The 42,125-nt window shown below is 47.8% G+C and carries 43 protein-coding genes; 12 read left to right on the top strand and 31 right to left on the bottom strand.

Annotation, left to right across the window (positions count from 1 at the left end; all coding sequences use genetic code 11):
* Positions 1–370: 370 nt before the first annotated feature.
* Both QMA09_RS14200 and QMA09_RS14195 read right to left on the bottom strand, forming a co-directional pair.
* A complete protein-coding gene (locus tag QMA09_RS14200; protein WP_290213571.1) occupies positions 371–709 on the bottom strand; it encodes a DUF1428 family protein in 339 nt (112 codons plus the stop codon).
* Positions 710–902: 193 nt separating this feature from the next.
* The gene (locus QMA09_RS14195; protein ID WP_290213569.1) at positions 903–1,661 is read right to left on the bottom strand and encodes an SDR family oxidoreductase; all 759 of its coding nucleotides are present in this window, start codon (positions 1,659–1,661) and stop codon (positions 903–905) included.
* A gap of 144 nt (positions 1,662–1,805) precedes the next feature.
* On the opposite strand from QMA09_RS14195, the gene QMA09_RS14190 reads away from it, so the two are divergent.
* Positions 1,806–2,375 (top strand): TetR/AcrR family transcriptional regulator, encoded by a 570-nt coding sequence (locus QMA09_RS14190; RefSeq protein ID WP_290213568.1) that lies wholly within the window; start codon positions 1,806–1,808, stop codon positions 2,373–2,375.
* A gap of 29 nt (positions 2,376–2,404) precedes the next feature.
* On the opposite strand, the gene QMA09_RS14185 is transcribed toward QMA09_RS14190, so the two are convergent.
* The gene (locus QMA09_RS14185) at positions 2,405–3,217 is read right to left on the bottom strand and encodes an AraC family transcriptional regulator (RefSeq protein WP_290213567.1); all 813 of its coding nucleotides are present in this window, start codon (positions 3,215–3,217) and stop codon (positions 2,405–2,407) included.
* Between the two features lie 485 nt (positions 3,218–3,702).
* Between QMA09_RS14185 and QMA09_RS14180 the strand changes: the two genes are divergently transcribed.
* Together QMA09_RS14180 and QMA09_RS14175 are read left to right on the top strand one after the other, a co-directional pair.
* Entirely contained in the window at positions 3,703–3,903 is a 201-nt protein-coding gene (locus QMA09_RS14180) for a hypothetical protein (protein WP_290213566.1), read from the top strand.
* A gap of 422 nt (positions 3,904–4,325) precedes the next feature.
* A complete protein-coding gene (locus QMA09_RS14175) occupies positions 4,326–4,715 on the top strand; it encodes a VOC family protein (RefSeq protein WP_135502491.1) in 390 nt (129 codons plus the stop codon).
* 432 nt (positions 4,716–5,147) lie between these two features.
* Here QMA09_RS14175 and QMA09_RS14170 read toward each other — a convergent pair whose 3' ends face one another.
* From QMA09_RS14170 to QMA09_RS14115, 12 genes are all read right to left on the bottom strand, one after another.
* The gene (locus QMA09_RS14170) at positions 5,148–6,104 is read right to left on the bottom strand and encodes a bifunctional helix-turn-helix transcriptional regulator/GNAT family N-acetyltransferase (RefSeq protein ID WP_290213565.1); all 957 of its coding nucleotides are present in this window, start codon (positions 6,102–6,104) and stop codon (positions 5,148–5,150) included.
* Positions 6,105–6,240: 136 nt separating this feature from the next.
* Positions 6,241–8,247 carry an ABC1 kinase family protein gene (locus QMA09_RS14165; protein ID WP_290213564.1) on the bottom strand — a complete coding sequence of 669 codons (2,007 nt, stop codon included), beginning with the start codon at positions 8,245–8,247 and terminating at the stop codon, positions 6,241–6,243.
* A 484-nt stretch (positions 8,248–8,731) separates the two neighbouring features.
* Entirely contained in the window at positions 8,732–9,385 is a 654-nt protein-coding gene (locus QMA09_RS14160; RefSeq protein ID WP_290213563.1) for a YIP1 family protein, read from the bottom strand.
* A gap of 165 nt (positions 9,386–9,550) precedes the next feature.
* The gene (locus tag QMA09_RS14155) at positions 9,551–9,751 is read right to left on the bottom strand and encodes a nucleic acid-binding protein (RefSeq protein ID WP_290213562.1); all 201 of its coding nucleotides are present in this window, start codon (positions 9,749–9,751) and stop codon (positions 9,551–9,553) included.
* A complete protein-coding gene (locus tag QMA09_RS14150) occupies positions 9,748–10,212 on the bottom strand; it encodes an SRPBCC family protein (protein ID WP_290213561.1) in 465 nt (154 codons plus the stop codon). The genes QMA09_RS14155 and QMA09_RS14150 overlap by 4 nt, the downstream gene beginning before the upstream one ends.
* 29 nt (positions 10,213–10,241) lie before the next feature.
* The gene (locus tag QMA09_RS14145) at positions 10,242–10,697 is read right to left on the bottom strand and encodes an SRPBCC family protein (RefSeq protein WP_290213560.1); all 456 of its coding nucleotides are present in this window, start codon (positions 10,695–10,697) and stop codon (positions 10,242–10,244) included.
* Between the two features lie 45 nt (positions 10,698–10,742).
* The gene (locus QMA09_RS14140) at positions 10,743–11,465 is read right to left on the bottom strand and encodes a 3-ketoacyl-ACP reductase (protein WP_290213559.1); all 723 of its coding nucleotides are present in this window, start codon (positions 11,463–11,465) and stop codon (positions 10,743–10,745) included.
* A gap of 427 nt (positions 11,466–11,892) precedes the next feature.
* Entirely contained in the window at positions 11,893–12,261 is a 369-nt protein-coding gene (locus tag QMA09_RS14135) for a nuclear transport factor 2 family protein (protein WP_290213558.1), read from the bottom strand.
* A 68-nt stretch (positions 12,262–12,329) separates the two neighbouring features.
* Entirely contained in the window at positions 12,330–13,562 is a 1,233-nt protein-coding gene (locus QMA09_RS14130) for an AI-2E family transporter (protein WP_290213557.1), read from the bottom strand.
* A 192-nt stretch (positions 13,563–13,754) separates the two neighbouring features.
* Positions 13,755–15,671: a PTS fructose transporter subunit IIABC gene (locus QMA09_RS14125; RefSeq protein ID WP_290213556.1), complete on the bottom strand. Its 1,917-nt coding sequence runs from the start codon at positions 15,669–15,671 to the stop codon at positions 13,755–13,757.
* Positions 15,668–16,600, bottom strand: a complete 933-nt coding sequence (gene pfkB, locus QMA09_RS14120) for a 1-phosphofructokinase (protein WP_290213555.1) — start codon at positions 16,598–16,600, stop codon at positions 15,668–15,670. The genes QMA09_RS14125 and pfkB overlap by 4 nt, the downstream gene beginning before the upstream one ends.
* Positions 16,597–17,349 carry a DeoR/GlpR family DNA-binding transcription regulator gene (locus tag QMA09_RS14115; RefSeq protein WP_290213554.1) on the bottom strand — a complete coding sequence of 251 codons (753 nt, stop codon included), beginning with the start codon at positions 17,347–17,349 and terminating at the stop codon, positions 16,597–16,599. The genes pfkB and QMA09_RS14115 overlap by 4 nt, the downstream gene beginning before the upstream one ends.
* A 279-nt stretch (positions 17,350–17,628) precedes the next feature.
* Here QMA09_RS14115 and QMA09_RS14110 point away from each other — a divergent pair, with 279 nt between their 5' ends.
* Together QMA09_RS14110 and ptsP are read left to right on the top strand one after the other, a co-directional pair.
* Positions 17,629–17,895 (top strand): phosphocarrier protein HPr, encoded by a 267-nt coding sequence (locus QMA09_RS14110; protein WP_135502914.1) that lies wholly within the window; start codon positions 17,629–17,631, stop codon positions 17,893–17,895.
* A complete protein-coding gene (gene ptsP, locus QMA09_RS14105; RefSeq protein WP_290213553.1) occupies positions 17,895–19,607 on the top strand; it encodes a phosphoenolpyruvate--protein phosphotransferase in 1,713 nt (570 codons plus the stop codon). Before QMA09_RS14110 ends, ptsP begins: the two co-directional genes overlap by 1 nt.
* 140 nt (positions 19,608–19,747) lie before the next feature.
* On the opposite strand, the gene QMA09_RS14100 is transcribed toward ptsP, so the two are convergent.
* Complete coding sequence (locus QMA09_RS14100; RefSeq protein ID WP_290213552.1) at positions 19,748–20,674, bottom strand: MBL fold metallo-hydrolase; 927 nt, start codon at positions 20,672–20,674, stop codon at positions 19,748–19,750.
* Between the two features lie 98 nt (positions 20,675–20,772).
* Between QMA09_RS14100 and QMA09_RS14095 the strand changes: the two genes are divergently transcribed.
* Positions 20,773–21,624 carry an NAD(P)H-hydrate dehydratase gene (locus tag QMA09_RS14095; protein ID WP_290213551.1) on the top strand — a complete coding sequence of 284 codons (852 nt, stop codon included), beginning with the start codon at positions 20,773–20,775 and terminating at the stop codon, positions 21,622–21,624.
* A gap of 46 nt (positions 21,625–21,670) precedes the next feature.
* On the opposite strand, the gene QMA09_RS14090 is transcribed toward QMA09_RS14095, so the two are convergent.
* The 6 genes from QMA09_RS14090 to QMA09_RS14065 all read right to left on the bottom strand — a co-directional run bounded on the left by QMA09_RS14090 (position 21,671) and on the right by QMA09_RS14065 (position 24,862).
* Positions 21,671–22,408: a ZIP family metal transporter gene (locus QMA09_RS14090; RefSeq protein WP_290213550.1), complete on the bottom strand. Its 738-nt coding sequence runs from the start codon at positions 22,406–22,408 to the stop codon at positions 21,671–21,673.
* Entirely contained in the window at positions 22,327–22,695 is a 369-nt protein-coding gene (locus QMA09_RS14085; RefSeq protein ID WP_290213549.1) for a DUF4260 family protein, read from the bottom strand. Before QMA09_RS14085 ends, QMA09_RS14090 begins: the two co-directional genes overlap by 82 nt.
* A 75-nt stretch (positions 22,696–22,770) precedes the next feature.
* The gene (locus tag QMA09_RS14080; RefSeq protein ID WP_290213548.1) at positions 22,771–22,911 is read right to left on the bottom strand and encodes a hypothetical protein; all 141 of its coding nucleotides are present in this window, start codon (positions 22,909–22,911) and stop codon (positions 22,771–22,773) included.
* Positions 22,912–22,930: 19 nt separating this feature from the next.
* Complete coding sequence (locus tag QMA09_RS14075) at positions 22,931–23,083, bottom strand: SRPBCC family protein (protein ID WP_290213547.1); 153 nt, start codon at positions 23,081–23,083, stop codon at positions 22,931–22,933.
* 117 nt (positions 23,084–23,200) lie between these two features.
* The gene (locus tag QMA09_RS14070; protein ID WP_290213546.1) at positions 23,201–24,148 is read right to left on the bottom strand and encodes an MBL fold metallo-hydrolase; all 948 of its coding nucleotides are present in this window, start codon (positions 24,146–24,148) and stop codon (positions 23,201–23,203) included.
* 51 nt (positions 24,149–24,199) lie between these two features.
* On the bottom strand, positions 24,200–24,862 hold the full coding sequence (locus QMA09_RS14065; RefSeq protein WP_290213545.1) for an HAD family hydrolase: 663 nt from the start codon (positions 24,860–24,862) through the stop codon (positions 24,200–24,202).
* A 162-nt stretch (positions 24,863–25,024) separates the two neighbouring features.
* Here QMA09_RS14065 and QMA09_RS14060 point away from each other — a divergent pair, with 162 nt between their 5' ends.
* Positions 25,025–26,236, top strand: coding sequence for an RtcB family protein (locus tag QMA09_RS14060; RefSeq protein ID WP_290213544.1), 1,212 nt, complete (start codon positions 25,025–25,027; stop codon positions 26,234–26,236).
* A 64-nt stretch (positions 26,237–26,300) separates the two neighbouring features.
* Here QMA09_RS14060 and QMA09_RS14055 read toward each other — a convergent pair whose 3' ends face one another.
* Entirely contained in the window at positions 26,301–27,956 is a 1,656-nt protein-coding gene (locus QMA09_RS14055; protein ID WP_290213543.1) for a tetratricopeptide repeat protein, read from the bottom strand.
* A 282-nt stretch (positions 27,957–28,238) separates the two neighbouring features.
* On the opposite strand from QMA09_RS14055, the gene QMA09_RS14050 reads away from it, so the two are divergent.
* Entirely contained in the window at positions 28,239–28,934 is a 696-nt protein-coding gene (locus QMA09_RS14050) for a Na-translocating system protein MpsC family protein (RefSeq protein WP_290213542.1), read from the top strand.
* 47 nt (positions 28,935–28,981) lie between these two features.
* On the opposite strand, the gene QMA09_RS14045 is transcribed toward QMA09_RS14050, so the two are convergent.
* The 3 genes from QMA09_RS14045 to QMA09_RS14035 all read right to left on the bottom strand — a co-directional run bounded on the left by QMA09_RS14045 (position 28,982) and on the right by QMA09_RS14035 (position 32,472).
* A complete protein-coding gene (locus QMA09_RS14045) occupies positions 28,982–29,950 on the bottom strand; it encodes a TRM11 family SAM-dependent methyltransferase (RefSeq protein ID WP_290213541.1) in 969 nt (322 codons plus the stop codon).
* A 132-nt stretch (positions 29,951–30,082) separates the two neighbouring features.
* Positions 30,083–31,078 carry a bile acid:sodium symporter family protein gene (locus QMA09_RS14040; RefSeq protein ID WP_290213540.1) on the bottom strand — a complete coding sequence of 332 codons (996 nt, stop codon included), beginning with the start codon at positions 31,076–31,078 and terminating at the stop codon, positions 30,083–30,085.
* Positions 31,075–32,472, bottom strand: coding sequence for an FAD-binding oxidoreductase (locus QMA09_RS14035; RefSeq protein WP_290213539.1), 1,398 nt, complete (start codon positions 32,470–32,472; stop codon positions 31,075–31,077). The genes QMA09_RS14040 and QMA09_RS14035 overlap by 4 nt, the downstream gene beginning before the upstream one ends.
* Positions 32,473–32,652: 180 nt before the next feature.
* Here QMA09_RS14035 and QMA09_RS14030 point away from each other — a divergent pair, with 180 nt between their 5' ends.
* Entirely contained in the window at positions 32,653–33,348 is a 696-nt protein-coding gene (locus QMA09_RS14030; protein WP_290213538.1) for a FadR/GntR family transcriptional regulator, read from the top strand.
* A gap of 61 nt (positions 33,349–33,409) precedes the next feature.
* Here the strand turns inward: QMA09_RS14030 and QMA09_RS14025 are convergent, their stop codons facing one another.
* Positions 33,410–34,840, bottom strand: coding sequence for a carbon starvation CstA family protein (locus tag QMA09_RS14025; RefSeq protein ID WP_290213537.1), 1,431 nt, complete (start codon positions 34,838–34,840; stop codon positions 33,410–33,412).
* Positions 34,841–35,100: 260 nt separating this feature from the next.
* Positions 35,101–35,802, bottom strand: coding sequence for a GDSL-type esterase/lipase family protein (locus QMA09_RS14020; protein WP_290213536.1), 702 nt, complete (start codon positions 35,800–35,802; stop codon positions 35,101–35,103).
* Between the two features lie 206 nt (positions 35,803–36,008).
* Here QMA09_RS14020 and QMA09_RS14015 point away from each other — a divergent pair, with 206 nt between their 5' ends.
* Positions 36,009–36,557, top strand: a complete 549-nt coding sequence (locus QMA09_RS14015; protein WP_290213535.1) for a TVP38/TMEM64 family protein — start codon at positions 36,009–36,011, stop codon at positions 36,555–36,557.
* Between the two features lie 72 nt (positions 36,558–36,629).
* Here the strand turns inward: QMA09_RS14015 and QMA09_RS14010 are convergent, their stop codons facing one another.
* Positions 36,630–37,172, bottom strand: coding sequence for a divergent PAP2 family protein (locus QMA09_RS14010; RefSeq protein ID WP_290213534.1), 543 nt, complete (start codon positions 37,170–37,172; stop codon positions 36,630–36,632).
* A gap of 217 nt (positions 37,173–37,389) precedes the next feature.
* Here QMA09_RS14010 and QMA09_RS14005 point away from each other — a divergent pair, with 217 nt between their 5' ends.
* Both QMA09_RS14005 and QMA09_RS14000 read left to right on the top strand, forming a co-directional pair.
* Complete coding sequence (locus QMA09_RS14005; protein ID WP_290213533.1) at positions 37,390–38,325, top strand: acetamidase/formamidase family protein; 936 nt, start codon at positions 37,390–37,392, stop codon at positions 38,323–38,325.
* An 81-nt stretch (positions 38,326–38,406) separates the two neighbouring features.
* Entirely contained in the window at positions 38,407–39,165 is a 759-nt protein-coding gene (locus QMA09_RS14000; RefSeq protein ID WP_290213570.1) for an arylamine N-acetyltransferase family protein, read from the top strand.
* A gap of 81 nt (positions 39,166–39,246) precedes the next feature.
* Here the strand turns inward: QMA09_RS14000 and QMA09_RS13995 are convergent, their stop codons facing one another.
* Positions 39,247–41,277: a Na+/H+ antiporter gene (locus QMA09_RS13995; protein WP_135502879.1), complete on the bottom strand. Its 2,031-nt coding sequence runs from the start codon at positions 41,275–41,277 to the stop codon at positions 39,247–39,249.
* A gap of 316 nt (positions 41,278–41,593) precedes the next feature.
* Positions 41,594–42,125: hypothetical protein (locus QMA09_RS13990; protein ID WP_290213532.1), on the bottom strand; the 532-nt coding region annotated here is incomplete at its 5' end.

Below are 42,125 nucleotides of genomic sequence, written 5' to 3'. Positions count from 1 at the left end.
GCGCTCAGCGAAATTTACGTGCGTTTAAAAACATTTACGAGCGTTCAGCGAGATTTATGCGCGCTCAGAACAATTTACGCGCGTTCAGCAAAAATCGGAACCCTCTCAATTATCAACAGCTTAGTTAATTAAGTTGCTTTCAGAGAAGGACACAATATGAAAACGATTAAGCAGGGAAACGGAGCGGGATTGCCAAGCAGCTGAATACTGCGATTTTCTAGTTGCAACTGGCGTCTTTTTACTTTAGCAAGTCTATTGAGCAGCAAGAAGAAAATTACGCTTCACAATTAGATAGATGAATGTATTCATTTTAAAAGTCCGACTTCTTTACAAACTAAACATAGAGAAATCGATCTTTTCAACTTCTTTGTTATAGCAAATGAAATTCACCGCGAACAGTTCGGCTTATATCGATCACCTTTGTCATTTGATCATATAAATTTTCAATCCGTTCATCTTTATCAACCTTTTCCAAAACCTGTCGCTGGTGCATCTGATGATGATAGCGGTTGATTTCTAACATTAATACTTCGCTATCGCGCAGTTCAACGGCTGACGCCATGCCTAAACAGCCATATTCCGGTTCAGTTGATGCTGCCGCATATGTTTCGCTTTCGAGTGCACCGTATTCTTTGTAAATCTGTTCCGCTTCTCGGTTAATTTTTAAAAATCGTTCTATGTTTTCTTCCAATACAGGATAAAGATAAATTTCTAAATAGATGATAATCCCTCCTCAAAGATTGCATTGTTACGGTTTTAGTCGAATCAAGCTTAGCATATCTTGCTAATAATTATTTAGCTAAAAAGGCAATTATGCAAAATGCACTTTGCAGGCTATTAAAGTAGCGGGAGACGTAAAAAACAGGCGCAATCAATGCGCCTGTTTCGAGAACTGATTTTGCTTAATACGCCGTCCAGCCGCCGTCCGCCGTGACCACTTGGCCGTTGATGAAGCTGGCGTCGTCCGATCCGAGGAAAACGGCGAGTTTCGCGATTTCTTCCGGCTGCCCGACGCGCGGGTTGATGGCCATGCCCAGCTGTTGGCGGTTCATGCCGGCTTCGCTGAGGTTGCTCATCGTGCTGCCGATGTTCGTTGCGACGGCGCCGGGTGCGATGCCGTTGCAGCGGATGTTTTTATCGGCATACATGAATGCTGTATTTTTCGTGAGGCCGACAACCGCATGTTTCGATGCTGTATAAGCGGCGCCTGCACGAGCACCGTAAAGGCCGCCTGCTGAGATGTTGTTAATGATGACGCCGTGCCCTTGTTCGAGGAAGATGGCCGTTGCGATGCGCATTGTGCGCATGACCGCCGTCGTATTGACCGCAAACACTTTGTCCCAACGCTCATCGGAAATTTCGCCGACCGGCTCCATGCCGTCCATGATGCCAGCATTGTTGATAAGAACGTCGAGCTTGCCGAAAGCCTGTTTCGTTTCGGCGAACAACGTCTCCAAATCCTCTAAGGAAGTCACGTTCGTTTTCACCGCAATCGCTTCGCCGCCATTTGCTTTGATAGCGTCCGCAACCGCTGTTGCACCGTCTAAATTCAAATCGGATACGACCACTTTCGCGCCTTCTTGCGCATAGCCTTCCGCAATCGCCTTGCCCATGCCGGATGCTGCGCCTGTTACGATTGCCACTTTGCCTTCGAATTTCATCAATGAAAACCCCCTGAATTTTATTGAACAACTGTATAATAAAATTATAATCCTAGGAACGAAGTGCTAACAACCATCAAAAGAGGGCATTTTGTTCAATAACCGACGTTTTCTGATAATTTGTTCAATAAAGGAGGGTGAAAAATGAAAACCGATCTGCGGGTACAGAAGACGAAGGAAGCATTGCACGAAAGCTTGCTTATATTGTTAAAAGAGCGGGCGTTGGAATCGATCTCTATCACCGAAATCTGCAAAGCGACCAAAATCAACCGCGGCACGTTCTACCAGCATTACGGCAAAGTCGAGGATTTATTCGAAGAGTATTTCAAGGAGATCATGAAAGACCTGGCGGAATCCTACCAGGCGCCTTACAAGTATGTGGAGCGGATTGAGACGACGAAACTGAATCCGGCGACCATCCGGATTTTCCACCACATTGAGAAATTTAAGAAATTCTATTTTATCGTGTTTTCCAAAAATGTGCCGCTGGCGTATTACTATCTCTTGTTCAATGAAATCAATTCGCTGATGAAAGAAGATTTCAACGCCCACCAAAAGATCGATGAAGACGTGGCCGTCGATATGCTGAGCGCTTATCAAGCAAACGCCATCCTCGGCATGGTCATCGAGTGGTACCGGCAGGACTTCAATAAAAGCGCTGCCGAGATGAATGAACAGCTCGTGGCCATCTTGAATCTGCGGCTCGGCGCTTGATTGCCGCAAGCCGTTCATGGAGAAACACGCTACGGGCGGGGAGCGGACGATTCTCTGCGGAATACACCAGGTGAGGTGCCTATTGCTTTCTTGAATGCCTGTTGGAAATGGGTGGCGCTTTTATAGCCTGTCTGAGCGGCGATTTCCGGAATGGTGCCGGCTGTTGTCATCAACAGATGCTGTGCAGTCTGCATGCGGCACTGGATGGCGTATTGGATCGGGCTGACACCGGCGACTTCTTTGAACTGGCGTGCGAAGGCGTATTTGTTCAATCCCAGCTCCATAGATAAGTTTTCCAGTGTAATATCGCGTGAATGATTCTCTTCTATATAATGCTGCGCCTTGCGGATCACTTGATCACTATTCGGCGCTTCGATTGCTGCGGCAGGTGCCAAGGCGCGTTCAAGCGTGCAAAAAAACAGCGCAAGCAAATGGCGGAGCATGGTTCGGTCTTGCTGTTGCTGGATAATCCGTTCAAGCAACGACTGCAATTCTGCAAAGACACGCAAAAATTGAACAGGAGCCAGCTGCTGGTTACGGACGTGGCTGATCGGCAAGGCTTCTGCCAAAGTTCCGGAACAGGAAAGGTACAACGCTTGGAAAGGGGAGCGGGGGTCCACCCGTGCTTCTTGCCAGTCGCCGGCATTGCATAACACGATGCTCCCGGGTCCTGCACGGTAGCTTTTTCCGTTGATGGTGAAGATGCCGGTGCCGGATGCCACCAGCAACACCTCACACGTATCCGCATGCTGATGGAGCGGTTTCGTGTAAATTTGGCCCATAGCGGCGAAGATATGGCCCGCTGTATGGTAGGTTTGCAAAGGATTCATGATGTTTTCCACTCTTTTCACCCCAAAGTTTCTTAAATCCAATTATAGCAATAATTAATAGGGTTTGACTGGGAATTAAGGATATTTTCTTGATTCATAGCGAAAATAAACAAGAAACGATAGTTTTTATTGATTTCGAAGGAAAACTCAGAGCTATTTCAGGAATAAAACTGTTTATGAGAGGCTATCGACATATATCAGCACCAAGGAATGGGAATGTTGTTGTTTTCCATGATTTTATTCACGGCCATTTTAAACACTTTATCGAATGCAGCAACATGCACCCAAGGGGAACAGCCCTCCCAGCCGAGTAGAAAAACATTCATTCGGTCGTGGGAAAGGCACTGTGCTTTAACTGGAATTCGGCTTTGAAACTCTTAAAGAATTCATCCTACTTCAGGAAATAGCCAATTTAAGAGTTTGTGCATTTTAGCGAAATGATCGGTAATGTTTGTGTGGATATTGGAACCATTAGTGATAGACAGGAGGTTTTTGAATTGGCATGGTCTTACCGCAAACTGGACAATAGAGGGAAGTTTAGAAGAACCATCTTGTTAAATTTTTTCGCTTTAATTGCCATCATAATGTTGTTTCTTACACCTCAATTACCAGTAGAAGTAAAAGTCATTTTATCTCTGACAATCATCATTGCTGGGATAGTTCAAGTCAGGAGAGATTATCTTAGACTTCAAAAATAAGTTTGTGGCTTAACATTTTGAAATTTATAGTAAGATGAACAGCAGCAGGAGCAAAAGTCCTTCTAATAAGCTTATCATCCACTAGAAATCAGCAAAACGATTGCCTCACACGGTAAAGAATATCGTTGAATTATTACATCCGTTGACGGAGCGGCTTTGCTATTAGCAAGATACCATAATTTTTTAATTATAACCCCGTGGTATTTCAGCATATTTTATTTTCATCAGCAAGAATCGATAGGTTTAGTGTGGATCGGGCTTTTACAACCAAATGTTTATGGCAGTCTTATACTGGTATAGATATAAGAACGCAAGGGAGGGGGAACCGCTAAAATCGTGTGGCAATAGCTCCCAATACGCTTTATAATGGCGTTAATACAGCTTGTGGAGCGGCGCGAAAATTCAATCGAGGGGGAATTGCATTGGCAAAAGAATGCTGGATCAATCTGCCGGTTAAAGATTTGGAGAAATCGAAAGGCTTTTTCAAGTCACTCGGATTCAGGCTCAATGAACGGTTTTCAGATAGCGATGCAATGGCGGGCGTCGTCATTGGCAGCCATAACGCGATGGTCATGTTGTTTCCGGAAGAGACATTTATGTCGTTCACGAATAACACGATTGCGGATACGGAAACCTGTACGGAGTTTTTGATTTCCATTTCAGTGGAAAATGAAGATGAAGTCCAGGAGCTGACGCACAAAGCGGCTACGGCGGGCGGAATTATTTTTGCGGAGCCTGGTGAACGAAACGGCATGTACGGAGCGGGATTTTGCGATCTTGACGGACATCGATGGAATTTGCTGGTGATGTAGCGCAGAAATACGATTGGCGTAAATAATCGTTTACGATGTGCTTAGTGAACAATTTGCGCTTAACGCACATAAAAACCATCCGGATGCCGCATTTAGAATTTGCGCTGTCCGGATGGTTTTATTTTTTTGCTGAAGAAATTTTTGCGTCGTGTAATCCAGCCTGGCTAATTTTAAATTGGTTAAGCCCATAAATTTTAGCGCGCTGTGAAAACGCGTAAAACGGACATAAAGCTCAATAACTGAAAAAAAGCCGGATTTTGGCCGAAAAACGCGTTTCGTCTCATTGTCTTGAGTATACTTATTGAATGAAACACTACTTCCGATAATTTATATTATGTAAACTAAAATATTTTCAGCGATTTAAGGGCCTTTCTAAACGGCCCCTTCTTCTGACTTTTGCTGCTATTTATCACGATTCTTGAGCATCCACGCTTAATCCTGCACATCGCGTTCTGCAGACAATGCCTTGATCGGTTCCAACTCCAGATCCCAACGTTCTTCCGTCAACTCGTCTGCAGTCCAATCTGTGTTCATTTTTTGCTCGGTTAGCTTAAAACCGTATTTGCTATACAGATAGCGCGCAGCTTCCAATATGTTGACCGTCCACAGGAATACATGCTGATAGCCTTGCTCACGGCAAAAGTCGATTGCCGTCTCCATCAGAATTTTACCGATGCCCAACCCTTGGAACTGTTCATCCATAATAAACCAGCGCAATTGCGCAGTATGGTCTCCAGCTTTTGCAATCGCTATGGATCCGGCAACAACACCGTTCACTTCAGCGATCCATAACTGGCCGCCACTTGGATCGGCCATAAACTCTGCCAAGCCTTTGACCACATAGAATTCAAAATCATGGCTGAATTGATGCGTATTGCCATACAGCGTACCGTGCAGATGCGCAATGTAACCGGCATCACCAGGACCATATGGCCGTATGATGATTTTATCAGGGGCTTGCTGGGCCTGCAGCAGGCTTTCGATCGTTTCCATAGCGGCGGTCAGTTTCAGTAAATCGCGTTCTGACAGCGCGGCGACCATCTTGCTGACGCCTAGATTGGCGTTTTTCACGAGCTGCTGGTGGATTTCTTCGCCTTTTTCGGTCAATCCCAGCAAAATGCGGCGTTTATCATCGGCTGATTGCTGCTTGAAAATCAATTCGCTGTCTTCGAATTTTTGCAGCATACGACTGATATAACCCCGGTCCAGCCCCAGTTTTTCGCGTATTTCTGAAGCCGTCGCGCCTTTTTGCGCATGGAGTTCCGACAAAACACGTGCTTCTGCCAACGGATATGGCTGCTGGTAGATTTCCTGGTCGATTTTGCCAAGGACATTCGCGTAAAAGCGGTTGAATTTCCGGATTTCCTCGATTTGCTTCAAGTTATTCATCAATAAACCCCCACAATAATTTTCTGAAAAATCGATTTCTTTCATCATACCCATTATGGTTGACTTTAACAATTAAAAAACACATTCAAATGAATGCGTTTTTAGAGGTTTTATTGGCATCATCGAGCACCAATCTTTACAAGCGATCGTTTTTCATGTCCCGGACAGCTTGGATGGACAGCCTCACCAAAAGAATCACGCACAGGAACAAGCCGGTATAGGCGGCCGTGTTCAAGTAAACGGCGTACACCGTATCGATAAACTGGGCAATCGCCAGCAAAGCAGATGACACGATGCCGAACGTAATGCCTGTCATCAACAGGATGAAGCGGGAAAACATCAGCGCCACGAAATGGGCATTCGATTTGTCCGAAAAGATGTCGTGGTGCAGAATGATGCGCCCTCCCTCCACTTTTCGCAGCAGGTGATCCACACGTTTCGGCAATTTCTTCAATTCCGGTATGATAAGCGCCAATTCTTCTTCAATGCGTTCTTTGACTTCGCGCGGTTCACGGAACGGCTTTTTCAAAATCGCGGTTTTCGTCTCTTTTGCGAATGTTTTCGCCTCGGTGAACATGTCGAAACCGGGGTCGATTGTGTGCAAGGTGCCGTCAAGCGTTATCAATGCCCGCAATGCAATGCCGACAGACGGGTAAAACGACAGGCCGAAATCCCGTACGACATCAAAAATGGAATGGATCAGTTCATCGGTTGAAATGCGGTCGACATATGACACCCGCAGCAAAATCTGCCCGATCGCCTGTTCAAATTTCTGGCGATCGATGTCCTTGCTGTCTTCCACAAGGTCCGTGACAGCATCGTAGATGATTTCTGCATCGTTTTGCTGGACGCCGATGACAAATAAATTCAAAGCTTCCTGCTGCACTTTGGCCAGGCGGCCGACCGCCCCGAAATCCAGCAGCACTGGCAAGCCGTCCCTGCTGTCGATGAAAATGTTGCCAGGATGCGGATCGGCATGGAAAATGCCGGCGAACAGCATTTGCTCCAAATACGAGAACAGCACCGTCCGCGAGAAATCACGCGGCGGAATTTGAAACTGCTCAAAAACTTCTTTGCCTTTCGGAATGCTCTTGCCTTTAAAATACTCGAGGACGATTAAATTATAATTGCTGTATTCGCGGTAAACGTGCGGCACTTTCACGGTGTATGGACTTTTCGCCAGAATGTTGCCGATTTGGATCGTGTTGCGTATTTCAATTTCAAAATCGATTTCTTCCCGCAATGCATTGGCGAACCCGATGGCAAGCTCCCGGAAGCCGATATTCGATGCCCATGTCGATTTCAGTGCCACCCATTCCGCAAACTCCACCAGGATATCCAGATCGTCGCGCATGATTGTCGAGACGTCCGGCCGCAGCAATTTGACAACGACCTCATCGCGGTTTTTCCGCAGCACGGCGCGGTGTACCTGGCCGATTGACCCTGCGGCCAAGGGTTCCATACTAAAAGACTCAAAAACCTCGTCAAACGTCTCGGGCAGCGCTTTATGGAGAACTTCCTTCACTTGCTTGGCGGTCAACGGCACGACGTTCTGCTGCAATTTACCCAATTCTTCAATAAAAGCGGGATGGAAAAGATCGGAACGCGTCGACAGCGCTTGCCCGAACTTGATGAAGATGCCGCCGCTTTGTTCGAGCGTCCTGCGCAACGCGATAGCCAATTGCCGTTCGTTTTCGCGGTGGCGTGCGTAGTGGAACGTGCTGGAAATGCCGTTTTTCACCGCAATTTCGAGCACTTTGCTCAACCGCTTCTGGCGGCGCCAAAGATGCAGCAAGCGTTTCATAAAAAACACGCGGCTTGTGAGCGTCGCACCGCTGCCGCCGAAACCGTTCGCTTCAAAAAGCTCGAAGAACAAGAAGAACAGCATCGAAATCATCAGCATGCTGCCGATCCAAATCAGCGTACTGGCATCGGTCACAGCGGATAAAAAGCCCTGCTCGAAATAATCCGTAAAACGCAGATAGGAATACCAGTAGACGAGCGATGTCAGGCTGACACCCAGAATCACCGACAGCAGGCGTTTGACGACATGGACCTTGGAGCCGATCAGCCGGCCGCTGACGTAAAAAATGAACAGCAGTATGAGACTTATTTCGATGAAAATACGCAAATAGACCAACATTGTCCCACCTCCTACCACAAATCTTCTGAACGCGCGTAAAACTTGCTGAACGCACGTAAATTCTCCTGAACGCGCATAAATCTCGCTGAACGCACGTAAATTACGCTGAGCGCGCATAAAAGCTCGTTAATGCTAAATTCAAGTAATCGGTTGTACGGAATTAATCCCTTTAACATCCCTTCCAATTAACTGAATAATAAGTCCTTTCCTCTAGTATAGCAAAAATAAGCTGTTATAGCGCTTCCCTCCTACAATCACACGATGACAGCACCAAGAGATTTTATTGCTAAAACCATGTTTATTTATCATCGATTCCACTGTGCGCTTTTGCTACACTTGAACTTGTGCGCTAATTAGCGGACCGATTTTCACGGTTTGGCTTCTTGTTTGCTTGTTTTGAACTTTATTGTATAAATACCTTATGTAATATCCTACATGTACTTTTTCTTTCCATAAAAAAAGAAGGCCTGAGCCTTCTTTCCGCTTACATCGCAGCAGCAAACAGCATCACGAACAAAATAATCACAACAACGATGACGACGCCGATGACAATGGCCGGGATCAACACCGTCGCAAAGCCTTTCCAGCTGCTGAACCGGTGCGCTTCCCCAATCGCCTTGCTCTGGATGATGATGCCCCAGATCGACAGGATGAATGATAGCGTGCCAAGGACAATCAGTGTTCCCCAGCCTTCCCCAGTGCTGGTTTCCGCCAGTGGATCAGCGAAATATGTACCCGGTGCGAGCGTCGCCCATGCCAATAAAACCGGTGCAATCCAGACATAAGGAATCATTGAAACCGCAACCGCTTTGAACATTTCGATATAAGTCGCTGTCCCTTTGAACAGTTTGCCGACGAGCAAATACAATGCGGACAAGAAAGCGGCACTCGCGAATCCGACCACTGGCCCGAGAATGACCGTAAGCAAAAATATCTGCCAGCCGGCCATGCCTGCGCCGCCTCCTGAACTTTGCATCCCCATCAAGCCGCTGCCGATGCCTGAAAGCATAATGAGCATAATGGCAAATCCTATGGACTTTTCTTCAATAACAAAGCGGGCAGCTTTGCGCGTCTGCAGCCAAACCGCGGTGAACGGGTTTACTCGTTCTGTTTCGTGCTTTTCAGTTATGTCGATCATTGGATCTCCCCCTAAAAGTTCTCTCTCTATTTACGGCGCAAAAGCTATTTGGTTTCATTCAAACACCTAAAACTTATTTGCGTTTTACGCTTTTTTTCTTGTTACGTTTTTGATTTTCATTGTATTATCCTTAAGTAGTTTAATACATTTACGTTTTTTTAATCATTATTCCCGAAAATCGTCAGGGTTTTCAACGTAAAACGCCACCGCTCCGCAATTGCTGCAGACAGCCGCTTTCGGCTCCGCTGTGGCGTTATTGAATAATCCACGTTTTTTCCGGGTGATTTTCAAGCCGTACATGGCGCCTTTTATCGTAACTTGCAGATCTTCAGCCATTGCGCCTCGGCATTCCGGGCATTGCCTCATCGGTTTCTCTCCCTTTTCACCGCTTCCGACTCCACCAAGTCCATAAACTCATTGACGGTTTCCATATTGCTTTTTGTGCCGCCCATCTTCAGCATCGTCCGCCCCACGAGATTCGTGCCGCGGTTCGATCCTTCGTAGACAAAGCGTGTCTGTTGTTCACTGATTTTCTGGAGACGGAACTGCAAATCGACTTCGAAAAGGTTAGCGAGCACAAAATGCAATTGCTTCACTTTTTCGTCCGGCGTGTCCTGGTAAGCCACCGTTTCCACGATATACGTTTCCAGCCTGCTGCCTTGTCGATAAGTCTGTTGATGCTTGGCGCCGACTTCATTTTCCCGTTTTTCGACGAGCTGGTGCTTTTCCAGCTTTGGCATGATCCGCTGGATATTATCGTCTCTGAACAAGTCCCAAACTGTCTCGATATTGGCGTCGATGATGCGCTTTTGCTTCCATTCAATCATCCCATTGCCCCCTTTTCGGCCTGTCTTGCCTATGCCATTTTCTCCGCCTCGTCTTTGACCCGCTCCATGAACGTCCGGGCTGCTGCTTGCCGGCTTTTTTTGCTGCCGGCAAGCAGCAGCATCTTCGCAGAAGCCGTGAGCCCTTTATTGAAGCCTGAATAAATGAAGCGGGTTTTCTCCGCTTCCAGTTTTTCAAGGCGATAAGCATAATTCACGACAATCGACTGCCCCATCAAAAACTCGACCGTGCGTTCTTTAAGCTCCGGCAGGTCCGTGTATGCTTTTGTGTCGACCACATAGCTCATGAGCTGTTTGCCTTCGTAATAGCTTTGGCTGTGTTTGGCTCCGGCTTGGTCGTCATGACCCTCCACAAGTTCATGGCTGTGGATCTTTGGCATGATTTTCCGGACGCTAGCATCCTGGAACAATTGCCAGACTTTGTCAATATCGCGGTCGATGACGATCTCTTCTTTCCATTTCACCATATTCTTAAAATCCTCCTTGCTTTGTTTCTCAGCTGATTATCGCCATCAAAATGGATTCGTTGCCCACTGGCTTGACGATGGAATGAATATGCGCGGATGCAGCTTCAACTGGGCCACGATGTACTCGGCAATGTCTTCTGGCTGCATGAATTTCTCGTCGCTGTCTGCTGGCTTCTGGCTGCTGCCGCCAAAATCCGTGATGACACGGCTCGGCGTCAGTGCGAATACGCGGATGTTATGTTTGCGCACTTCCTGCGACAACGATTCCGTCAACCCGAGGACGCCGAATTTCGACGCACTGTAAGCGCTGGACCCGGCGCCGCCTTTCAAACCGGACATCGAGGAAATATTGACGATGTCGCCGCCGTTTTTTTCGATCAATTGGGGCAGCACGGTCCGCGTCACGTAGAACATGCCCATTAAGTTGACGTCGATGACTTGCTTCCAGTCTTCCGGTGCAATTTCCAGCAGCGGACCGAATTTCCCGATGCCCGCATTATTGATCAAAATATCGGCGGCTCCGAGTTCCTGCGTTAATTTTGCAATCGCCTGTTCCACTTGTCCGAGATCCGATACGTCCGCAAGTGCATAAGCCGTTTTGACGCCGTGGGTTGCAGCTTCTGCCGCCGTTTTTTTCAAGTCTTCTTCGGTGCGTGCGATCAAGCCGATATGCACGCCTTCTTTTGCAAGTGCAAGCGCTGATGCCCGGCCGATGCCTTTCCCCGCTCCGGTAATGAATGCGATTTTCCCTGCTAATGATTGTGCCATAGCCATTCCCCTCTCAATTATCAGATAAATCCATTGTGCAGGAATTGCTGGCGAAACGCAAAGATGCAGGCAGCTTGAAATTTTCAGGAGCGGGGTATATAGTATGTATATAGAACAGAAAAAAACCACCGGTGCGCTAACACCGGCGGCAAGCAATCAATAGGTCCTCCCAAGGGAGATCAGCCTCAAGGTTTCTTCATAAGGAATAACCCGCCGAGCAGTCAACTCAAGGGCGGGTTATTTTTTTTGGTTTGATGACGTCACTGCGAGCACCAAGCTTGCAAACGTTACCGCAAACATCAATGCTTCGAAAACTGTCATCCGCACCACCCCCTTTCTTCCGGGGATGGCCGACCACCCTTGAGTACCCTTTTCAATTGCCTTTTTCTATCTTACCATAACTTCCCGCCAAAATTCCTAACCTTTTTCATTCATCCAGCGCAATGATGAACGACGTCAGGTCCTGGATTTTCTCTTCGATGTCGTGCATTTGGTAAATGTCGCAGTATAGATAGGTCTTTTCTTCGCCTGTCGATGTGTTGAACGTCATTCTGCCTTTGACCACCGCCTCCGCACCGTCCGTCAGCAAAGTGTCGATCGTCAGCTCCGTTCCGAGCCCACTGTCCATGTCCATCATTTTCATGTAATCGATAAACGCATCTTTGCCTTGCGCTTTTTTGCCATGCAGCGTCCACACCACATCGTCCGCGATGATGCTTGCGATAAAATCGATGTCCCTGTTGCTGAATGCCTCGTTCAATTTCATGAAAAATTCCGGTTTCGCTTCCACGACCATTTCAAAACCTCCTTAAGGATGGATTCCATTCCAAACTGGGTGATTCTTTAAGCGATAAAACATGCCCATCATTGCAATTTCCTTTTGATTGCCAACAGTTTTTTCTTTTTCTTTGCTGACACGAGCGGTTTCGGGGCGGGATTGAAGTCATCTTCGTATAGCCCCGTATACGCTTGGTACCACTGGAACAAATGCACGAGAAATACTTTGATGACGGCATAGGCCGGAATGCCAAGAATGACGCCCGGAATGCCGAACAAATTTCCGGCAGTCAATAGCACGGCAATGATGGTCACAGGGTGGATATTCAAGTTGCTGCCGAGGATCAGCGGCTGGATGACCCGGCCTTCCAAAGTCTGTTCAATGGCGAAGACAATGAGCACTTTCGCGAGCATGATCGGCGAATGGACGACAAGCGCGACAATGACGATCGGAAACAACGCGATGAACGTCCCAAGAAACGGAATCAAATTCAAGACGCCCGCGATGATGCCGAGGATCAAGGCATATTCCATGCCGATAATGACGAAGCCGAGCCAGAACATGACGCCGACTGCGAACGCAACAACCAATTGGCCGCGGATATACTGGCTGACCTGCATATTCGTCTCCCGCAGCAGGATGTAGGTTTTCTCGCGCATCTTCGACGGCACGAGGTTCATGATGTGGTAAGGCATATTATGGCCGTCTTTCAGCAAATAAAACAAGATGAACGGCGTCGTGATAAGCGCCAGCACAATCGACGTCAGCGTTCCAAAAATGCTGCCAATGTTGCCGAACATATTGTCGATGATTGCTTCCGCTTGGCCCGAGAAAGTTTCGCCCAATGTACTGCTATCCCCCAATAATTGCTGCTGCAGCCTCGATAACACATCGCTCCGCAGCAAACTATCGACTTGACTGGTGAAGGTGGTCAGATATGCCGGGAAGTTCTGGATCAATGAGATGATCTGCTCGCGGATGATCGGGATCAAAATGACGACGCCCCAGGCAATCAAGCCGATCAGCACCAGAAACACCAGCAAAATGCCCGAGATGCGCGGCACTTTCTTCTTCTCCAGCCAGTCAATGAGCGGGTTCAGCAAATAATAAAGGATGCCCGACATGACAAGCGGCAGCCCCATGGCGCTGAAGAACCCTTTGAGCGGCTCCAGCAGATAAAGGACTTTCGTCAATAGGAATAAATTCAAGAGGATCAGCAGCGATACCAAAAGAATTGCCACTACTCGATTGTTCAACACCCACCGCCACAACAAGCTAGCCAGTACTTTCACTTTCGGTTGTTCTTTTTCCGGCTCCACCGCGATCACCCTCCTGCCGAGGCTGCTCCAAGCGCCGCTTCTGCATGGCCTTGCAGCTGCCTCTCTCGTTGACTCATTCTGTTGCCCTGCTGTCCTTTATACATTTCGTCTTTGCTGAGCTTTCTCCTCTTTATTGCCCAGAAAAAAAGCCGCATCCGGGAATTTCCGGATGCGGCAGGAATTGCGTTTTGTTTAAGCTGCTGCTGGAACAGCGATTTTCTTTTTGAGGAGCCCGGCCACAGTTGCTGTGACAGCCGATCCGATCAGGATAGCCAGTGCATAAAGCGCGATGTTCATCGCTCCGCCGTCCACCAGTCCGATGACGAAAACGCCGCCGTGTGGTGCACGCAATCCGATATCAAACAGCATGACAAGCGCTCCAGTCACCGATGCACCGGCAACAGTAGCCGGGATGACACGAGCCGGGTCAGCGGCTGCAAACGGGATGACGCCTTCAGTGATAAAGCAGGCGCCCAGCACGTAAGCCGTCTTTCCCGCTTCGCGTTCTGTTTTCGTGAATTTGTTCTTGAAGAATGTCGTAGCTAATGCCAAACCAAGCGGTGGAACCATGCCCGCTGCCATAACGGCAGCCATGAAGACGAAATTCTCTGCGCTCAGCATCGCCAAGCCGAAAGTGTAAGCAGCTTTGTTGATCGGGCCGCCCATGTCGATCGCCATCATGCCGCCAAGCAATAAGCCGACGAGCAGCAAGTTCGTGCCGCCCAGGCTTTCAAGGAAACTTGAAATCCCTGTGTAGACTTTCGTCAGCTGCGGGTTGACCAACATCATGATGATCCCCGTGATCGCAATGGCGAATACCGGGTAAAAGAGCACCGGCTTCAACCCTTCAAGCGAGTTCGGCAGTCCAGAGAAAGCTTTTTTGACGAATAACGTGACGTAACCGGCCAGGAAACCAGCGATCAAACCGCCAAGGAAACCGGAACCGCCGCTTGCTTCTTCAACACCCGTTACCGTTGTTGCTATCAAACCGCCGATCATACCCGGCGCAAAACCTGGGCGTTCGGCGATGCTCATTGCGATAAAGCCGGCAAGAACAGGAACCATCAAGTAAAACGCTTTGCCGCCGCCGATCGTGCTCAGCATCGCTGCGAAGGCGTTGTATTCAGGGCTGTCCGGATTCGATGCGTTGATGCCCCAGAAGAACGACAGCGCAATCAAGATCCCGCCGCCGACGACGAATGGCAGCATGTTCGAAACGCCGCTCATCAAATGCTTGTAAAATCCGCCTTTGCCATCGCCTTCAGACGCTTCATCTTTTGATTTATCGTGCTGGTATACAGGCGCATCGCCTGCTAGCGCACGGTCAAGCAATTTATCCGCTTCGTAAATGGCTTTGCCGACTGCGGTCTGGATAACGGGTTTGCCGGCGAAACGCGCCATTTCTACTTTCGTGTCTGCAGCGACGATAATGGCATCTGCCGCTGCAATGTCAGCATCCGTCAGCCGGTTTTTAACGCCGCTGGAGCCGTTCGTTTCGACTTTGATGTCGATGCCGCGCTCCCGTGCACGTTCATTGAGTTTTTCAGCCGCCATATATGTGTGGGCGATGCCGGTCGGGCACGCCGTGACTGCCAGGATGCGTTTCCCGCCAGCGGCTGCCGGCTGGCTGCTTTCTGGAGCAGGGCCATCCACGTCGTTTTCTTTGTCGGTCACCGCTTGCAGGATCTGCTCTTTTGATGTCGCTTCCAGAATGCGCGTGCGGAATTTTTCGTCCATCAAGAAAGTCGCAAGGCGGGACAAAGCTTCCAAATGGTCGTCATTTGCCCCTTCGCTAGCTGCAATCATGAAAAACAAATGGGCAGGCTGGCCGTCAAGCGATTCGTAATCCAGCCCTTGGTGGGAGCGGCCGAATGCGATCGCCGGGGCTTTTACCGCTTTCGATTTCGCGTGCGGGATGGCAATGCCGTCGCCGATGCCCGTCGTGCTTTGCCCTTCGCGCGCCATGATGTCCTGCAGAAAAGCCTGTTCGTTGTTCAGTTTGCCGGCGCGGTCAAGCTGTGCTGCCAATTCTGCCAACACTTCCGGTTTCGTGCGTGCCGCGACATTCAGGATAATTGTCTCTTCTGTCAATAATTGCGTGATTCTCATTTTGCCACATCCTCTTCTTTTATTGGATAGACTTCAACAAACTCGAGCACAGCATCAACTTTGTCTTTCGTGCAAAGATCCGGGCTGAATGCGGTGGCGCTGCCGCTTGCAACGCCGTAGCGGAAAGCCTTTTCAGCATCGGCGTCCATGGCGTAAGAAGCGATAAAACCGGAAACGAGCGAGTCGCCCGCCCCCACTGTATTGATGACTTTACCTTTTGGCGCTTTCGCCTGCAAGAGCAATTCGCTGGTGGCAAGCAATGCGCCATCGCCGCCCATGGAAACAACGACGTTGTCGACGCCTGTAGCCACTAATTTCTTGGCGTAAAAAGCCGCCTCAGCCAAGCTTGTGATGTGACGCCCGAATAATTCACCAAGTTCTTCCTGATTAGGCTTGATTAAAAACGGCCCGTGTTGGATCAATTTTGCCAAAGCCGGTCCGGACGTATCGAGGACGAATTTTACGCCTAGCCTGCGGCAAGTTTCCGCAAGGTCCATGAAAAAGGATTCTGGAATCGATGCCGGCAGGCTGCCTGCGAGCACGAGCCAATCACCGCTTTGCATTTTTCCGGCCTTTTCCGCCAATTCGTTCAGCTGAACCGCATCCAGTTCGGGCCCGGGCCCGTTCAATTCCGTTTCTTGCGCGGATTTGATCTTGACATTGATGCGCGTGATTTCATCAGTTTCAATAAAATCAGTGGCAACTCCTTCTTTTTTTAAGAACTCTTCTATATAATGACCTGTGAAACCGCCTGTAAAGCCCAATGCGATATTGTCAGCACCAAGGCGCTTTAAAACCCGTGAAACGTTTATGCCTTTGCCGCCGGGGTAATAATACACTTCACCGGTTCGGTTCAGCTTACCGGCAGTAAAGTCGGGCAAATAAGTGGTATAATCCAATGACGGTGTGATTGTGCATGTGTAAATCATCGCGTTCCCACCTTTACTGTAGTTTTCTTTTCGAGCGTTTCCCGAAGCTCGGTCGAGATCGAATCGGTGATCAATACGGCATCGCCAAGATCCATGATTTTGGCAAAACTGATTTTGTCGGCTTTTGAATGGTCCGCCAAGACGTAGCTTTCACTGGCGAGCGAACTGGCGAGCCTTTTGACAGCCGCTTCTTCCGGGTCGGGAGTTGTATAGCCCATTTCCGGATGGAAACCGTTGACGCCGAGAAAACACACATCGAAACGATAGTTTTTCAACGACTGGATGGTTTGTGCGCCGATGAACGCACCGGTCCGGGGCTTTAACAGGCCGCCGGTCAAATACACGGTAATGCCATGTTCATTGAGTTCTTCGACAAGCGTCAAGCCGTTCGTCACCGCGACGATATTCTTGTCCCGCAAATAGCGGATCATCTGGAAAGTCGTAGTGCCTGCATCCAAATAGACACTGTCGCCGTCCTGTATCAAGGAAGCGGCCAGTTTGGCGATGCTGTCTTTTTCTTCCAGGTTGCGGGTGGATTTGTCTTTGATCGTCGGTTCCGACAAATTACGTCCCGGCAGCACCGCTCCACCGAATACCCGCTCCAATTGGTTGCGGTTTTCGAGAACGGTCAGGTCGCGGCGTATCGTCGATTCAGACGCCTCGGTCAAATCCACAATGTCCTGAATCTTGATGGTCTGCTTTTGTTCCAACAGATTCAGGATGAATTCATGGCGTTCGTTTGTCAGCATGCAATCACCTGCTTTTTGTTGTGATGGTTCTCCCCGGAACCTGAATTCAGGCAGTGTTCCGTGGCGCGTTCAGCCATCCTTGAGCTCCGGCCGGAAAACCGGCACGGGGATGACTGAACCTTTTGTTAAATTGATATTACTTGAAATCGCTTCCAAAATCAATCATAATCATTCATAAGCAATCAAAAACAATCATTTAGTTTGATTTTCATTCATAATCGTTCATAATAAAAATGAATTCAGCTAAATGCATTCAAAAAACACTAGGAGGAATTTAACATGACAGAAAAACAATTCGTTATTACAGATGAAGCAGGAATCCACGCCCGCCCGGCATCAGCATTGGTCGGTTCATTGTCTAAATTCAAATCAGACATCACAATGGAATTCAATGGCAAGAAAGTCAATTTGAAATCAATTTTAGGCGTTATGTCCCTTGGCGTCTCTTCAGGCTCTACCGTTACGATCGCCGCAGACGGTGAAGACGAAGAACAAGCAATCGCACAAATCACAGAAGTGATGAAAAACGAAGGGCTTTCTAACTAATGACACGCACCCTTTCCGGAATTGCGGCTTCAAATGGCATCGCTCTCGCTAAAGCGTTCCGTCTGGAAACTCCGGATCTGACTGTAGAAAAAAAGGCGATTGATAACGCCGATCAGGAAGTGCTGCGTTTTGAATCAGCTCTTGCAAAAGCAAGCGCTGAACTCGAAACGATCAAAGAACGCACAGCAGCACAAATCAGCGATAAAGAGGCGGCCATCTTCGGCGCCCATCTGCTGGTCTTGAGCGACCCTGAATTGGTCGGTCCGATTACCGAAAAAATCAAATCCGATGATGTCAACGCTGAATTCGCATTGAAAGAAACTTCGGATATGTTCATCGCGATGTTCGAAGCGATGGACAGCGACTATATGAAAGAACGTGCAGCAGATATCCGTGATGTGACAAAACGCGTCACTGCCCATCTGCTTGGCGTCACCATCCAAAACCCAAGCCTGATCGAAGAAGAAGTGATCATCCTTGCGGAAGACTTGACGCCATCCGATACGGTGCAATTGAATCCTGAGTTCGTAAAAGGGTTTATCACTGATATCGGCGGACGCACTTCCCATTCGGCAATCCTTGCCCGCACGCTGGAAATCCCGGCTGTCGTCGGTGCCAAGAAAGTCATGGAAACGATTGAAAACGGCACGTTCATCATTGTCGACGGCCTTGAAGGCGTCGTCATCATTGATCCGGATGCGGCTGTAATCGCAGAATACGAAGAGAAAAAATCAGCCTATGACCGCCAAAAAGCGGAATGGGCAAAATTGAAGAACGAAGCGACTGTAACGGCTGACGGCCACCCGGTTGAACTTGGCGCCAATATTGGCACGCCAAAAGATGCTACGGGTGCTGTCGACAACGGTGCAGAAGCGATCGGCCTTTACCGGACCGAGTTCCTTTATATGGGGCGCGATGCCTTCCCTACCGAAGAAGAGCAAGTAGAAGCTTATTCGGCTGTGCTGAAAGCGATGGATGGGAAACCGACTGTCGTGCGCACACTCGATATCGGCGGCGATAAGGAATTGACGTATTTGGATCTGCCGAAGGAATTGAATCCATTTTTGGGGCTTCGTGCGATTCGCCTATGCCTTGAAATGCCGGACATGTTCCGTACGCAGCTGCGTGCCCTTTTGCGCGCAAGCGTGCATGGCAATTTAAAAATCATGTTCCCGATGATCGCGACGCTTGAAGAATTCAGAGCAGCAAAAGCTTTGGTAATGGAAGAAAAAGAAAAACTGGCGGCTGAAGGCATTGCTGTCAGCGATTCGATTGAAATCGGCATCATGGTGGAAATTCCATCCACTGCAGTCATGGCCGATCTATTTGCCAAAGAAGTCGATTTCTTCTCGATCGGCACGAACGATCTGATCCAATATACGATGGCGGCTGACCGCATGAACGAAAACGTTTCTTATTTGTACCAGCCTTACAATCCAGCGATTTTGCGGATGGTCAAAATGGTCATCGATGCGTCTCATAAAGCAGGCAAATGGACAGGCATGTGCGGCGAAATGGCTGGCGATGAAATCGCTATTCCGATCCTGCTCGGTCTTGGCCTGGACGAATTCTCGATGAGCGCTTCATCGATTTTGAAAGCGCGTGAACAAATCAGCAAATTGTCGAAAGCTGACATGGCGTCTCACACTGAGCGCATCTTGGCTTTAGCGACTGCTGAAGAAGTCGAAACCTATGTAAAAGAAATCATGTAATGCCAAAAAACGGCGCCCTTAAGGGTGCCGTTTTTTACTGTTTCAAATATCATTTTTTATTGTCAGTTGCCCCAACAATAACTATACATTTCTTATACCTGAAAACTTGCACTTTGCAATTATTATGATTGGTCGGGCTTTTATTTCGATAGATAATCCAGCAAGCCCATCGCACTGACTTCCATGTCGACTTTGATGATGCTGTATACTCCGTGCTTGTCCGAGACACCAAGCGACCTTAGGTGTGTCCGAACCATCTCTTGCAAACGACCGGCAAGGTCTTGCGGACTTTGCTTTTTGTCGAATGCGTCCTCTGCCACTTCAAGGAATTCGACCAGCCACTCACCTGCTTGGCGCAGCGCTTCTTTCGGCTCGGAAGCCATGCCGTAATGGCCGTAGTAAATCACATCGAAATTCGCTGCCTGGAAACGGTCGATTGCAAGCTGCATCGCCGCAGGGTCAAATTGGTTCGGCGACGTCGAAGGGAGAAACAGCGGGATGCCGTCCGCGACGAGCTGCTGGTAGCGGATGCCGACTGTATCCCCGGCGAACATGCCGTTGCTGATAGGGTCGTATATGCCGAAATGGTGTTTGGCATGCCCCGGTGTATCCCAGAACTCCAGCGTGCACGCCGGACCGACCTTCAATTGGCCGCCTTCTGCTTTTTCTATCAGCCGATTCTCCGGCACTGGCACGATCGGTTCGAAGAGAGGATCAAATTGCTCGCCGTAGACCATCCGTGCCCCCGCAATCAGCCGGCTCGGGTCCGCTAAATGACGTGCGCCTTTGGGGTGGACAACCACTTTGGCATTCGGGCAATCCTGCAGCAGCAAGCCCGCTCCGCCGGCGTGATCCAAATGGACGTGTGTGACGATGATGTATTTAACCTGGTCAAGCGTATAGCCAAGTTCGTCCAGCCCTTGTTTGATATATGGAACCGATGGGCTGGCGCCGGTATCGATGAGCGTCAGTTCGTCTTCCGCAATGACATAAGTCCCGGTACGTTCTTTAATGCCCAGGTCATAGCCGTCAATCAGATATATGCGGCTGTTCAATTGTTGGACCATGCGTATTCCCTCCTATGTATGAGATAATCAATAGCAAGAATATTCTACCATTAATCCGATTTAAAATAACGGCTTTGCCACCGACAGGAGGATTTTCTATGCCGATACAGGATGTACAGCGGTTATTCTGGACCGCGAAAGATGTCAGCGCTACGCTGCCTGCAAGAGATGACGGCGGGCATAAAGGAACATTCGGGACTGCGCTACTGCTCGCGAGCACACGCGATATGCCAGGCGCAGCGTTGATGGCCGGGCTCGGAGCGATGCGGAGCGGTGTCGGGAAACTGGAAATCGGCACCGATACGGAAGTCATCAATGGTGTGGTTTCTGCATTGCCGGAATCGATTTATTTGCGCGAAGGGCTGAGGAAAGTGGGAGCTGGTGAAGTCGAGCTCGAAAGGTACCGGGCGATTGCTGCGGGCCCTGGCGTCCATCCAGACGATGTTACGGAGAAAGCGGTCCAAGCCTTGCTTGCCAGCCCTTGTCCGTTGGTGCTTGACGCCGGGGCGTTGTCGATGCGAAGCTATCCAAAAAGGCACGCACCGATCATACTCACCCCCCATCCGCTCGAATTTTCACGGATCACCGGCATCGGCAAAGAGGATTTGGCGGAAAACCGTGTCTTCCATGCCGTTTCATTCTCCAAAAAATGGGGTGTTGCAATTGTCTTGAAAGGGCATCACACAATCATCGCTTTCCCGGACGGCGATGTCCGCATCAATTCAACCGGCAACGCCGCTTTGTCTAAAGGCGGCACCGGCGACACGCTGACCGGCATGATTTTGGGCATGCTATGCTGCCACGATAATTGGCGGCACGCCGTGCTGAACGCCGTCTATCTTCACGGAGCTTGTGCGGATAAATGGGTTGAGACGCGTTCTGCCCATACGATGCTCGCGCATGAAATCACGTCGCTGCTGCCGGAAGTGTGGAAATCGTTCGAGCGTTGACCAGGATTATCATGCTAAGCTGAGCAAAGCAAAAATCCCTTTGTCTTTAATGCAAAATCAAAGCGATAAAAAACCCGCATGCGGTTAGGAATCCGACAATTGGCCCTGCTTTTACATAAGCTTCCGGCAACATGGTCGCTGATACCATCGCAATGATGGCTCCAGCTGCAAATGAAGCCAAAATGGCTTGTGTATCAACTGACGCCTGTGCCAAGAACGTAAAACCCAGCAAAGAACTGACAGCCGATGCAATCAGCACCGCAAGCCACATCAACAGAATCCGGGCGATGCCATATCCACTTTTTTTCAATCCGGATGCACTGGAAATCCCTTCCGGCAAATTGCTGATAAAAATCGCCGCCATCAAAACGGCGCTCACTTTCCCTTCGTGGACTAAGCTCAAGCCGATTATCGCAGTTTCGGGTATTGCATCCATCACGGTCCCGATAAAGATCGCCAAGCCTGAACCGGTCGCTGCTGCGTTCGGGGCATCTTTGCCATGTCCCGAACGCTTTCGGTGGAGGCCGCCTTTGTGGCTGATGATGATATCGATGGCTGCAAACAACGCTGCTCCGCCCAGAAACCCAAGTGCAATATCCAGAAGGGTTCCGATTGCCAATGCCTCTCCAAGAAGTCCATAAACCACAGCCCCGATCAGCGTACCTGTGCCCAAAGCCATGACGCCGGCAATGATGCGCTGGTTCAGCGGCAGCCAAAGCACCAATAAAGCCCCAAGCAAATTTGCCGATCCGGCCAACGCTCCCCAGAACAATGCTTGCTCCATCCCCTAGCCTCCTCATCCTTTTCAGGCATCTTGCAATATTGCTCCAAAAATATCCTGCATTTAAAGCCGGTTTCGTATTTCAGTCCATAGCCCAGCATGCGGTCCATACCGATATGGACCAGCCAGATAAAACTCATCCGCAATAGCCAGTCAACCGAAAGAAAAAGCCCTAAAAAGACCAGCAATAAAGGCGTAATGTATGTGTGGGCGGCGTTGTAGACGTATGCATCCACTTTTTGGCTGATGGCATAAGCAGCCATCGAAACATCCGGCACAAATAATAGCAAAACGAACTATACCCAGCTGGACCGTTTGAAAAATACAAATAAGTCTCCAATGCGCCCACTGTAAACCCTTCAAGCTTAATCAATAGACTGTTCAATGTCTATCCCTCCATTTCCTTTTGGGAAGTTCGATTTCTTCATAGCCTCCAGCCACTCATTTTCCATTTGCTCAGCCTTGTTCTTTAGCGCAACCGCCTGATCAACAATAAAATGTTCCATGTATGCTGCTAAAAACAATTTATCCGCCAGCTTCCCAAGTTACTTCGTCGCCTTTTTCCATTCTTCCTGACAGTACCCCCGCAATTGCCTTTTCTTTCGTGCGGGAAGCCGTTTCCATATGGATGTCTACATCACGAGCGAGATCAAAAACAAATGCGGATAGGCGCTTCAATGTAGATTTCGTGGACGATGCTTGGCATTATTGTACCTCCTCACTGTTTTATCTATTATAGATTCTGTTGCGGCAGCCGCTTTTCCTTTCGAAAATCGGAGCTTTCACTCAATGCCGTCAAATGTTGGATTCATAGAAATTGTAAACCGTGGTGAGGTTACGCTTGATCCCCTGTACTCCCTTCCAGTTATTGTACTTTTCAAGCGTAATGAAGCCCTCAAGGAATTCTTCCAACGCAAAAGCGGAAAGATGCGCCCTTTTTCCAGCATCGATCAGCATGGATAGGTAATCCATCATGGCATCAATCTGTTGACCATTCCCCACTTTGCCGTGCCCTGGCAAAATAGCCAGGATGTCCATGGTTTTTACTCGTTCAAGAATAGATAAAAATGCATCCGGGTTAAATATCGGCAAATGCAAATCTTCCGTAATCAGATCCCCCATAAAGGCAGCTTTTTCCTGTGGAACGTAAAGGAAAGCATCACTTACAGAATGGCCGCCGCCCCAACAATGCAATTCCACATCACGCATAGTTCCATGGATTTTCAAGATTTTTTCGAATGTCAGGGACGGCAAAACCAGTTCCAAATTTGGCAGTTCCTCCAATAGCTTTGACATCTCCCTAAACTGATTTGTTAAGCTGCTTTTGATTGCAGCGTTTCCCTCAACTGAAATTTGGAGAGCCAGTTCTCTTAAATAGTGTTCGGTTTCCTGTTGTTCTTTATCCATGTCGCCGATGGCATTCTTTTTACTGATCCATTCTTTTGTAGTTGCCGTGGAAATGATCACTTGTTCTTTAAAAGTTTGATTGCCGAATACATGATCGCCATGAAAATGGCTGTTGACAAGATAAGCCACTTTTTTCCCTGTCAGTTTTTCTGCTTGATTTTTAAGTTCCCGAGACGCAGAAGGCGTATTGAACGCATCAAACACCAATAGTTCGGTTCCGAGATCGACAAACCCGGCATTGCTCCAAGCTCCGCTCCCAGGTTTTGCAATTGCCGCAAACATCCCATCAGCCATTTTTTGCAATGTAAAATATTCCGTTTCACTTAAAACTCCCATTTTTAGAAAACTCCTTTTATGCAGTTTGACTTTATGTAAATAGGCATTAACTCAAATTTCCAAATGCACTTTATGCATCAATTGCTTCAGCTCCAGTAAATCTTCTATTACAAAATCCGCTTGCGCCAATTCTTCTTCCTGTGCAAAATCAAACCGGCAGCCGATCGCCGTTAGCTCATTAGCTTTTGCTGCATCGATATCAGACAGGCGGTCGCCAATGACCGCTCCGCTATCGATGCCATATTTTCCAATGATCGATTTGACCAAATCCCCTTTATCCATTGAAGTGATCTGCTGGATGCTGAAGGTTTCCGTTACCCATTGATCCAAGCCGTAAAATTTCACGATTGCCGCCAGGTATCCTGACTGGCCATTGCTGGCTATGTAAATGTGATGTCCTTGCTTAGTCAAATGTGCGAAAAGCTCCTCCACATTCGGATATAAAGCGCCATTCCCTTCTTCTATATTTTCGATCAACCGTTCGTGAAAAAACTCGTTTGCTTGCTGGCGTATGCGATCCGAGTGTTCCGGCAGCAGCGTTTCCCACACCTTCGGCAGCGGCACGCCCATTATTGCCCGGTATTGTTCAATCGGCGTTTCGGAATTCCATCTTTTCAATGATCTTAATCGGTCAAACACATCTGCTAACGATCGTTCCAAGATTTTATCGGTTTGAAAAAGTGTTCCGTCCATGTCAAAAATGAATGATGCCATAAGTGCCTCCATTTACTTATAATAATTTTTAAATATAGTTTTCATACACCTTACAAGTCATTCTTCAGTCACCCAACTGCAGTTTAAGCCTTTTAATTTTGCTGAAAAGGAGTTTGCAAAATTTTGTAGAAATAAATAATACAGTAAGAAAGGTTGGGAATCATGAAGATCATTAAAGGAAAATACAGCGATGCAAAAGTTTTTACCCAAAACATCGATGACATAACAGTCGCCCAGATTGAAGGTTTTTTGAACGAAGAAGTGACACATAACGCCAATGTCCGGATCATGCCGGACTGCCATGCCGGCGTAGGTGCGGTCATTGGCACAACGATGAAAGTGACGGAGCGGGTTATTCCGAATCTAGTTGGCGTCGACATCGGCTGCGGCATGCTGTGTGTCGAAATACAAAAGCAGGACATTGATTTTGCAAAGCTTGATGGCACTATCCGGACATCGGTGCCTTCCGGACAATCCATCCGCTCTTCCGCCCACCCGTTTATCGGCCAGATCGAACTGGAAAAGGTACTGGCTCCGTTTTCGAAAGAAGCCGTGGTCCATTCCCTTGGCACGCTCGGAGGCGGCAATCATTTTATCGAAATGAACGAGGCGGAGGATGGCAGAACGTTTTTGGTCATCCACTCGGGAAGCCGCCACTTGGGCGCAAAAGTTGCGAATTACCACCAAAAGAAAGCTGTCGAAAGCCTAAGCACGGATAAAGAAGGCTTGGATGGACTAATTGCGCAATTGAAGCATGAAGGGCGCCACAAAGAAATCCATACTGCTATCAAGTCCTATAAATCCACCCTGCCAGACGTTCCGAAAGACCTCGCATATTTGCAGGGCGCGCTGATGGAGAATTACTTCAATGACTTACAGATTGCCCAGGAATACGCTAAATGGAACCGTGCCGCGATGGTACAGGTCTTGCTGGAAGAGATGAATTTCAAAGAGATCGGCCGGATCGACACGGTCCATAATTACATTGATTTGGAGCACATGATTTTGCGCAAAGGCGCCATATCCGCCAGAAAAGATGAAATGGTCTTGATTCCGATCAATATGCGGGACGGTTCACTGCTCGCTAAAGGCAAAGGCAACGACGATTGGAATCAGTCCGGGCCGCACGGTGCAGGCCGCATCCTTTCGAGAACGAAAGCCAAACAAGTTCTTCAATTGGGTGATTTCACCGATACGATGAAAGGCGTCTACACCACGAGTGTGAACCAGGATACAATCGATGAGTCGCCATTCGCTTATAAAACAATGCAGGAAATCATCCATAACACACAGGACACAATCGAGATCCAGTCGATCTTAAAACCCCTTTATAATTTCAAAGCGGCGGAATTTCAAGGATGGCGCCGAAAGTAAGCAAAAGAGCGGCAGATGAGCCGCTCTTTTTTCATATAATTTGCAGCAATGCCCTGCGCCAGGATCAATCAGATGCAAGCTGCTCTTGAGAATCGGCATGCATTTTATTTTCAAGCTCATGCCTCAGATTGATTAAAGCCTTTTGTTCTGCAGGCATGCCTGCAGGATATTTCCTCAAAGCTTGATCAATCAATGCAATTTTTTCGCTGTAATTAGGCAAACCTTTATTAATCGTGTATTCGCCGTTCAGGATTTCAAGATAAGCAGCCAATGATTCGCCTGAGGCAATCCGTTTTTCCAGCGTCGACAATTCGCTCAATACCCCTTCACTCCAAAAAACTTCATCTTCAGTAGAAACGTCCAATGCCACCTCCGCCATTTTGACCGCTTTAGGCAAATCGGTAAAGAGCAAGCTTTCCGCCAAATAGCTATACGCAGCAGATAAGCTATCCCTGTTTTCGGCTATTGCCAATTCCAGTTCTTTTTGGCGATAAGGAATCGCTTTTTCGAATTCCCCTGTTTCCATGTATAAATTCGCAATGCGGTGATTTACCAATTCCAATTCCGGGGTGCTGGCCGCAATTTCCAGGAACATCTCCAGCGACTGTTGGGGCTCATCATGCCTAACATCCAAAACATCCGCTTCGCGCCATTGTTCCAAGAGCTTGTCATGAGCGGCAATAAAATCCGCTTCGTGTGTATTGACTGTTTTTCCTGTGACTTTTTCGAAACTTTCTTGTACCGAAGAGTGGCGCATCTCACCGAAAATCCTTGATAGGATATCAGGCCCTTCTCGCGCTGTTAAATACCGCATGAAACTGCCGCTTTGGAAATACGGGCTGTACGGAATCTGCAAATGGTTTTCCCATTGTCCCGGTGTTTCTAAATCTTGAAAACCGACATATTCCGTGTCTTCCATCATTGTGCGTGACAAACTAGTTTCTTTTTCAGACAAATGAGTTGCCACCCCTTCAACAAACCAGGAAGGAATGTCTGATGTATTGATTCCTCGTTCTTTGGCAATATTCAAAAATAAGTGATGTATGAATTCATGTGCAAGGGTAGTCTGGTCAACCGGCAACGGCAAATGAATCGTTTTCTCGCTTTCATCATAAAAACCGCTATATTGTTGTTGAATAGATTCTCTCTCGGCCATTTCCATCGAATCGCCGTACAATACAATCGATACAGCAGCATCCGTTTTGCCCCCTAAGTCCCTTTCAAGAAACTGTTTATTCCCTTCAATATAAGCTAGAATTTGTTCAATTCCCTGCGTTGGATAAGACCCTTTTTCGTAATAGAATGTGATGCCCTCGTGGCGGGCTTGTTCCAGCTCTTCAAGATTCACATCTTGCTTGTCCCAGATGAATTGCTGGTAATAGCTTAATTTTTGCTGTGCCGTTAAATTCGTTTTTTCAGTCGTGTATGCTTCTGCTTCATACAACAGCATGTTCCCGCCGAATAAAACAAATGACAGCACAAAAAAGCTTAGCAGCGACGCCAAATGCAGCCATAAGCTGATTTGCATTCCATAAGAGTGCGTTTCGCTTTTGATATAGGAAAAAATAATAACCGCTGCCACTGTCCCTGCCAATATCGATGCAAGAACCCATGCAATCAAGCCTTCTTTAACATCCAAAAATAAAAGTAGTGTCCAAAAAGCGGAAACACTCACCAATAAATAAAATAATTGAGCCAAAAGCTTCTTTATAATTCCCATTCCGCACCCCTGTACGCCTATTTTCATTCCATCACTAAACGCTCTTTTAATTATTTAATAGTTTGAGCAATTCCATTTATTTTAACACTAAATTTTGGGAATTGAACAGAAAAATTACAAATAAAGACATGTGATATTCCATTCATTTTCAAAGCCGGTTAATTCCTCGTGCGCCGCAATGCCCAAATTAACGCGCTGATTTCTTTCTCAGCCTTGTTTACGTTATAATGATAGCGAGTGAATTTCATTTAGAAGACCCATTAATGTCAGGAGGACATAATGATGCCAGAGGAAAAAACACTGCACGCAGAAATCAGCAGTTATATATCCACATTGCTGCGTACGAACTTCGGCAAAGGCCCGACATCAGTTTATGTGAGCGTGAAACGTCCTTATATCACCGTCCATTTCCGGGGATTCATGGCCCCGATGGAAGCGATTCTCATGAAGCAGAATGAGTCGAAGCGAATTCTGGAAACACGGAGTTTGATGATGAATGATCTGCGGCAGGAAATCAAATTGCAATTCCTGAAAATCGCCGATTTGGATATCAAAGATATCTACGCGGATTGGGATTTGGAGAAAAAAACCGGCATGATTATTGCCATCCTTGACGAGGAGCCTTCAGAGGTGTTCGAATGGCCAGATGACATCGATCAAAAAGAATTCGAGGAAAAAGTCGATCTTGCCAGCTTGAAAGCGGAGAAAATTCCGGAAAAGACAGAATCATTTTGGCTGAATGACCGCACCATCCTGGTGAAGCGTACCGGCATTCTGGTACGCATCGAAAAGGAACTGATCCGCAACGGCTTTGTTGAAGAGCTGAAAGTGACGAAACGGCCGTTGGAACGGCAGGTCATGCAAGAAGTCCAAATCGAATCGGTTTTAAACAGAGCTGTTTCGGAAATCTTCATTGACTGGAATTTCGATGAAGATTTCAGTTACATCGCCTTAATGCTCGAACCGAAATCTTCTTAAAAACAGAAAAAGACGATGTGTGCCATGGATTGGCGCACATCGTCTTTTTATTGAGCCGGCCTTTTGAGGCATACGACGATTTCACGGGAAAAGCCTGCTTTCTTAGCGATGCACCGGTCGATAATATCGAAGCCTGCAGCATCGATCATCGGGTCAAGATTGTCCATCGTGACCAAGACCATTTTATCGGCAAAATCAGCAGCATGCGTTAAAATCGACAGTTGGTCAGCGGAAGACGTACTGGTGAAGAGGTTGTATGGCATATCGATGATTGCAACATCATAGTGGCTGGAAACATCCGAAATCGGACCATGGCCCACTTCCCCGCTCAAGCCGAAATGGGCGATATTTTCAATCGAGCCATCCACCACAAGCGGGTTCAGGTCTCTGCCGACGATGTCCATGCCCATCGACAAGCCCTCAACCAAAACTGTGCCAATTCCGCAGCAAGGATCGATTGCACGGACGCCGGATATTTTGGGTACGGCGATATTCGCCACGGCGCGTGCCACTTTGGTGCTGAGAGCAGTTGAATACTGCCGGGGCTTTTTCAAATGCTTGAACCAAATGGCTTCAGCTGCTGTGTAATAGCCGAAATACCAGCGGCCGCCAAGCGGCATCAGCCCGAAAATGACATCGGGTTCGTGCATATCTGCTGTGCCTTCGATCGCTTGGCCGATCCGGTGTTCTATCGAGCGCTTTTCCTGGTACTCGACTTTATCAGTTCCGGACAGCCCGTTGATTTTTACAAAAAGCACTTTAAAGCGCTGCTGGCCCATGTGGATGGCTTTGAGCTGCTCGATGAGCCCGTCCAATTGGTCATCTTCATACAGCACTTCGATGCGTTCTTTGATGAATGGGCTTCGGCTTGGGTCGAGGATTCGCTGGCTTTTCACTATTTTACGGCTTGTATCTTCCCCGAACAAGGCACGCATTTCCAAAAAACACAAGGCTTCTTCATCAGGCGTATAGGCATATGTGTAAATGAATTCGTTGTCTAATGTGGGTAGAGTCAATATGGGTTCCCGTCCTTCTCGTTGCGCTATTTCACTTATGATCGCCTTTCAATTATATAGCTATCCCCACAAAATTGCTCTTTTATCCGGCCAAAGAAAAACCTCCCGTCAGCAACGGGAGGAAATAAATCGTTATTTGCCGCTTTTCAATTCGGCAGGTGCTGCTTGAAGATTGCGTTTCCGCTGTTTTGCTGTTTCAGTTCCGGCCGGCTTTTTGGACCAGATCGTCGCCAGGATCGGACCGGAGATATTATGCCAGATTGCGCCCCAAACGCTTGGAAGTGCAGCAAGCGGGCTGAAATGCGCTGTCGCAAGCGCGACACCCAAACCGGAGTTCTGCATGCCGACTTCAAGTGAGATTGCCCGGCGGTCATTCTCGCTGAGCCCCATGGCAGTGGCAATGGCATACCCTAACAGCAAGCCGACACCGTTATGCAGGAACACCGCTAGGAACACCACGAATCCTGCGCTAATGACGTTAGCAGCGTTAGCCGCAGTAACTGCTGAAACGATGATCAAAATCGCCGCAACCGAGATGAGCGGGACAATCGCGATGCTTTTGCCGACGATGACCGGGAAGAAACGTTGGACAAGCAAGCCTAATGCAATCGGGATGATGATCACCTGGATGATGGACATGAACATGGAAACCGGATCAACCGGCAGCCATTGCCCCGCCAATAGCAAGAGCAATAATGGCGTCATGATCGGAGCCATCAACGTCGAAAGCGATGTCATCGCAACCGATAGCGCCAAATTCCCTTTCGCCAAATACACCATGACGTTCGAAGCGGTCCCGCCTGGCACACAGCCAAGCAAGACAAGCCCTGCAGCAAGTTCAGGAGGCAGCCGCAACAAGTATGCAATGGCAAAAGCGGCCAATGGCATCACGACAAATTGAGCGGCTACACCGATCAATACCGGAATTGGATTCGTTAAGACGATTTTAAAATCGACCGGCTTTAATGTCAGTCCCATACCGAACATGACTACGCCGAGCAAGATGGCGATGTATGCGCCGAAGCCGAGAAACGGTTCAGGCACCAAAAAAGCGATGACTGCGATTAAAATGACCCAAACGGCAAAATATTTACCTGCAAATGCGCTGATCGTTTCCAGCATTTTCATAGAACTGCCCCCTTCGTTTCTGGTTTCACATTTTTATACGGATTCAATAGATTGTCCGGATCCAATGCTTGTTTGATTTTTTCCATGACTTGCATGGCTGCACCGTGCTCTTGAAGCTGGTATTTCTGCTTGCCGATGCCGACGCCGTGTTCACCTGTGCACGTACCGCCGCGCTCTAGTGCGTAAAGGACGATGCGTTCGTTGAATTCCTGCGCTTTCGCCACTTCCACAGCATCATTCATGTCCATCATCAGCAAGGTATGAAAATTGCCGTCTCCGACATGTCCCACGATTCCGCCGGTCAATCCGAGTGTATTCAGGTTTTCGCGCGCATGGCGTACAGCGCCAGCGAGTGCTGAAATCGGCAGGCAGACATCGGTCACCATCATCTTTTTACCGGGGTAGCCATGGATATAAGCGTATGCCAGATTATGGCGTGCTTCCCATAAACGGTTGCGAGCCGCGTTGTCAGTCTCGAATTCGATTTCTTCACAGCCATGCCCTTGGACGATTTCTTCCATGAACTCGACATCTTGTTTCAAACCGGCTTCATTTCCGTGAAATTCCAAAAACAATGCCGGTTTTTCCGGATATGCGGTATCGCTGAATTTATTCGCTTGGCGGATCGATTCTTCGTCAACCAATTCAACGCGCGCCACTGGAATGCCTGCCTGCAAGATCGAGACAACCGCTTCCACTGCGTCATTGACCGTCGGGAAAGAGGCACGCGCCGCCGTGACATGCTCCGGAATGCCATAAACCCGCAGCGTCATCTCGGTAAAGCAGCCGAGTGTCCCTTCAGAACCGGTAAACAATCCGTTCAGATGGAGGCCTGAAGACGATTTCGCTGCCATGCTGCCGGTGTGGATGATGGTGCCATCCGCCAGCACGACTTCCAGATCCCTTACCTGGTCGCGCATGACGCCGTATTTGACTGAAGTAGTGCCGCTCGCATTCGTCGCCACCATGCCGCCAAGCGTCGCATCCGCTCCGGGGTCGACCGAGAAGAACAAGCCATATTTCTTCAGTTCCTTATTCAATTGCGTGCGGGTGACCCCTGGCTGCACTTTCACCAGAAAATCCTTTTCATAGACTGCCAATACTTTGTCCATGAGCGAGAAATCGATCGTGATGCCCCCGGTAACCGGGATGACATGCCCTTCCAAACTCGATCCCAAACCGAATGGGATGACCGGCACTTGAAATTGCTTTGAAACTTTCATAATACGGCTGACTTGCTCTGCCGTTTCCGGAAAAACAACGACGTCCGGCAATTGCTGGCCGTGGTAAGATTCATCTCTGCCGTGAAGTTCCCGGACAGTTTCGTTGACCGTCACCTGTTCGCTTGTCAGAAAAGCTGTTAATGCCGTTAACGCCTCTTGAATATTCGCCATGCTGTTCCGCTCCTTACGTGTACATAATTATGGATGAAAGCGCTTATGCAAAATTGGTCCAACCAATAGAGTTCATTATACATAATTGTCTGAAAAATTCAATAAAAATTTTCTGACATTGATTATTCTGTCAACCATTGTTAAGGTTTAATCAGTAAAAGCGTTTAAGGAGATGTTCTAATGAACGCACCAAAAAGGAAAACTTATGAACTGATCGTTGAAAAAATAGAACTTTTCTTTATCGAAGAGAACATGGCACCGGGAGACCGCCTCCCTTCAGAACGGGAATTGTCGAGCCGGTTCGGCGTTAGCCGCACATCGGTCAGAGAAGCGCTAAAAGCTTTGCAGATGGCAGGTTCAGTGGAAATCCGGCATGGCGGAGGCAGCTACATCAAAACGCCTGAAGTGGCAATGCTGGGCAGGCAGCTGGGCTCGCTGATTGAAAAAACCGAAAGCCATCTGGTGCATGAAATGCTTGAATTGCGCCGTGCGCTGGAAGTCGAATCAGCATCGCTGGCAGCCCAGCGCGCGGGCGAAGAAAACCTTCAAGGCATGCGCCGTGCGCTGGCGCACATGCATGATTCTTTTAACGATGAAGAGTCCGGCGTTCAAGCTGACGTGGATTTCCATCTGCAGATCGTCCGGGCCTCGCGGAATCCATTGCTGATTGAAATGGTGGAGACGCTTGCCAATAGACTCGAAGATACGATTCGTGCAACGCGGCGCCATCGATTCACAGATGCCAGCCGCCACGCTGATACTTACGCTGAACATTACGAAATCTATGCAGCGATTGCCCAACAAGACCCGCAGCGCGCAAAAAAGTTGATGGAGCAGCATATTGACCGAATCATGCTAGAACTGGACACGCATTGACAGCCAATTGCACAATTTCTGCCCAAATTAAAAAGCGGACTCAGCTGAGTCCGCTTTTTGCTTATTCCACAACCACAGAAGTTTTAACATCGTTAACACGATTCTGGCGCGCTTTCGCGTAAAACATTCCGATGATGGCTGCTGTCAGGAATATTCCTATGATGTAGGAAACATTCAAATCAAGGTTAAACCCGATTTTCTGATTCAGGATATAGACAAATACCATGTATGTGATAAAGACGGCAGGGGCCATCGACACCAGGTAGTTTTTACCTTGAATGTACAAGTACATCGTCGCAATCCACAATGCGATTGATGCGGTTGCTTGGTTCGCCCATGAGAAATAACGCCACAGCAAATTGAAATCGATTTGCGTCAGAATCAGCGAGATTGCGAAAAGCGGCACGGCAATGATTAAGCGTTTCATGATTTTCTTCTGATCCAATTTGATGTAATCCGCAATGATTGAACGTGCAGCGCGGAAAGCGGTGTCTCCCGAAGTGATTGGCAGTACGATTGCACCTAGAACCGCAATCGTCCCACCGACCGCTCCGAGCAATGTCATGGAAACTTCGTTGACGACTGCCGAAGGCGTTCCTGAAGAAATGAGGCCGCTTAAACTTTGGCCATCGAAAATACTCATAGCGGCAGCTGCCCAGATCATCGCGATGATCGCTTCAGCAATCATCATGCCGTAGAAAATGTAACGGCCTTGTGATTCGTTTTGCGTTGTGCGGGAAATGATCGGCGATTGTGTCGCGTGGAAACCGGACAGCGCCCCGCAAGTAATCGTGAAGAACAAAATCGGGAAAATCGGCAAGTTCCCCGGATGCATATTCGTCAATGACAATTCAGGGATTTTGTAATCCGAGAACAACAAGCCGATGCCGACGCCGAACGTCCCGAGCAAAAGAATGGCTCCGAAATACGGATACAGGCGGCCGATAATTTTGTCGATCGGCAATACTGTCGACAGGAAATAATAAACGAAGATCACTCCGATCAGCACGCCGACCGCTACATTGCCGTCCATTAAAATGGACAATAGAGATGCCGGCGTCGTAACGAAGACGGTACCGACCAATAACAGCAGCAATAAAGCGAAAAAGTTAACAACATGTTTGGAAGCTTGCCCCAAAAATTTGCCCGCAAGTTCTGGTATATGCGCCCCTTTATTGCGAATCGAAATCATGCCCGTCAAATAGTCATGCACGGCACCGGCAAAAATGGAACCGAGGACAATCCATAAAAACGCGACTGGGCCGTACAATGCACCCATGATGGGACCGAAAATCGGCCCTGTTCCGGCGATATTCAGTAATTGGATCATGGCATTCTTGTGTTTGTTCATTGGCACGAAATCGATGCCGTCGCGGTTAGCGTAGGCCGGTGTTTTTCTCGACTCGGCTGGTCCGAATAATTTTTCTATGTATTTGCCGTAAGTGAAATACGCCGCGACCAAAATAACAATCGATACTAAAAACGTGATCATTTTGCCACCCCTTATCTTATTGGTTTCAGAATAGAACTTCGATGAGTCTGAGAAGCCGTAATCGCTTACAAAACGCCATGCCTAAAAGTAAATTCGCTCTTGTATGGACTCTCGCCATTTGCCCAGTCATGCCATCGTAATTTTATCTGCAAACATTTTATTATGTTATTACTATAATTTAAAATAGTCAATATTCTTTTTATTCGCACGAAAAAAAACAGCCGCCCATGGAAGTTGGCGGCTGGCAGGGAAATTTTCTTTTAATTTGGCTGCTGCAATTCATCGAGCTCATGGATATCGTAGCCGGTGGCAGCCAATGTTTTCAGCAAAAGTTCGTGCATGATTTTATAGCCTTCATCATTCGGATGGATATCATCCAGCCAGATGGCGGTGTTCTTGCCCATCGGTTGGGTTCGGGAAATAATGATGCCTTCTTCGCCGATTGCCTTATTCCATACACGCAGCATGATGCCAGTGAAACCGAAATACTGCACTTCTTTTTTCATTGAATTGTACAAATCGTTTTGGACGATAAGCGCTTCACGATTCAATTCACGGATGTGGTGGTAAATGGCCAAAAGATTATTGCGGTATGTCCGCCGGATGCCCGCAAATTGGCGGATCAGTCCTTTTGCCCCTGCTCCGTGGAAGCCGCGAAGCAAGTCGTTGCCGCCGATGTTCAACAGCACCAAATCCGCCTTGCTGATATGGTGGTTCCATCTGCTGGAACTGAGCCGGTCAATCAGTCCATTGCTCGTCAGGCCATTGATGCCGAGATTGATCACATTGCTGTCCGGAAATGTTTCTTTCAAATATTTGGCTATCCCGCCTCTCGTGCCATAGCCATAGGCAACCGAATCCCCCAAGATAATAATATGCTTAAGGCGCAAGCCTTTTTTCGTCCCTCCGGAAGACGATGCGGCTCCATTTCGGAGAGGATAAAAGCGTCGGCTCTTTATCATACGCACACTTCCCTTCTTCGTTCGATATCCTTATTTTAACATAATGAAGAGATTTCTACGATTATTCCGCTTCGTTATGCAAGCCGCTTTTTTTACTTTCTCCCATACTTGGCGTAACATTTGGTAAGGAGCATTAAATGGATGTTAAAAATTCTCTCTGCAATAAACACTTTGTTGATAAACACAAAAAGACTGGAGCACGCTTTATGGAAAATTTCCTGCTGGATCTGGAATCCACTATCACCGAAATGGGTTGGCTTGCGCCGCCTCTTTTCATCTTGCTCCATTTGCTTCGGCCTTTGTTATTTTTGCCGGTAATTGTCGTATGCATAGCTGGCGGCGTCCTTTTCGGCTTTGTGCAAGGCTCTATTTATAACTTTATCGGCTTAGCATTGATGAACTACTTTTTTTATCTTTTTATTCGCAAATTCCCGAAATTCGAACAGAAGATTCGTTCCTTGAAAAACAAAGTGCTGCCTGGCAGAACCATTTCCGTAGGCCAAGTAATGATTCTGCGGATAATGCCCTTTGTCCATTTCCACCTGTTGTCGTTATACTTGATGGAAATGACGAAAAATTTCAAGGAATACATGTATTATTCCCTTCTCGGGGTCATTTTGCCTGCAATCATCTACACAGCATTCGGCGAGGCCATTTCAGAAATGCCTTGGTACTTGACCTTAGGGATGATCCTGATGCTGGCTGGCTTGTATGCGCTCCTTGGCAAAATGCATAAATTCAGGCTGCCTTTATAGCCTTGTTCTTACTTGGAATAAAATCAAAAAACGCGTCCCCTTATGATACGGGACGCGTTTTTTGGTATTGTTTTAAGAACGGCGTTTTCTTTCAGCAAGTTCGTAGCGGGCACCTGACTTCTTGCGTGCCCGCCTCTTTTGACGGCGTTCGTCATTTTCGATTTTCGCTGACAGCAAGCCGACCATTGTGCCGAATAATGCGCCGCCCAACACTTCGATCGGCTGGTGGCCCAAAAGCTCTTTCAGCTCGCTGTCGCGCTTTTCAAATTCAAGGCTCGGAAAATCTCCGCTCAATGTAACAAAGCTGTCTTCCAGGTCGTTGACAAGCCGTGCGATCTCACCGGTATGGCGGCGGATCCCTTGGGCATCATACATGACGATGGTGCTGAATATGACGGCTAAGGCTGTTTCCGTATGGCCCGTCCCTTTATTTGCAGCCACATAGGAAGCAAGCGCAGAAACGCCGGCCGAATGCGAACTTGGCATGCCGCCTGTTGTAAACGCCTGTTTCAAGTCCCAACGGCCTGATAATTTTTTATGCGTTACGATTTTCAATGCTTGGGCTATCCCAATTGCTGATAATGATGTAATGATTCCTCTGTTCATTGTGTCCATAAATAATTCCCCCACTTTTCAATCCTATAATCGATTTTAATTTTTCCGGTTATTTTTTTATACCCCCAAGTTTCGGTCTTTAAGCGGAAAAATAAAAAACAGCACAAGCAAAAATTTAATTTCTTCTTTTTATGGGTATACAATAAACCGTATAGCATGCCAGTATTTAGTATATACTCCTCATCAATCAAATCAGAAAGCCGAAAGGAGCTTTTATGTGATCCATATCATTCCGTTGGAAAACAAGAATTTGCATTCTTCATTCAGCAAACATTACAGCCCGATTTTAACCGTCCAATCTGGCGACACGATACAAGTTTCGACACCGGATATCAAATGGGGGTATTCGCCCTCCCCTGATCAGCCAAAACAATTGCTGTCTTCCCGCGAACAAGAAGACCAGCCTTTGCATCCCATGATCGGCCCGATCAAAATCGAAGGGGCAAAACCGGGAATGGTGCTCGAGATCCGGACAAATGACTTGCAGCCAGGCTGGTATGGCACAAATTGGGCCGGCAAGCTCCCCAGCTGGCAAAACGAAAAACTTCAATTGCTGGATTCTGAGAGAGTGCAGCTGGACTGGAAACTGAACGCCCGGCAAATGACTGGCAGCTGCGTCATCGGCGAGAAAGAATTCCGTGTCGGTCTCTCGCCTTTTCTCGGGCTGATGGGCAATGCGCCTTCAGAAGATGGCATATTCAGTACCAAACCGCCCCGTTCTGTCGGCGGCAATATCGATTGCAAAGAGCTGGTGCGCGGCAGCAGCCTGTTTCTGCCGATTGAAGTGGACGGCGCCATGTTTTCCTTAGGCGATGGACATGCATTGCAAGGCGATGGCGAAAGTTCGGGCACTGCCATTGAATGCCCAATGGATTTCGTTGACGTGACGCTGATCCTCCACGAAGATTGGACGTTGGAGATGCCGCGTGCAAATACACCAGCGGGCTGGATTGCTTTCGGCTTTGATGAAGATTTGAACGAAGCGGCAGCCACCGCTTTAAATGGCATTGTGGAATTGATGCAGGAATTTTATGCAATCTCTAAAACCGAAGCGACCGCTTTGGCCAGTGTCGCAGTAGATCTGCACATCACCCAAGTCGTCAATGGCGTAAAAGGCGTCCATGCCATTCTGCCTCATGGCGCTATCCGCTGACGTATCCATAAAGCTTTACCCCTGAAAATTAATTGAGGGCAACTTTATCAAAAGCTGCCGCTGAAAGGAGAGATTCATGTGATGGATTCCACTGCATACTTGAAAAGATTTCATGCATTCCCAGTAGAAGAACTTTATTTGCAGGATTTGGCCAAGCTCCAGTCGCTGCATATGCAGCACGTGCCTTTCGAGAACTTGGACGTGATCCGCAAAAAACCGATTTACCTGAACCTGGAGACGATTTACGATAAAATCGTCAACCATAAGCGAGGCGGCTATTGTTATGAATTGAACGGCTTGTTCCATTGGCTGCTACAAGATTTGGGATTTGATGCCAAACTCATTTCGGCTACTGTTTTGAAACCCGATGGCACCGCCGCTAAAAAAGACACCCATGCCGCCATTCTGGTTGAATTGGACACGCCATATTTGATTGACGTGGGATTCGGCGATTCAACCGTCAGCCCGATTCCTCTTGGCGGGGAACGGCACGCCGACCATAGCGGAACTTACCGAATCGAGGAATTGGAAGATGGGTTTTATCAATTGATTCGCCAAGAAAACGGCGATGACGGCGATGAGCGCATCTTATACCGATTCAATACCGATGAAAAGAAACTTGCCGACTTCCATGAAGGCTGCGTCTTTAATCAGGTCTCGAGCGAATCGACATTTACCCACGACGACCTTGCGACTCGTGCGACGGAAGATGGACGCATCACCCTTTCAGGGGATGTCCTAATCCGCACTGAAGACGGCGGCAAAAAGAAGCGCAGCCTGTCTCCGGAAGAAAAGGTCAAAGTCCTAAAAGAGGAGTTCGGCCTTGAACTCGAGGTATAAGCCTTAAATCACCGCTGCTGCACAATAAAACTAGGCAAAAAAAGAGCTGCCGGCATTCGCCGGCAGCTCTTTTTTGGTTCCTTAATCTCCATATTCGTATAACGTGATACTTTCCAAATGATTGACATAGCGCCTTAGCTCCTTGGCTTGGTCCCGTGTGATGTCTCCGCGTTCATACATTTTGTAAATCTCAGAACGCCCTTTGTCCATTACGACAATGCGCAGCTCTTCTTTTAATAACTCAAAATGTTCATTGTACTGCGAATCCGGGCGTTTAAGGCCGCCGATCATTTGCTTGTAATCGGTGATGACCGCTTGCATCATGTCCTTGTAATCATTTTCAGCGGCCAGCTCTTCCAACTTTTTCAACCCTTTTTGAAGTGCATGCAATTGGATTTCTTTCGCTTCCTGGCTTTTCACCAAGCGCGTTTCCTCGTCTTTGACATATTGGCCGCCAAAACGTTTAGCCGCACGAGCCAATTTCCCTTCGATAAAGACGATGATTGACCGGAAGCCTTTTGAAATGGCTTGTTCCCTGCGGATCAAGGATTTATCGAAAGCATTGTAGACGCCTTCTTCCATTCCTCCCTCTTTGTAAAGGGTGTCAATATAACGGCGTTCTTCTTCCAATGCCGAAAATCGGATTTCCCTCATACGGTCCCTCAATCTTTTCGTGCCTTTTTCAAGGGAGCTTTCGTCAAAGTCCAATTGGTTGAGGCGCATCGTATATTCGTCGATCAACTCATAAGCGGCAACTTCGTTCTCGACATTCAATTCCGCCTTCAGCTTTTTGAGCGAGGCCAGCAAAATTCGGCGGCGCGCTTCTTCAATATCAAGTTTCGCCCCTTTTTGTTCATCTGTCTTACCGATGCTGAATAATGGCAGCAGAACCGTCGCTGCAATCAATGTGAATAAAATCGTGCCGGCTGCCAAGAAAATGATCAACGAACGGTTCGGGAAGTCATCGCCGTTTTCCAGTAAATACGGAATAGACAATACGCCGACCATCGTCACCGTGCCGCGGACGCCGGTCAAACTGACCATGATGGCCGTCTTCACTGTGGGTTTGTCCACTTCTTCTAGTTTGCCGCGTTTGTATTCGTAATAAGCATAAAGATAAGCCCAAATTAACCGAATCCCTAAAATAGCCAATGCAATGGCTGCGACATAGGACAGCAAAAGCAATTCACTGATATTTTCATTCTCAAGCACGCCGCTCATTGATGACGGGATGCTCAACCCGAGCAGAAGGAACACAAAACCGTTCAAGATGAACAGCAGAATCGTCCAGATGTTTTCGGTCAGCACTTGCTCTTCAGCAACGAACGTTTCCGTCCGCTCACGGACAAGCGCGTGGATGATGCCGGCTACGACAACTGCGATAACGCCGGACGCATGAAGCACATCTTCTGTTATATAAAAAATCAAAAATGGTGTAAGAATGGACAGCAGCGACTGGAATGTCACATCGCTGATTCCCTGCTTGCGAAGCAAATAGCGAATGCCTGTCACCAAAAGGCCGAGGAGAACACCGAGGAAAAGGCCGGCTAAGAATTTATACGAAAAATCGATTGCGGCTTCCTGTATGGAAAAATAGCCGGTAACGACCGCTGCAACTGCATAATTGAACGCCACGAGGCCTGATGCATCGTTGATCAGCGATTCCCCTCTAACCAGGTTCAACACTTTTTGCGGCAAGTGGATCCGTTTCGCAATGCCATTCACGGCAACAGGATCCGTCGGCGAAAGAATCGCCGCTAAAGCGAATGCGGCAGGAAGCGGAATTTCGCTGATGAGCCAATGGATGAAATACCCCCCGGCGACTGTAGTGATCAGCACCAAGAATATTGCATTGCCTAATATCGGCCCGCGCATGCGCCATAATTCATCACGCGGAAAGTTCCTGCCATCACTGTACAGCAGCGGCGCAATGAACAAGAGCAAAAACCATTCTGTTTCAATTTCCAAGGAAATGTCATCGAATAGAATGACAACTGCCACGCCAAGTGCAATTTGGATTAAAGCGGTCGGGATGAATGGCGTGTAATGGCTGATGATGTTGGATACCAACAAACAAAACAGCAGCAATAATATAATCAACAATAAATCCATAAACATTCTCCAATCTATGCAAGTTGAACTGCAAGTGCATGTGCACAAACTCAGTAAAAACGCTTGGAACACGCATTGCACTGCAATAACTAACTGTCCGTGTATTCACTGACACGAAGCTGTGTTTCAGTGAATTTTTCTGCTGTTCAGCCTAGGGCCGATTCATGTAATCTATTGTATACCCTTAAAATCAGCACTTATGACGTTGGCATGCATCAATTTCAAAAAAAAAACACAAAAAAAAACGCCCCATTATTAAGAAGCGGATAAAATAACAGCCTTATTCTTTTCACTCTGTTTAATGGATTTTTAACGTCTAGAATTTGGAGATATGGATCGGTGAAACAAAATAAAGTTCTTTCGGGCATGTTTTCGCTGTTTTGACCAGTTCCAAAAAGACATTTTCTGGCACCACGAAATTCTGGATCCGGTTTGGCAATTTAAGCATTTTTTCCGTTGCATGTGATGCTTTTACTTCATCGATGTCAACCCAGACCGATTCCCGCTCACTCATTTTCTTTCCACCACTCACAAATGTGTGTTCCCGGCATAACCTGGCAAATAACGTTACGAAAGTTTCTCCTTCTTCTTCATGGACACTTTTGGACCTTACAAAATAATAAGCAACTGACTGCTGAGGCAAAAGTTGTTTTTGTGGCATACAAGCACACCCCTTTTCACGTTTCTGCATAATTTGTAGAAATAAATTGGGAAAACGGACTTTTAACTTATGTATGGTCGGCATAAGCTTATTTATAATAAGATTTGTCCGGTTTGACTGAAATACCAATCTTCCGTTTAAAATCCGTGAGCTAAAAGGCTCACCATTTAAAATAGGCTTAAAGTTG

This window comes from Planococcus sp. APC 3906 (assembly GCF_030407685.1).
Taxonomy (GTDB): Bacteria; Bacillota; Bacilli; order Bacillales_A; family Planococcaceae; genus Planococcus; species Planococcus koreensis.
Note: the sequence above shows the minus strand (reverse complement) of the source record. Positions and strands in the feature narration are given on the sequence as shown.

Coding starts and splice junctions, on each gene's coding strand:
- QMA09_RS14195 (WP_290213569.1), bottom strand. CDS start 1,661: ATGAAATTCGAAGGCAAAGTGGCAATCGTAACAGGCGCAGCATCCGGC.
- QMA09_RS14190 (WP_290213568.1), top strand. CDS start 1,806: ATGAAAACCGATCTGCGGGTACAGAAGACGAAGGAAGCATTGCACGAA.
- QMA09_RS14170 (WP_290213565.1), bottom strand. CDS start 6,104: ATGAATAACTTGAAGCAAATCGAGGAAATCCGGAAATTCAACCGCTTT.
- QMA09_RS14165 (WP_290213564.1), bottom strand. CDS start 8,247: ATGTTGGTCTATTTGCGTATTTTCATCGAAATAAGTCTCATACTGCTG.
- QMA09_RS14160 (WP_290213563.1), bottom strand. CDS start 9,385: ATGATCGACATAACTGAAAAGCACGAAACAGAACGAGTAAACCCGTTC.
- QMA09_RS14155 (WP_290213562.1), bottom strand. CDS start 9,751: ATGAGGCAATGCCCGGAATGCCGAGGCGCAATGGCTGAAGATCTGCAA.
- QMA09_RS14150 (WP_290213561.1), bottom strand. CDS start 10,212: ATGATTGAATGGAAGCAAAAGCGCATCATCGACGCCAATATCGAGACA.
- QMA09_RS14145 (WP_290213560.1), bottom strand. CDS start 10,697: ATGGTGAAATGGAAAGAAGAGATCGTCATCGACCGCGATATTGACAAA.
- QMA09_RS14140 (WP_290213559.1), bottom strand. CDS start 11,465: ATGGCACAATCATTAGCAGGGAAAATCGCATTCATTACCGGAGCGGGG.
- QMA09_RS14135 (WP_290213558.1), bottom strand. CDS start 12,261: ATGGTCGTGGAAGCGAAACCGGAATTTTTCATGAAATTGAACGAGGCA.
- QMA09_RS14125 (WP_290213556.1), bottom strand. CDS start 15,671: ATGAGAATCACGCAATTATTGACAGAAGAGACAATTATCCTGAATGTC.
- pfkB (WP_290213555.1), bottom strand. CDS start 16,600: ATGATTTACACATGCACAATCACACCGTCATTGGATTATACCACTTAT.
- QMA09_RS14115 (WP_290213554.1), bottom strand. CDS start 17,349: ATGCTGACAAACGAACGCCATGAATTCATCCTGAATCTGTTGGAACAA.
- QMA09_RS14110 (WP_135502914.1), top strand. CDS start 17,629: ATGACAGAAAAACAATTCGTTATTACAGATGAAGCAGGAATCCACGCC.
- ptsP (WP_290213553.1), top strand. CDS start 17,895: ATGACACGCACCCTTTCCGGAATTGCGGCTTCAAATGGCATCGCTCTC.
- QMA09_RS14100 (WP_290213552.1), bottom strand. CDS start 20,674: ATGGTCCAACAATTGAACAGCCGCATATATCTGATTGACGGCTATGAC.
- QMA09_RS14095 (WP_290213551.1), top strand. CDS start 20,773: ATGCCGATACAGGATGTACAGCGGTTATTCTGGACCGCGAAAGATGTC.
- QMA09_RS14090 (WP_290213550.1), bottom strand. CDS start 22,408: ATGGAGCAAGCATTGTTCTGGGGAGCGTTGGCCGGATCGGCAAATTTG.
- QMA09_RS14080 (WP_290213548.1), bottom strand. CDS start 22,911: ATGGAACATTTTATTGTTGATCAGGCGGTTGCGCTAAAGAACAAGGCT.
- QMA09_RS14070 (WP_290213546.1), bottom strand. CDS start 24,148: ATGGGAGTTTTAAGTGAAACGGAATATTTTACATTGCAAAAAATGGCT.
- QMA09_RS14065 (WP_290213545.1), bottom strand. CDS start 24,862: ATGGCATCATTCATTTTTGACATGGACGGAACACTTTTTCAAACCGAT.
- QMA09_RS14060 (WP_290213544.1), top strand. CDS start 25,025: ATGAAGATCATTAAAGGAAAATACAGCGATGCAAAAGTTTTTACCCAA.
- QMA09_RS14055 (WP_290213543.1), bottom strand. CDS start 27,956: ATGGGAATTATAAAGAAGCTTTTGGCTCAATTATTTTATTTATTGGTG.
- QMA09_RS14050 (WP_290213542.1), top strand. CDS start 28,239: ATGCCAGAGGAAAAAACACTGCACGCAGAAATCAGCAGTTATATATCC.
- QMA09_RS14040 (WP_290213540.1), bottom strand. CDS start 31,078: ATGAAAATGCTGGAAACGATCAGCGCATTTGCAGGTAAATATTTTGCC.
- QMA09_RS14035 (WP_290213539.1), bottom strand. CDS start 32,472: ATGGCGAATATTCAAGAGGCGTTAACGGCATTAACAGCTTTTCTGACA.
- QMA09_RS14030 (WP_290213538.1), top strand. CDS start 32,653: ATGAACGCACCAAAAAGGAAAACTTATGAACTGATCGTTGAAAAAATA.
- QMA09_RS14025 (WP_290213537.1), bottom strand. CDS start 34,840: ATGATCACGTTTTTAGTATCGATTGTTATTTTGGTCGCGGCGTATTTC.
- QMA09_RS14020 (WP_290213536.1), bottom strand. CDS start 35,802: ATGATAAAGAGCCGACGCTTTTATCCTCTCCGAAATGGAGCCGCATCG.
- QMA09_RS14015 (WP_290213535.1), top strand. CDS start 36,009: ATGGAAAATTTCCTGCTGGATCTGGAATCCACTATCACCGAAATGGGT.
- QMA09_RS14010 (WP_290213534.1), bottom strand. CDS start 37,172: ATGGACACAATGAACAGAGGAATCATTACATCATTATCAGCAATTGGG.
- QMA09_RS14000 (WP_290213570.1), top strand. CDS start 38,407: ATGGATTCCACTGCATACTTGAAAAGATTTCATGCATTCCCAGTAGAA.
- QMA09_RS13995 (WP_135502879.1), bottom strand. CDS start 41,277: ATGGATTTATTGTTGATTATATTATTGCTGCTGTTTTGTTTGTTGGTA.